The sequence below is a fragment of the Acrocarpospora catenulata genome (assembly GCF_018476525.1).
Classification (GTDB): Bacteria; Actinomycetota; Actinomycetes; order Streptosporangiales; family Streptosporangiaceae; genus Acrocarpospora; species Acrocarpospora catenulata.
In genome coordinates this window covers 112238-169908 of sequence record NZ_JAHCST010000016.1, presented here as the reverse complement: position 1 = coordinate 169908, position 57671 = coordinate 112238, and the positions used below count along the sequence as shown (strand labels likewise).

The following is a 57671-nucleotide window of genomic DNA, read 5'->3' as shown; positions in this document are numbered from 1 at the left end:
CGGTGCGCTTGTCCAGCTCCAGCATGTCGTAGAGATCTCGCAGGTCGGTCTGCAGGTCGCGGCCCTCGGCGGTGACCTTGCGGTAGCGCAGGAACTCGGCTTCGTGCGTGGCGGCGAGGGTCTCGGCGTACTCCATGGTCATGGTCGGGGAGATGGCCCATGTAGCGCTGGACGACGTGCAAGGGGACGCCGGCGTTCAGCAGGCTGGTGGCCTTGGTGTGCCGGAATCGGTGGGTGCGGTTGAAGTCGACCAGGCGTCCGAAGCTGTCGCGGATGTCGAGCCGCTGGGCGAACTTGGCGAGCCCTTGGTGGACGCGCTCCAGGACGTAGGCCTTGTCTGCGTGCCGGTTCATCTTGTGCGCCAGGAACAGGTACTTCGGTGTCGTGCCCGGCGCCCAGCGGGGTGCAAGGCGGGTGTCGACCCATTGCTGCTGCTCGCGGATGATCGCGACGATCTCGGCGTCGACGAGCATTGTGTCCGGGGCTTGCTCGATCTTCGTTTGCTGGTAGCGGAGCTTGGCGACGAACGCGCCGTCGGCGGCATCCTGTTCACTCGGCGGGTTCAGCTGGTCCAGCGGGAACAGCGGGTCCCGGTCGAGCATGCGGATCTCGCTGATCCGGCGGCCGGTCCGGGCCACGAGCATCATGATCCGCATGATCTGCTCGTCGTTGAGCCCGCCGTCCTCCTCGGGCCTCACCTCGATGATCGTCACTCACCACTTGGAGGAGCTGCCCTCCAACACCTCGCATGCACTCCTGCTGGGCGAAGGCCGCATTGAGTTCGACGGGAACTCCCCCTCCGGCACGACCACGTTGTCCGATGCCGACCAGTCCAGACCGTTGGTCACCGGCGCCAGACCGGTGCTCGTGTTCTGGGTGAACGCCACCCGTTCCGATGCCCCCGACGCGAACTGCGCGAGCGCGCCACGCGCGTGGGCGATCGCATCCATCCAGGTGCTCTTCGCCCCGCCGCCCTGCAGCGCGTGCGTCTCCACGATGCGCCGCATCGCGGCGAGTGTCCACTCGGAAAGAATGCCCACGGCGGCGCCATCTCAGCTTGGAACCGTCTTCGATGGGCCTCGATATGGCCGATCTGGCACCGCGACGACCTTCGAGCTGCAACGGTCGATCGCTGAACTGACAGGCACCGAGACGGCCATCGCCACCATATCCTTCCCCCACGACACCGGCCTCGCACCAACAGGTGAAGCGCACCCAGCCGGCCACAGGCGAAGCTGTCGGCCGCCGTCGTCACACGGCGTGGGCCGTGGCTGGTCGGCGGACGGTCGGGACATCCTCACCGATGGATATCGTCTGCTGTGAAAATATGGGATCGATTCCCGACCCTTGCTAGCCTGGTTGTAGGTCCAGTAAGTTACGTTTAGTTTCCCTGGATGTGGGAACGATCCCAGGACAAGGAGCCGGGATGGGTGTCACTCTGATCGATGTGGCCAAGGCCGCCGGAGTCTCCCGCAGCACGGTGTCTCGCGCGCTGTCCGATGGGACGGGCTATGTCGATCCCGAGACGCGGGAGAGGGTCCGTAACGTCGCGCGCCGCCTGGGCTATCAGCCCAACCTGATCGCGCGCGGGCTACGCGTGCAGCGTGTCGCGGCGGTTGGGGTGATCGTCAAGGATCTACTCAGCCACACCACTCTGCGCATGATCGAGAGTCTGCAGGACCGGCTCAACCAGGCCGGCTATCAGGTGTACCTGTGCCTCACCAAGGACCGGCCCGACCTGGAGCGGGGATATCTCGACACGCTGCTGGCCAGCCGTGTGTCGGGTCTGGTGGTGGCCACCTCGGGAGACAACGAGAGTAGGTACGCCCAGGCGATGTCCAGCGGGGTAGCCATCGCGAGTGTGATCCGCGACGCGCCCGTCACCGGGGTGCGCGAGTTCTTTGTCGATGAGCGCGAGAGCGCGCGCGCTGCCACTGAGTATCTGCTCAACCTCGGCCACCGCCGGGTCGCGATCGTGGTCGGCGAGTCGCGCTCGCGTTCCGCGGAGCTGCGCCTGGCGGGCTATCGTGACGCGTTCGCCAGCGCGAACGTGGAGCTCGACGACCGGCTCGTCTTCCGCGGTCGGTTCGCGGCCGAGACGGGCCACGCGGCGATCGCCACCTTCATCGGACTGCCGCACAAGCCGACCGCGCTGCTCATCGCCAACGACGAGGCCACCGAGGGGGTGGTCGCCGCGTGCGTGCACAACGGCATCGCCATCCCCGGCGACCTGTCCCTCATCAGTTACGAGGACTCCTCGCTGGTGCGCAACTGGTCTCCGCGCATCTCGGCGATCAACACGAACCCCGAGCTCATCGGCTCGGCCGTCGCTGACTACCTCGTGGGGGCGGCGCAGGAGAAGAACGACGAGGCGGGCGAGCCCACGAAGACGACCTTGTTCCCCTCGATTCTCATCCATCGGGAATCCTGCCGGATTCTCCCATCCATCAGCTAGGAGACACCGACGATGCTCGAACTGACCCGCCAAGGCCAGGCCGACGTCATCACGATCCGCCGCCCGGAAGCGCGAAACGCGCTGCGCATCGCGGACAAGGCGCGGCTCATCGAGTTGCTCAAGGAGGCGGACGAGTCCGACTCCCGGGCGATCATCCTGACCGGAGAGGGCGACAAGGCGTACTGTGCTGGCACTGATGTCAAGGAGATGTCGACCTTCACCGTGGCCGACGGCCTGGGCATGCTGACCGTCGAGCGCGACGTCTGCGATGTGATGATCGGCCTGGACAAGCCGATCATCTCCGCTCTCAACGGCACGGCCGCCGGGGCGGGCTGCGTCATGGTGTACTGCTCCGACATCGCCATCGCCGCGGAGCACGCGCTGATCGGGCAGCCCGAGGTCAAGCACGGCGCCCCGGCCGGACTGCACGTCGCGCTGCTGCCGCGCGTGGTGGGTCTGGCCCGGGCGCGGACCATGCTCTACACGGCCGAGTTCCTCACCGCGCACGAGGCGAAGGAGATCGGGCTCATCAGCGAGGTCGTGGCCGCCGACCGCCTGATGGACCGTGCGTTCGAGCTGGTCGAGCGCATCGCCGCGCTGCCCGAGCAGGCGATCCGGCTGCAGAAGCGCGCGATCGAGGCCTACATCAGGGAGCCGGTCGACGCGGCGATCAACAGCACGCTGTACATGGTGGCGACGGCCTTCCAGAGCGATGTCCCCAAGCAGGTCATCGGCCAGTGGGTGCGCACGCGCGGCTCGTCCGCGGCGTGAGATCCGCGGGCCCGGGCGCCTGAGTCGGCAGAAGCAACGAGACCAGGAGATCACGGAAATGGCTCCGACACGTTCGACACGGATGGCGTCCGGCACCTACCACCCGCGACGGGCCGCGGCTCTCGGCATCCCGCTGGAGCTCGTGCTGGCGAACGAGGCTCTTGGGCTGACCGTCGTGGCCGGCGCCGAATGGGTCCCGAACCGCCACGTGAAGTGGGCGACCGTGTCCGAACTGCCCGACCCCAGGCACTCGCTCATCGGCGGCGACCTGCTGCTGACGACCGGCATCAGCCAGAACACGGCGGCGCGGCAGCGCGCCTTCGTCGAGCACGCGGCGGAAGGCGGCGCGTCCTGTCTCGCCTACGCCACCCAGTTCTCCTTCGACACCATCCCCGGCGTGGTGCTGGAGACAGCGCGGGAGTATCGGCTCCCCGTCCTGGAGGTGCCGTGGACCACGTCGTTCGCGACGATCGGGCGTTACATCGCCAGCCAGGTCGTCATCGGTCGATCACCCGCGTTCACGTACTCCGCGAACATCTACGAGAAGCTGGCCTCCGACGCCCAAGGTGAAGGGGGCCTTGCCGCCATCGCCGCTCAGGTGGCCAAGCTGGTACGGGGGAGCGTCTGGATCAGCGACGCCACCAACACCACGGTCGCCGAGCAGGCATGGGTGCCAGAGCAGGGTGAGGGGGCGACGTCGGACGCCCCCAGGCTCTACTCCATGCCGCTCGTGCACGGCGACGTGTTCCTCGGCCAGCTCACGGCCGAGTATCGCAATGACTCGGCGAACCTCCTGCGGTTCGCCGGGAACCTGGCGGCACTCGTCCTGGCCAAGGAGTCCGGGCGGCTGGAGGGGATGCGGCACCACATCGGGCAGATCATCGACGACATCCTCGCCGGCGACATCCCCGCCAGCGAGGCCCGCCGCCGCCTCCTGCGCTACGGGCTCGACGTCGATCAGCCCTGCGCCGTCGTGCTCGGCGAGACGATGCTCGGAAAGCGCAGGCTCGAACCTGCTCTGCTGCATCACGGCATCGGGGAGAACGTGCGGCGGGACCTCCTCCTGGGCGTTCATCCCAACGGGCGTATCCTCGCGATCGCACGCAGCGAGGTGGCGGCCGAGCAGTTCGCGCGCCGGCTGTTCAGCCTGATGTCCGCCATCTCGCCCATGTCGAGGGTGGGCATCGGGGGGACGTACAAGGGCGTCGAGGGGGTCCGCACCAGCTTCCTGGAGGCCCGCGAGGCCCTCAAGCGCGGCTACGGCGTCAACACCCGCAAGCCGTTGTCGTTCCTGACCAGCGTCCTCACCCAGGACAAGGAGCACCTCCGCCGCGTGGTGGAGGACACCCTGGCGCCCCTTCGCGGCGACGACCAGCAGAGCGTGCTGCTGGAGACGCTCAAGGTCTACTTCCAGGAGCGTTGCTCCGTGGTCAGCACGGCGGAGGTGCTGTTCGTCCATCGCAACACGGTGAAGTACCGTCTCGCGCAGATCGAGGCGCTGACCGGTCTCGATCTCAGTGATGTGGCGGATGTCTCGCAGCTGTGGTTCGCGTTGGCGGCCATGGACGACCAGCAGCTGGGCGGGGCGTGAGCTCCTTACCGATGGCGTAGGTAGTCCAGCCAGTCGGTCCACCCGTGCAGGAGGACGGCCGCGCCGGAGGAGCCTTTCCTCAGGGTCATGCCGAGGCTCAGTGAATCGTCGGACAGCCGGATGAGCGCGAGTTCCAGCTCTGGGGGCTCTGCCGGCAGGAGCCGGTCGGCGAGGGTGCGCAGGCGCACGGCGTAGAGTTCTCCGGTCACCGACACCGCGTCGGGGTCGGATTCGACCGTCTCGACAAGGGCGGGGAACCTGTCGGCCACGCTGTAGAGGCGGTAACGCGCCGCCGTCCGCGCCGGTGCCAGCAAGGTCGCGTCAGCGAGATGGTGGTGCAGCGCTCCCCCACGGCGCGCCTGGCCGAGGACGAAGAAGGTGGTCCGTGCGCTCACGATGCCCCTCTCGGGGTCAGTCCGCCGGGATCCAGGAACTGGGTGATGTGCCGCGCGACGGCCACAACCGCGTCCTCCTGATTGGTGCATGCGATGTTCGAGAACCCGCGGGATCGGGCGAGATCGAGTTCCTCGACCGTGTACCTCGTCGTGATCACGTCGCCGACGCGCACCGGCCGCACGAAGCGCACGCGATCGTATCCGTACGAGACCGTGGGCCTGCCGTGCGATTCGTGCAACAGCGAGCTGGCCGTGGACATCAAGCCCATGATCAGGGTGCCGTGGGCGATCCGTCCGACGTCCGTGCCGAGGGCGGAGCGCTTGTCGACATGGTTGGGGCTGAAGTCTCCAGTGATGCCGGCGTAGAGCAGGATGTCGGAGAGCAGGACACGCCTGCGAAAGGTGACCTGATCGCCCACTGAGATCGGCACGCTCACGCGGACTCCTTTCGTACGGACTCCAGCACCTGCGGACAAGCCCGCGCGACGGCGTCCCCCAAGGCGGCCACGAGCCGAGGGCTGGCCTCGCGGCGAACGCGCATCACCGACTCCAGCCGCCGCAGCGCGGCCTCGTCGCGCGCCTGATAGGCGTGCCGTTGCACCCGCTCCGCCGCGGCTACGCGGGAGGCGGCGAGGGTGTCGCCGGCCACCGCCGTGTTCACGACCAGGGCGGCGACGGCGTGGGCGTGAGCGGTCAGGGTCAGGTACGGGAACCACTCGTGGAGGCCGTAGTCGAGCACGTTGCTCGCCGAGCGCTCGCATGCGTCGAAACGCCCCGTACGGGCCGCCTGCGCGAAGTCGCTGCCGGGAACGGGGACGGGATGGGCACCGAGTATGCGGAGCACGTCCGCGAGGAGGGATCCGGGCATGGTGCGTACCGTCCGGCCGGCGAAATCATCAATCAATGGCGTCTTCGTGACGAAGTGCCGCGTCCCGCCGTCGAAAACGCCCCACACGTCCAGGCCGTGCGGAGCGAGATCGGCGCGCAGCGTGTCGCGTCCGGCGCCATCCCAGAACCGCATGGCGTACGCGCGCGAGGCGAACAGATAGGGCAGGTCAGCCAGAATCGCCGCAGGACAGATATCGGCCAGCAGCCCGACCGGCACGACGGCGCCCATCGACCGGCTCGCGCGCACGTCATGGAGCACGTCGGCCTCGGCGCGACCGCGGGCCACCTCGACCCCCGTGCCCGTGAACATCGCGGTCAGCGCGGCGTGATACGTCGAGGTGTCGTCGGTGAAGTGCCACACCGTGCGGGCGGCAGTCACGGCTCCCCGATCGGGTCGAGTGTGACCTGCCCGTGCGCGAGCTCCTCGGCGTGATTGCGGATGACCGTCACGGTCACGCTGCCTGCCGGACCGGTCTCGGCGACCGCGGTGATCGTGTCGCCGATCATGATCCGCAACGTCGGCTCCGTACGCAGGCTGAGATTGAGCTGGGACGCCGCCAGCTCACCCTCCCCCACCAGCCGCGACAGCGGCACGACCAGGTACGTCAGTGCGAGGTAGTTGCTCACGCCGAAATGCGGCACTTCGCGGCCGACGTCGCCGAACACCGTCGCGAAAAACGCCACATCGAGTTCCTCCACCGTCTTGCTGAACTCAGCGCGCATGCCCGGCCCCGATCCTCGCCGCACGGAGGGCGGCGACGATCTCGTCACGCTCCGCCGGGGGGACGGCGATGAGGGGCTCGCGCACCCCAGCGTGCCCGATGACGCCCATCTCGTGCAGCGCGGCCTTCATCCGGTTGTGCATGTCGATGAGCGGAGCCCGGTAGAACACGCTGATGAGCGGCAGCAGCCGGGCGTTGGCCTCGCGCGCGGCGGGCAGGTCGCTGCGGCCGAGGGCGTCGACGATCGTGTGGAGCAGTTCGGGCACCACGCTCGCGACACCCGAGAGCACGCCGTTCCCCCCGAGGGCGAGGGTGCCGAACAGCCAGCGGTTGTTGGAGGTGAGCACGGAGACCGGGCGGTCCAGTTCCGCGAGTGCCGCCACGTTCTGCTCGTAGGCGAACACGTCGTCGCTGCCCTCCTTGACGGCGATGATCTGCGGCACCGCCGCGCACAGCTGCCGCAGACCTTCGCTGGCAAGACCCGCCCCGGTACGGACGGGACGCTGGAAGTAGCAGATCGGCAGCGCCGTGGAGTCGGCGACCCGGCGCACGAAGTCCACGTACATCTGCGGTTTGAGGGGAGCGCCGATGGCGAAGCCCTCGGGCGGGAAGAGCAGGACGGCGTCCGCGCCCGCCCGCTCCGCCCGCGCGGTCAGCCTGGCCGCTTCGTGCCCGTTCTCCCGCATGACTCCGGAGACGACGGCGACTCCGGGCGCGGCGCCCGCGCGTGCGTCCTCGATGAGCAGCTCGTACTCGTGGTCCTCCAGCGCACCGCTCTCGGAGGCGTGCGCATTGACCACCACGGCGTTCACCCCTGTGTGGGAGGTGTTCCAGCCGACGAAGTCGCGGAAGCCGTCGCGGTCGATGGTGCCATCCGGGTGGAACGGCAGAACGGCCGCGGTCCACACGCCGCCGACGCCGGTCAGGTCGATCACGCGGTGCCTCCGTGCGTGGCGCTGTAGATGACGCCATCGTCGTACAGCCTGGTCAGCTCGTCGGGATGGACGCCGAGTGCGGTGAGCACCTCATCGTTGTGCTCACCGAGCCTGGGCGCGCGCGTCGTGATGCCCGCCGGGCTGGTCGTGGCGCGGATCGGAGTGTTCAGCACCGTGAGCTCGCCGAGTTCAGGGTGATCGACTTTGACGAACATCTCCCGGGCCGCGAGTTGTGGATCGTTGACGACCTGTTCGATGGTGGCGACGGGTTCGGCGGGGATGTCGGACCGCTCGAACAGGCGCAGCAGTTCGGTGCCGTCCTGGTCGGCCATCCATGCCTTCAGGATGGCGTACAGCTCGTCGGCGTTCTCCCCGCGGGCGGCGACCGTGGCGAACCGCGGGTCCTCGCCCAGCTCCGGACGGCCGATGAGCGCGGCGAGCTTGCGCCAGAAGCTGTCGTTGCTCACGATGACGCAGATCCACCCGGTCGCGGTCTTGAAGTAGCCCCACGGCACGATGGACCGGTCGAACAGGCCGCGTCGCCGATAGACGACGCTGCCCTCGCTGGCCGTGTACAGCTGGAGCGCCCAATCGTGCATCTCGACGGCGCAGTCCAGCAGGGAGATGTCCAGCCGCTCCCCTCGTCCGGTGGATTCCCGCGCGTAGAGCGCCGCACAGATCGCGCCGAAGGCGTGCGCGGCCGCCGAGAAGTCGGGCATCGCGATGGGACTCGGCATCGGGGGTCCGTCCGGGTCGCCGACGATCTGCGGGATGCCCGCGCGCGCCTCGGCCAGCGCACCGTAGCCCGGTTTGAGCGCGTCGGGACCATCCTGCCCGTACGCGGAGATCGAGCAGAGGATCGCCCGCGGATTCAACTCCTGGATGCGCGCCCAGCCGAGCCCCAGCTTTTCCATGGTGCCGGGCCGGAAGTTCTCGATGATGACGTCCGCGCCGCGGATCAGCTCTTCGAGCAGGGCCATCCCGCGCGGCTTCTTCAGGTCGATCGACACGCTGCGCTTGCCGGCGTTCTGCTGGAGGAAGTACGCGCTTTCCCCGTTGGAGAAGTGGAACGGATTGCTGCGTGTGTCGTCGCCACGACCGGGCCGCTCCACCTTGATCACGTCCGCGCCGAGGCTTCCCAGCAGCAGCGCCGCGTGCGGACCGGCGGCGACCCGTCCAAGATCCAGCACCGTGACTCCGGCAAGCATTCCCCTACTCTGATCCATCCCGTCTCCCTCGTCACATAGCGCGTCACGTGGAAGTGAAGCACGCGGCCAACAGGGCGTCATTGTGCGAGTGGACATGGTTCTCCGGGATCGTGCTGTGCGCCGTGATCCCGTTACGTCCTGGCCGGCGGGGTTGTGCGTTTGGACATCGCCGGTCCCGTGATGTCTGTCACCCGCCATATATCTGACCCCGGACGGCTTGCATAAGCTCCCGGACATGTCTGCTGCACCGCCCAGCCCGGAGCCTCACCTCCTGAACTGCGGATCCACGGTCGCCCACGCGGTCGTTGACGCGCTCGGGCGGGAAGGCGTCGAGCGGGTCTTCGGTATCCCCGGAACCCACAATTTGGAGATCTACCGCCACCTGTCTAGATCCCGGATCACCCACACCGTCTTCCGCCACGAGCAGGGCGCCACCTTCGCCGCCGACGCCTACGCACGACGCAGCGGTCGGCCGGGAGTCGTGGTCACGACCTCGGGCCCCGGGGTGCTCAACGCGCTCTCTGCGGTCGCCAACTCCTACGCGGACGCCGTACCCGTGCTCGTGCTGTGCCCCTCGATCGCGGTGGGACACGAGCAGGAGGACCTCGGCTGGATCCACGAGGTGAAGAATCAGCTGCAGGCACTCGACGCCGTCGCCGAACGGGCGGTGCGCTGCTCGAACGCCGAACGGGTCAGCACCGAAATACACGACGCCTTCGCGCGGTGGCGGGTCGAGCGCACCCGCCCGGTGATCCTGGAAATCCCCCTCGACGTACTGGAAGGCCCGGCCGTACAGGGCCAGGACCGTGCGCTCAGCCGACCGGTGCCACCCAGCCCCGACGCGGCCACCGCGCGCGAGATCGCGCGACGCGTGGCGGAGAGCAGTCGCCCCCTGGTCATCGCGGGAGGCGGCACGATCGGCGCTCGCGACGCGCTGCGCGACTTCGCCGAACTCGCGGACGCGCCGGTCTTCACCACACAGCGCGCGAAGGGCGTGCTCCCGGAGACCCACCCGCTGGCTGCCGGAACGGAGTTCTACACGGACGCCGGCAGGCACCTCGTCGACTCCTCCGACCTCGTGATCGCGCTGGGCACCAAGTTCGGCCAGACCGAGCTGCGCGACCGCCCGCTCACCCCACCGGGGTTCACCGTCCGCGTCGACCTGCACGCGGGCCGGCTGTCGCAGCGGTTCCGCGCCGACCGGGCCGTGATCTCCGACACCACGGCCTTCCTCGACGCCGTGAACGCTGAGCTGCGACCGGCGTCCAAGGGCGGACCGCGGCGGACCGCCGCCGTCCGCGCCGAGATCCGCGGCGAACTCGACAGGAAGACCGCGCCATGGCAGCCCCTGCACGACGCCCTGCGGTCGGCGCTGCCCGCGGAGGCGGTCATCGTCGGCGACAGTTCCCAGGTCACCTACCGGGGAACGGTCCACCTCTGGCCGGCGGTGGAGCCGAACCAGGTGATCAGCCCCGTGACGTTCGCCACCCTCGGGTACGCCTTGCCCGGCGCGATCGGCGCCAAGCTGGCGGACCGATCGCGGAGCGTGGTCTGCCTGATGGGCGACGGCGCGGCCATGTTCTCGATCCAGGAGCTCGTCACGGCGGCGGAGCTGCGACTCGCGCTGCCGGTCATCGTCGTCGACAACGGGGGCTATTTCGAGATCAAGGAGGAGATGGTCGGGAGGGGCATCGCCCCCCTCGCCGTCGATCTTCTCAATCCAGACTTCGTGGCTCTCGCCAAGGCGATGGGCTGCGAGGGTGAGTCGGTCGGGACGGACCTCCAGGCACTGGGCAGGTCCGTTCAGCGCGCGCTTGCGCGGGACGTGCCGACTCTCATCCACGTCGTGGCCGGAACCTGAGGCCACGAGCACCGGAGGGAGAGTCCCGATGAATGTGAAATTCCTCAAGGGCGTGGCATCGCTCGGGGTGGTCGCGCTGACGCTGACCGCCTGCGGGAGCGACGGCGCCGATGACAATAGCGGTTCCGCCGGCGGCGGCAAGGTGACCTTCACCGCCTACGGCGGCACCGCGCAGGAGGCCTACACCAAGGCGTTCGTCGAACCGTTCGCCAAGGAGAGCGGCATCGAGGTCCTCCAGGACAGCCCGACCGCACGCGCGAAGATCGTGGAGATGGTCGGGTCCGGCAACGTGATCTGGGACCTCGTGCAGTCCGGCTACTCGATCGGTGTCGAGGACAACGCCCTTGGCGTGCTCGAACCGATCGACTGCAACGTCGTGCCGTGCGCGGACTTCACGGACGGGCCGGCCAAGGCCTACAAGTACGGTATGCCGGTGCAGACCTTCTCCGTCGTGCTGGCGTACAACACCAAGTCGTTCGCCGACAACCCGCCCACCTCGTACGCGGACTTCTTCGACACCAAGAAGTACCCGGGCAAGCGGGCGATCTACACCGGCGCGCCCACCGGCGCCCTCAACGGCATCCTCGACCAGGCGCTGGTCAACGACGGGGTGGCACGCGACCAGCTGTACCCGCTCGACGTCGACCGCGCGATCGCCAAGCTCGACTCCATCAAGAACGACATCGTCTTCTACACCGACTTCGGCCAGTGCACCGATCTGGTCGCCTCGGGCGAGGCCGTCATGGGCAACTGCTACAACGGGCGGGTCCTCAACGCGAAGACCGCCGGTCAGCCCATCGACATGGCGTGGGGTCAGCAGGTCATCTACACCGAATACCTGGTGATCGTGAAGGGCGCCCCGAACCGGGAGAACGCGCAGCGGCTGCTGGCGTACATGGTGTCGAAGGAGCACAACGGACGCCTGGCCGGGCAGATCGCCTACGGGCCCACCAACCCCAAGGCCACCGTCGACCCGAGTTCGCCCTTCCGCTCCGCCCTGCCGAGCGAGCACATGCTCGACGGCGACGACGCCCCGCTGTCCGTGGACAACGCGTGGTGGGCGGCGAACATGGACATGGTCGGCAAGAAGTGGGACGCGTTCGTTGCCAAGTAGCGGCCGTTCACGACTCGGCAACCCGTCGCGTGGGATGAACTTCTGGACCCTCGCCGGGTTGCCGGGCATTGTCTTCCTCGGGGCCGTGTTCGGCATCCCCCTCGTGCTCATCGTGATCCGCAGCTTCACCGACCCCGGGCCGGAGAACTACCTGGAGATCTTCACGAACGAGCGCTACCTCGGGTCGATCCTGCGCACGGTCGGGATGAGCCTGACGGTCACGCTGGTGTGCCTGGTCCTGGCCTATCCCTACGCCTATCTCATGGCGAGATCGTCCACGTTCGTGAAGTTGCTGCTGGGCGCCATGCTGTTGACGTCGTACTGGACGAGTTCGCTGGTGCGGACGTTCGCGTGGGGGGCCATCCTCAACAACACGGGGATCATCAACCAGTTCCTGCAGGACCTGGGGGTGATCGACCAGCCGCTGCCGCTTATCAGGAACATGTTCGCGGTCTTCGTCGGGATGACCCATGTGCTGTTGCCGTACGCCGTACTGGCGATCTATGCGACTTTGCGCACCATCGACGTCGACCTCGAACGGGCCGCGCTGGGCATGGGCGCGCGACCGGTGAAGGCGTTCTGGCGGATCACCTTTCCGCTCTCGCTGCCGGGAGTCGCCGCCGGGGCGATCCTCGTCTTCGTCATCGGCCTGGGGTTCTATCTGACGCCCATGTACCTCGGTGGTCCTGGCCAGGAGCTGGTGAGCGAGATGGTCGCGCGCGAGGTGCAGGACTTCCTCCGCCCGGGCCGGGCCGCCGCCCTCTCGGTGGTGCTGCTGGTCTTCGTCGGCCTGATCCTGGTCATCGCCACCCGCTTCGTCGGCCTGGGGGCGATCGTCGGCAACGCCGCGATCGACGGGAGGAAGAATGCGGCCAAGTAAGTTCACGATCGCCTTCGGGATCCTGCTCGCGATCTTCCTCGTCGCGCCGACGATCATCGTCACGGTCACCTCCTTCAGCGCGGGTGAGATCATCCAGTTCCCGCTGAAAGAGGCGTCCCTGCGCTGGTACGAGGAGATCCTCACCGACCGGGGCTGGCTCCAGGCGTTCGGCAACAGCCTCCTGGTCGGCCTGTTCGCGGCCCTGCTCGCGGCCGTGTTCGGGGTCTCGATCGCCTTCATGGCGGCCCGGGGCACGGCCGTGCCGCGGCGGCTGATCGTCAACGCCGGCATCGGCCCGATCCTGATCCCCGTCGTGGTCATCGCGATCGGGATCTACATGGTCTTCAGCCGGCTGGGGCTGGGCGGCGACGTGCCCTCCCTGGCGATCGCGCACTCGGTGATCGGCATCCCCTTCGTCTTCATCAACTCGCTGGCGGCGTTCGCCGCGCTTGAGGAGAACGTCGAGGACGCGGCGCTGGCCTGCGGCGCCTCCCGGGCCGTGACGCTCTTCCGCATCGTGCTGCCCCAGATCGCGCCGTCGGTGCTGGTGGGGAGCCTGCTGGCGTTCGGCTCGTCGTGGGACGAGGTCATCGTCGCCCAGTTCCTGAACACCCCCGGCTTCCGGACCATCCCGGTCGTCATCTGGGGCCAGATGCGCGAGGGCATCCAGCCGTCGACCGCGGCGGTCGGCACCCTGCTCACGCTCATCTCGATGGTGGTGTTCATCGTCATCGCACTGGTCAACTTGAACCGCGGACGGAGGCGGCAAGGTGTCGCATAACGGATCAACAGCGCCGGGCACCCAGGTCGACCTGCAGGGCATCTCCAAGCGGTACGGCTCGTTCCTCGCGCTCGACGACGTGTCCATCACCATCGAGCCCGGCGAGTTCGTCACGCTGCTGGGGGCGTCGGGGTCGGGGAAGACCACACTCCTGCGGATCCTCGCCGGCTTCCTGCAGCCGACCTCCGGCCTGATCACCCTGGACGCCACCGATGTCACCCGGGTTCCGGTGTACAAGCGCAACATCGGCATGGTCTTCCAGAACTACGCCCTCTTCCCCCACATGAACGTGGAGAAGAACATCTCCTTCCCGCTGGAGATGCGCAAGGTGCCGCGGGCCCGGCGCGACGAGCTGATCACCGGCGCCCTGCGCGCCGTGCACATGGAGGACTTCCGCCGCCGACTGCCCCGCGAGCTGTCAGGCGGTCAGCAGCAGCGCGTCGCGCTCGCCCGCGCCATCGTCACCAAGCCGAGCATCCTGCTCATGGACGAGCCGCTGGGCGCGCTCGACCGCCGGCTCAGGGAGTCGATGCAGATCGAGATCCTCAAGCTCTCCCGTGAGCTGGGCCTGACCGTGGTGAACGTCACCCATGACCAGGAGGAGGCGTTCACGATGAGCGACCGGATCGCGCTGCTCAGCCACGGACGGCTCGTCCAGTACTCCACTCCGGCCGAGATGTACGAGAAGCCCAACTCCTCACTGGTGGCCGAGTTCGTCGGGGAATCCAACGTGTTCCGATCCGACGAGCTCGTCACCGACCGTTCCCGCGTGGAGATCAAGGGAGACACCTGGCACGTGGCCGCCGAGGACGGCCTGGAACGCCTGTCGCCGGGCGACCGTCCCGTCGTGATCGTCCGCCCGTGGAGCATCTCGCTCACGGACGCGGCCGACAAGACCACCGTCCTCGCCGAAGGCGGACGCTCCCACCTCGAAGGCACCGTCTCCGCGGTCATCTACGCCGGAGAATCACGCAAGATCATCGTGCACGGCGGCGGGGACGACCGCAGGGAACTCATCGTCCGCCAGCCGATCGAGACCGAACTGAACGTCGCTGTGGGCGAGCGCGTACTGGCCCACTGGCCGAGCGTCAAGAACCTGCTGACCAAGGAACACGCAGCGTAGCCCGGCACCGCATGAGAAGGGATTTGAACAATGGACGCGCTGCAGCGGAAAGCCATCGAGATCATCGCGGCGGAACGGGCCCGGCTGTCGGACTTCCACATGCGCATCTTCGACTACGCCGAGCCCGCCTGGCGTGAGTACCGCTCGGCCGAGGCGTACGTGAACCTGCTGCGTACCGAGGGCTTCCACGTCGAGGAGTCCTCAGCGGGAATGCCCACCGCCTTCTGCGCGACCTGGGAGAACGGCAGGGGCGGACCCACCGTCGGCATGTACGCCGAGTACGATGCGACACCCGGCTACAGCCAGGACCCCGTCCCCTACCGTTCCCCACGGGCGGGCCTGCACAAGTGGGCCCCCGGCTTCACCGACTCCCACCACACGCTCGGAGTCGGCAGCCTGACGGGCGTGCTCGCCGCCAAACGCGCGCTGGAGGGCACGAACGTGCCCGTCCGGCTCAAGTTCTTCGGCGAGCCGGCCGAGAAGATGTGCGGATCGAAGGTCACCCACGCCGCCCACGGCTACTACGACGACCTGGACGCGGCGATCTCCTACCACCCCTACTGGCACAACACCGCCCTCTGGGACACCCTCGGCTGCTACTACTGGTCTGTCATGCTCACCTTCGAGTGCGAGGACGAGGACCCGTGGGGCGACTTCGCCGTGGACGCGGCGATGGGCAGCCACAACCGGGTGCGCTCCCCCGGCGCCACGGACGCGCTCGCGATGATGCTGATGAACACGAAGGTCGTCAAGGAGAACATGTTCCCCCGCATCGGCCTGTGGTCCCTCAACGAGGCCATCGTGGGATCCAACTTCGCCACGGCCGACAATCTGCCGGCGCGGATCGGCCAGATCCAGTACAGCTGGCGCTCCCCGTCCCACGAGGTACAGGAGACGATCCTCCACACGCTGCTGCGAACTGCCGCCGGCGTCGCGAACATGTCCAACACCCGCCTGTCGATGCGCTGGTTGTCCAAGGTACGGCCCGGCCTGCCCAACCACGCCTTGACACAGGCGACGTTCGACAACCTTGCTGAATTCGGGGCACCGGTGTTTGAGGAGTCGGTGTACCGGCATGCGGCCGCGCTGGAGTCCGAACTCGGCTTCACCCCTGGCGAAGATCCGTTCATGCCGCAGAATACGACGGTGACCCCGCTCGAGGTAACCGAGGCCAACATGCGCTTCAACCTGCCACAGTGGCAGACGCACAGCGGTGCCGACGACTACACCGAGTACACCTGGCACTGCCCTACCGCCCGTTTTTTCACCTCCCGTCCGTTCCTGCGCCAACTCGGCGGCTCCTACTGGCACTGGGCGAACAACACCTTCAACGGCCTGCGCGCGGCCATCGACCCGACCTGGGTGCGGGCCGGCGAGGTGATCGCCACGACGGTCATCAGGTACGTCCAGGACGACGCCCTGCGCGAGGCCGCGCGCACGGAATTCGAGGAACGCCGCGCCACCTCTGAGGAGAGGCTCCTGCGACCGGCCTTCGACGGCGACTTCGCGCCCCCGCATGACCTGCCGTGGCCGGAGTACGTGACGACCAAGCGCGGTCATGAGTGGGTGCTGCCGCACACCGACAACTTCGGCGAACTGCTCACGCGCCCCGGCGCCTGACACGGTACCCGGCGTACAGGACAGCGATCGCGAACAGGGGCGCCACCCCGGTGAAGAGCAGAGCCGGCGGGGCGCCCCACGCGGTGGTCACCACCCCCATGAGCGGCGCACCCAGGACGACACCGCCGTTGATGACGACGTAGTAGAGCGCCAGCGCCCGGCCGCGCATCCGGCTGTCGCTGTGCGCCTGGACCTCGGCGTTGGCGGCGGTCACGAACAACAGGTGCCCCACCCCCATCGCCACGCTGGCCGCCATGAGCAGCGCGGGACCGGGCGCGAGGGAGGCGAGCGCATGAAGCAGGGCGGCGACCCCCGCGACAGCGAACAGGTAGCCCGTGCCCTCGCGCCGGATCTGGGCTGAGACGAGCGCGCCGAGCGTCGCGCCCGCGGCCAGCGAGGCGGTCAGCAGGCCGTACCCGGCCGCGCCGACCTTGAAGACGCGCTCGGCGTAGTCGAGGAAGATCGGAGTCATCGGCCAGAAGAAGACGCTGTGCAGCGCGCACAGCCCCAGCGCCCACAACACCGCGGGCCTGCCCCGCACGTAGGCCAGGCCCTCGCGCAGGGCGCCCCACCTGGTGCCGCCGCTCCTTTCGGGGAACGGGCGATCCCGCGCGGGTACCCGCAGCAGAAAGACGATCGCCGTCAGGGCGCCCCCGGCGGCGATCAGCACGGCGATGCGGCTACCCATCGTCCCGATGATCAGACCGCTGACGAGCGGGCCGACCAGCGAGCCGAACTCCAGCACGGTGGACTTGACGGAGATGGCGCTGTTGATGTCCCGCGCGCTCAGGATGCCGCTTACCAGCACCCACCGCGTCGGGTTGTCGATCGCCGCGGTGGTCCCCGAGACGGCGGCGATCGCGTAGACGTGTACGGGAGCGAGCACGCCGAGCTGATTGAGCGTGAACAGCAGAGCGGCGAGGACGACGGAGATCGATGTCGTCACCGTGAGCACCACGTGCGGGCGGTACCGGTCGGCGACGACGCCCGTGAAGGCCCCCAGGAGCAGGGTCGGCAGGAACTGCACGGCGATGTTGACGCCCACGCTGCCGAGGCTTCCGGTGAGCTCGAACATGATCCAGTCTTGTGCGACCCGCTGGATCCACATGCCGGTGACGGCGGCCATCAGGTAGCCGATGTAGATCCGGAAGGAGGGCACACGCAGCGAGGAGAACATTCGGTCCCAAGTCGAAAGATTTGTGGGATCGATCCCACAAAAGATCAGCCGGTTCGCCGGCGCGGAAAGACCGTGCTTACCGCACCCGGACGAGTTTGCGGTTCATGAACTCCTCGATCCCGGCCGCGCCCAGCTCACGTCCGAACCCGGAGCGCTTGACTCCGCCGAAAGGCAGCTCAGGGGATTCCGCGCCGACGACGTTGACGTACACCATGCCGACATCCAGGCGGTCGGCCACACGCGCCGCCTGCGCGGCGTCGGGAGTGAACACGTACGACCCCAGCCCAAACGCCGTCGCGTTGGCAAGCTCGATCGCCTCATCCTCCGAGCGCACCCGGTACAACTGCGCGACAGGACCGAAGAACTCCTCCGCGAAGGCCGGATTCTCCGAGCTCACCTCGCCCAGCACCACGGGCCAGAACATCGCGCCCTCGCGCGGGCGGGGAGCGAGCAGGACCCGCGCACCGTGCGCGATCGCCCGCTCGACCTGGTCCTGGAGCCGCCGCGCCGCGTCCTCCGACGCCATGGGCCCGAGCCGGGTGGCGGGGTCACGGGGATCGCCGGGCTCCACCGCCGCCATCGCCGCCACGAACCCTGCCGCGAAATCGTCATACAACTCGTCGACGACGATGAACCGCTTGGCCGCGTTGCAGGACTGGCCGCCGTTTCCCAGGCGCGCCTCAACCGCCGCCCGCACACTCGCCTGCAGGTCGTCCGCGCCGAGCACGATGAAGGGATCGGATCCGCCCAGCTCCAGAACCACCTTCTTCAGATGACGCCCGGCCAGCTCCGCGACCGCCGAGCCCGCCCGGTCCGAGCCCGTGAGGGAGACGCCGCGCACCCGCGGGTCGGCGACCACACCCGCGACCTGCCCGAGTTCCAGCGCGACGTTGGTGTAGCCACCCGGATCCAGCCCCGCGTCAACGAAGATCTGCTCGATCGCCAGGGCGGTGGCCGGGCACTGCGGCGCGTGTTTCAGCAGCAGGGGATTTCCCAACGCCAGGTTCGGGGCGGCGAAGCGGGCCACCTGGTAGACGGGGTAGTTCCACGGCATGATCCCCAGCAGCGGGCCGAGCGAGCACCTGCGCACCTCGGCGACGCCGCCCGGAATGGGGATCGGCTCGGGCGCCAGCAGCGCGGCGGCGTTGCGCGCGTAGTAACGGTAGATCTCGGCGGAGAAGTCAACCTCGTTGAGCGCCCCGCGAATCGGTTTGCCCATCTCGCTCACCACGATGGCGGCCAGTTCGTCCCGGCGCTCCTGGTGGAGCGCCGCGACACGCTCGAGAACGACTGTGCGATCCGCCGGTTCGCGGCGCCAGCGTGACCAGGTCTCGAAGGCCGCAGAGACCGTACGTTCGAGGTCCTCGGGCGTGATGCCGGGGAGCGAAACACCCACCGCTCCGGAGTAAGGATCCACTGCGGTATAGGTCACGCTCTCCTCCTTCGCGGCGGCCTTCCTGCAACAGCCGGATCCCCGTTTCCCAGGAGCCTAGTGAGGCGTCAGCCGAAGGAGTATGTGCGAAAGGACAACGTGCGACGCTGGGTCGCTGTCCAACAGGAGCTGGTTTCACGCCGATCATCCGCCGGTGCTTCCGAATCGATGAACTGCAGCAGGGCCGGGCCGGGGCGCGGTGTCAGCCTCGCGGCTGATCCGTTTCCCCGCCTCGCCCGCCGCACCCGACGTGCCTCATCGGCGAGTTCAGTGACTGAGTTCGGCTTCGGTACAGTTCGCAAACTCCTTAGCTTGGAGTTCCCCGGGCGGACAGTAGGCGGCGGGTCTCGCGGCGGGTTCGCTGTTCGTGGGGGTCGGCCACGGGGACCGCGGCGAGAAGTTCGCGGGTGTACTGGTGCCGGGGATGGTCCAGGAGGTGTCTGGTGGGGCCGGCCTCTACGAGGGAGCCGCGCCGCATGACCGCGATTCGGTTGGCGAGGCGTTCCACCACGGCCAGGTCGTGGCTGATGAACAGGCAGGCGAAGCCGTGTTGTCGCTGCAGTTCCTCGAAGACCTCGAGGACTTTGGCCTGGACGGAGACGTCGAGTGCGCTGGTGGGTTCGTCGGCGACGAGCAGGACCGGCTCAAGGGCGATGGCGCGGGCGATTCCGACGCGTTGCCTCTGTCCGCCGGAGAGTTCGTGGGGGAATCTGGCCAGCATCGTGCGTGGTAGATGGACCTGGTCGAGCAGATCGTTGACCCGCTTCGCCAGCTCTTTTCCTTTCGCCAGCCGGTGCAGGACCAAGGGTTCGGCGATGCTGTCCGCGATCTGCATGCGGGGATCGAGCGACGATCCTGGATCCTGGAAGACGATGGAGACGCGGCGTCGTAACGCCTTGAGATCGGCTGACCGGATCCCGGCGAGTTCCACGCCGTCGATGACGAGCGAGCCGTCCGCGACCGGTACGAGGCCGACCGCCGCCTGCCCGATCGTCGACTTGCCGGAGCCGGACTCCCCGACCAGCCCCAGGACCTCGCCGCGGCCGATGTGGAAGTCGACACCGTCGACGGCTCGGAAGCGCGGTCCACGGTCGGTCCCGTAGTCGATGGCCAGACGACGGGCTGAGACGAGGGCATCCGTCGGCGCCGCCTCCTCGGCGACCTCGGCAGGCGGCGTCTCGGATACCGCGGTGGCCGTCAGCGTTGGGACGGCGGCGATGAGTTCCTTGGTGTACGGCTGAGCCGGACGGTAGAAGATCTGCTCCGAGCTCTCCGACTCGACGACCCGGCCGGCCTTCATGACCAGCACCCGATCGGCGATGTCGGCGACCACGCCCAGGTCGTGGCTGATGAGGATGATGCTGGAGGCGATCCGGTCCTTAAGGCTGCGCAACAGGTCGAGGATGCCCGCCTGCACGGTGACGTCGAGGGCGGTCGTCGGTTCGTCGGCGATGAGCAGGCGCGGTTCGCAGGCGATGGCCTGCGCGATGACCGCGCGCTGTAGCTGACCGCCGGAGAGCTGGTGCGGGTACTTGCGTACGGTCAGCTCCGGATCGGGCAGGTCGACTAGGCGCAGCAGCTCGATGGCGCGCGCTCTGGCCTGCCGTTTCGACATGCCCAGATGGAACCGGAGCACTTCGCAGATCTGGAAGCCGATGGTGTAGACGGGATTCATCGCCGTCATCGGTTCCTGGAAGACCACTCCGACCTGGCGTCCTCTGATGCCGGACATCCGCTTTCCGGGCAGCCCGAGGATCTCGGTGCCGTCCAGCTTGACCGAGCCGGTGGCCCGGCCGCTGGGCGGCAGCAGTCCGATGAGCGCCATCGAGGACTGAGTCTTGCCCGAGCCCGACTCACCCACGATCGCCAGCACCTCGTGTGGCCGGACCTCGTAGCTCAGGTCGTGCACGACGGTGGACCATTCCCCGTTGACGAGAAAGTCGACCGAGAGGCCGCGAACGCTCAGTACGGGTTCCCCGGCCGAACCGAGCGGAGTGTTCGATGTCGTCATGCCGTTCCATCCAAGGTGGTCCGTAACGCCGGGTTAGCTGGCAGAGGCGAGCCGGATGCGGGGATCCAGCGCCGGGTAGAGCAGGTCCACGAGGAGATTCACCGCCACGAACACCAGCGCGACGATGAACACGACGGCCTGCACCAGCGGGTAGTCGCGGTTGAAGATCGCCTCGGTGGCCAGCCGCCCCACCCCCGGCCAGGAGAAGACCGTCTCGACGACCACCGCGCCACCCAGCAGACCACCGAACTCCAGGCCGAGATAGGTGACGAACGGGATCAGGGCGTTACGCACCCCGTGCCGGAAGATCACGACACGTTCCGGCATGCCTTTCGCCCGGGCCGTACGCAGGTGGTCCTGGTTGAGCACCTCCAGCATGCCCGCCCGGGTCAGCCGGGTGAGCCGCGCCATGGAGTACACCGCGAGGGTCAGCGCGGGCAGCACGAAGCTGAGGGCGCTGTCGCGGCCGGAGGTGGGAAACAGTGGCCAGTTCACGCTGAACTGGAGTACCAGCAGCATGCCCAGCCAGAAGATCGGGACACTCTGCCCCAGCACCACGAAGATCCCAATGGCATGGTCGACCGTACGGTTGCGGTACACCGCCGCGAGCACACCCAGGGGAAGCGCCACCAGGACCGCCAGACCGAGGCCGGACACCGCAAGCTCCGCGGTCGCCTGCAGCCGCTCCAGGACCAGCCCGGCGGCCGGCCGGCCGTACCAGATGCTCTGGCCGAAGTCGCCCCGGACGGCCTGGCTCGCGAAATCCCAGTACTGGACGTACAACGGCTGGTCGAGGCCGAGAAGCGCTTCGTACTGCCGGCGCTCCGCCTCGCTCGCCTCCGGCGGCAACAGCACCGACAGAGGGCTGCCGCCCGCGAGGTGCATGACCAGAAAAACGATGATCGAGACCCCGAACACCACCAGAACGGCGTGTCCGAGCCGACGGAGAATGTACCGGGCCATGGGGGGCATCAGCTGAGCCTCGGGTCGTAGACGTCGCGCAGCCAGTTGCCGACGAGGTTGACGGACAGGACGGTGAGCATGAGCGCGATGCCGGGAAACACGCTCAGCCACCACGCGGAGGCGAGGTAGTCGCGCCCATCGCCCAGCATGCTGCCCCAGGACGGGGTGGGCGGCTGGATGCCCAGCCCGAGAAAGGACAGGGAGGACTCGGCGAGGATCGCGAGCGATATTTCGATCGTCGCGACGATGAGGATCGGTGACACCAGGTGCGGGAGAATGTGCCGGAACACGACGCGTCCGTGTCCGGCTCCCAGGCTCACCGCCGCCTTGACGAACGACCGGTCGCGCAGTGAGAGCACATCGCCCCGGGTGATCCGGGCATAGACCACCCAGCCGGTGCCGCCCAGGACCAGGATGATCGTCGTGGGGCTGGGCCCGATGGCCGCCGCGAGCACGATCGCCAGGAGGATCGGCGGAATGGCCAGCTGGATGTCGGCGAGCCGCAGGACCACGTCCTCCAGCCGCCCGCCCACATACCCGGCGAACACCCCGATGGTGACGCCGAGCAGGACGGCCAGCGCCACGGCGGAGAACCCGATCAGCAGCGAGGTCCTGGCACTCCAGATCGTACGGCTGAGCACGTCGTGGCCGAGCCGGTCGGTGCCGAACAGGTACGCGCTGTCGCCGCCGTCCAGCCAGGCCGGCGGGAGCAGCGAGGCCTTCAGGTTCTGCCGCTCCGGGTCGTGCGGGGATATCCAGGGTGCCAGGAGGGCAAGGAAGATCACCCCCCCGAGCACCACCACGCCCAGCAGGCCGCTGGGATCACGCAGCAGGCGCCGCAGCTTCGAGACGCGGCGAACCGGTGCCTCGATGAGCGCCGGAGCCTCGGGAAGTACGTCCATGCCCTACTCTCCTGTCCACCCTGTGGGTCACGCTCGCTGCGGCGTACGCCCGCTTTTCGCCATGAACGCGCCGATGGCCCGCTCGGGGTCGCCGGAGGCGTAGACCGTGGCGTGCCGCTCGACGGCGATCCGGAACGCCTCCTGGAAGCTCTCGTCCTCAAGGTCACACAGCGCCTCCTTCGTCTCCCGGAAGGCGACCGGCGGAAGCGCCGCCATCTCGTTGGCCACCCGGATGGCCGCCGGTATGACGTCGTCCTCGCCGGTCAGCTCGTCGACGAGCCCCATCCGGTACGAGTCCGCTCCGCTGACCATGCGGGCGGTGAGCACGAGTGCCCGCATCTGGGTGATGCCGATGGACTTGGCCACCAGCCAGCTTCCGGTGACGCTGGCCTGGCCGGACTTGATCTCCGGTTGGCCGAGGCGAGCCTCCGGGTGGGCGACCCGGTAGTCGGCGCAGAGCGCGAACTGGAATCCGGACCCGGCCGCGACGCCCTGAACGGCGGCCACAACGGGCTTCGGGGACTTCCGCAGGAGATTGTAGTAGGGCCAGAACTCGGTCACCCAGGTATCGGCGAACTTGTCGTCCCAGCTCACGGCCTCGTCGAGGTCCTGGCCGGCGCAGAAGTTGCCGTCCTCGCCGCACAGCACGATGGCCTTGACCTCCTCGGCCGGTGCGGCGTTCAGACGTTCGAGCACGCTGGTCATCTGTTGGCGCAACGCCCGGTTCCAGGCGTTCAACTTCACCGGGTTCGACAGCATGACCACTGCCACCCGATCGTCCCGGACCTCAAGCTTGATCTCACCCATCGTCTTCTCCTGTTCGTCGCCGGTTGTACCAGAGGGTGTTGAGTCGTTTGTCAGCCGCGTCGGGCGGATTCGACGTGATGTGTGCGGGCCTGCTCACCGGCCGCGGACCGCCGGCGCAACTCGGCCCGCTGGACTTTGCCGGTGGACGACTTCGGCAGCCGGTCGGCGAAGGTCACCAACCGGGGGTAGGCGAACTTGGAGTGCCGCTCGCGTACCATCGCCACAAGCTCCGCGACGAGGGCCGGCTCGTCGGTGCCGGGTGGCACCGCCACGTAGGCATGGATGATTGAACCGCGCCGCTCGTCGGGCGTGCCGACGACGCCCGCCTCCGTGACCATCGGATGGTCCAGAAGCACGTCCTCGATCTCCGCAGGCCCGATGCGGTATCCGGAGGTCTTGATCACGTCGTCGTTGCGGCCGACGAAGTACCAGTAGCCGTCCTCGCGCCGGAACTCGTCGCCGGTGGCGAACCAGTCGCCGCCGAAGGCGCGCGCGGTCCCCTCGCCGTCACCCCAGTACCCGAGCGGGTACTGGGGGTTCGACCGGGCGGCCAGGCCCACCTCCCCCGAGGTGGCCTCGGTGTCCGGGCGGCCGTTCGCATCCAGCAGTTCGACGCGCCAGCCGGGGAGCGGACGTCCCGTGGAGCGGGTGCGCACCGGCTCGGTCACGGCGTACCCGAGCATCGGATAGGACTCGGTGAGGCCGTAGTACTCGCTGAGCGGGGCGCCGACCAGCGCGGAGAACCACTCCCGCAACCCAGGGTCAAGTGGCTCGTTCGAGGACGCCGCACCACGGAACGACCAGGGCAGCCCGGCGAGGGAGTCGCCGATCTGCTCGCGGCAGGCGCGAAGCATGGTGGGGTTGAGCAGGGCTGAGCGGACCTTGTGGTCGGACATCGCGGTGAAGAGCCCCACGGCGTCGATTCCGTGCTCGGCCCGGTAGATCAACTGGGTGGCGCCGTGACGCCACGGGCCGAAGAGTTTGGCGTGCGACCACGCCCACTCCCCCGCCCCGTAGAACACCTCACCTGGGCGCAAGCCGTGGGTGTACTCGAACTCGTTGTGGCCGACCAGGCTGCGCTGGGCGTGCACCAGTGCCTTCGCCGGACCGGTGGTTCCGGAGGTGAAGTACAGGTGGGCCGGGTCGTCCGCGCTGCCTTCGGCGGTCAACGGGCTGCCGCTCACCCCATCGAGCACCGGGGTGTCGATCCGGACGACCTGAACGCCAGAGGGCACGTCCACCTCGGTGAGGGTGGCGGTGTCGGAGACGAGCACTTCCGCACCGGCCATCCCCAGCCGGGCGGCGATCTGCTCCGGAGCCCACAGTGTGGACATGGTCATGAGCACCGCGCCGATCCGCAGGGCGCCCAGGTAGGCGGCCGCGGCCTCCGGGGACTGGGGTAACAGCACCGCCACCACCGAGCCGCGGCGCGCGCCCCGGTCGAGGAGCACCCGGGCGAACCGGAACGACAGATCGCGTAGTTCAGCCCAGGTCACGAACCGTTCGGCGCCCGTGAAGTCACGCTGGATGATGGCCAGGCCGCCGGGCGGATGCCGGTCGGTGGCGTCCACCGCGACGTTGTAGGTGGCGGGGACGACCCACCGTCCCGTCGATTCGTCGTATCCAGATCCGTTGACCAGCACGGTTACCAGCTCTCAGTCATGCCGCAGAGTGTTCCGCCGCGGAAGACCATCGCGGGGGTGTCGATCAGGTCGAGGTCGGTCAGCGGGTCGCCCGGATAGACGACCAGGTCGGCGATCTTGCCTGGTTCGACGGCCCCGATCTCGGCCTCCAGGCCGAGCGCCTCCGCTGACACGCTTGTCGCCGCCTGGAAGACCTCCAGCGGGGTCATCCCGGCCCCGGCCATCAGCTCGAACTCCGCGCGTAGCACCCCTGGGCCGCCGATGAGGTGGTACGGCCCGGCGGCGTCCGTACCGAAAGCGATCTTCACTCCGGCCTGGTGCGCGAGCCACAGGCTCGCCTGGTGGATCTCGGCGACCTGCGCTCCCTTCTCCGCCGCGTGCGGTTCCAGTCCTTTGGACGGGCCGATGGTGGCCAGCGCCGGGTAGATGGAGAGGGTCGGCACCAGGTAGGTGCCCGCCTCGGCCATCATGGCGACCGCCTCGTCGTCGAGGATCACGCCGTGGTCGATGGTGTCGACGCCGGCCTCGATCGCGGCCTTGATTCCGGAGGTGGCGTGCGCGTGTGCCGCCACCCGCTTGCCCCTCTCGTGTGCGACCTCGACGATCGCCGTCATCTCTGCGCGGGTGAACTGGTTCTCGGTGATCTTTTCGTGCTTGGTGGCCGCGCCGCCGGTGGCGCAGAGCTTGATGAGGTCCGCGCCGCGCTTGAGCTGCAGTCGGGCGCCCTTGGTGGCCTCGTCCACGCCGTCGCACTCGTAGCCGAACAGCTGGTGCCCGTGCCCGCCGGTGATGCACAGCAGTTGCCCGGCGGCCAGCACCCGTGGCCCCAAGGTCACGTCCCAGCCGGTCAGCCGGCGCAGGGCGAATACCGAGTCGGTGGCACACCCGACATCCCGGACAGTGGTGAGCCCGGCCCGGATCGCCCGGCGCGCGTTGACCATCGACCAGACGGCGAGTTCGTCTGCGGACAGGTAGCGGCCCATCCGGCCGCCCCACACTTCGGAGTCGGCGATGGGGTGGGCGGTGTGGACGTGCATGTCGATGAGCCCGGGTGTGACGGTCTGTCCATGCAGGTCGATCACGACATCCGGGGTCACTCCGGCGGGGACGCCGCCAGGCCCGACCGAGGCGATGCGGTCGTCCTCAATGAGGATCGTCTGATCGTCGACCGGCGCGGCACCGCGGCCGTCGATGACCCGTGCGCCGGTGAGGGCTGTGGTACCCAATGCGTTGCCTTTCGTGGGCATCGGTCACTTGAAGTACGCCGTCGCAAACGGCATCTCGCGTGTCGCCACCGGCCCGTCCCAGACGAGACGGTCGCTGGCCGCGTAGACGTCGATGGTCTGGAAGAGGAAGATGTGCGGCGCCTCCTCGCGGATGATCTGCTGTAGTTCGCGGTAGATCTCCGCCCGTTTGGCGGGGTCGGCGGCCCCCTGCCCCTTCAGCGCGAGATCGCTGGTCTTGGACGTGTCGAAGTACTGGCTGCCGCGAGAGCCGTCGGTGAACATCAGCGTGAAGATGGCGTCGGAGTCGAGGGCGAAGGAGGTCATGCCGTTGTAGGCGAGGCTGTCGGCCTTGCCGCCGACGTAACGCTCGAACTGGGCGGCCGACTCCATCACCTTCACGGTCGTCGGAATGCCGACCTCGGTGAGATAGCCGGCGACGGCCTGGGCGACCTCGGCGTTGTACGGCTGCCGCCCCTGCCCGACCTCGATTACCTGGGGCGGAATGTTCGCGCCCAACCCGACCTCAGCGAGCAGCGCCTTGGCCCGGTCCGGGTCGTAGGGGTACGGCTTGAGCTCGGGGTCGAACCCGGCATGGTTGGTCGAGTTCGAGATGGGAAGCAGCGTCCCGTTGCCGCCCAGCACGCTGTTGATGATCGTCTCGACATCCACCGCGTAGTTCATGGCCTGGCGGACCCAAACGTCGTCGAACGGCGGCTTGAGCGCGTTGATGCCGATGTAGTTGATGTAGGCGGTATCCGCCCGGACGATCTGCTTGCCGCTGGCGGACTCGATGCGCTTGACGTCGGTGTCGAGCACCGCCTCGATGAGATCGGCCTCGCCCGCGAGCAGCATCGACGTGCGAGTGGACGCCTCGGGAGCGCTCAAGTACGTGATCTTCTTGATCTTCGGCGCACCGGCCCAGTAGTTCTCGTTGGCCGCGTGCACGATGCGCTGGTCCTGGACCCACTCGACGAACTTGTAGGGCCCCGTCCCCACCGGCGCCTTGGCGAAGGCCGCGTTCCCGACCTTCTCGATGTAGTCCTTGGGCACGATACGCAGCTGAACCCGGACGGCAGCCGGCAAGGGCGCGTACGGCTGGGCCGTGATCAGGTCGACGGTGTAGTCGTCCACCTTCTTCACGCCCGCCAGGTACGCCATCTGGGTGACTTGCGTGGACTCGTTGGCCGGATCCTTCATCCGCTCGAAGCTGTACACCACGTCGTCGGCGGTGAACTCCTCGCCGTTGTGGAACCTCACCCCCTTGCGGAGGGTGAACCGCCAGGTGGTGGGGTCGACGGACTTCCATTCGGTGGCCAGGCCTGGAACGATCCGGCCGTCGGCGTCGATGGCCGTGAGGCCGTCGTACAGGTTCGCCATCTCGGGGTTGCCGTAGGTGGTGAGCATGGGGTCGAGGCTGGGGCCCTTGGGCATCACCGCCATCGCGACCCTGAGTTCGTTCCGGGCCTCTCCGGTTTCTTCTCCGCCGCCGCTGCCGCAGCCGGCGAGGAGGAGCGCGACAGTCACGCCCATGATGGCGATCGTGGTTCTTATGGACATGGCTATCACCCATCAGGTGTGAGACAGGGGGGAGAACGACGGCCAGGGCCGTACGAACGGCAGGGCTAGCGGTCGAAGGCGAGCCTTCTCTTGACCACTCCGCCGCTCATGACGAAGGAGACGGATCGGTAGGCGCCGGCGGTCCGCAACGGGTCGCCGGCGAGAATGATGAGGTCGGCGCGCTTGCCCACCTCGACGGTGCCGACGGTGTCGGCGATGCCCAGCGCCTCGGCCGCGACGCTCGTGGCGGATCGCGCCACCTCCGCCAGCGGCATGCCCGCCTCGGTGAGCAACTCGACCTCCCGGACGACCGATCGGCCGATCGGGTTGTACCGGCCCGCCGCGTCGGTGCCGAAGGCGATCGGAACCCCGGCCTGATACGCCCGGGCCACGCTCTGCACGTGCAGGCCGGTCACCATCCGGGCCTTGTCCTGCATGTAGGCGGGGATGCCGAACGCGGGCCCCTGCTCGACGATCGCGACATACGCCGACAGGGTCGGCACCAGCCATGCTCCGTGCTCCAGCATGACGGCAGCCGTCTCGTCGTCGATGAACACGCCGTGCTCGATCGTCCGCACCCCGGCCTGAACGGCCTGGCGTATCCCCAGCGCGGCATGGGCGTGGGCGCAGACGTACTTGCCGGCCTTGGTGGCCTCGTGCACCGCCATCCGCATCTCCTCGGGGTCGAACTGGACCGAGGTGATCTTCTCGTTGGCGGTGGCCGCGCCGCCGGTGGCGGAGATCTTGATCCAGTCCGCGCCCGCGCGGAGCTGTTCGCGGGTGCCCTTGCGGACCTCGTCCGGTCCGTCGCACTCGCGGGTGTTGAACGGGGAGCCGTGGCCGCCGGTCATCGCGATCATCGCCCCGCAGGCCAGCACCCGCGGGCCGTCGAGCCGGCCGTCGGCGAAGTGGTCCCGCAGGGCGAAGATCGACTGCTCCTTGGCGCCGACGTCCCGTGCCGTGGTGATCCCCGCGTCCAGGGCGAGCCGCCCTTGCTCCACGCCGTACAGGGTCTTGTCGATCTCCGTCCAGGATGCCGTCTGGGACGATCCCAGGAAGTGCACGTGCAGGTCGATGAGGCCGGGCATCAGGGTGCCGCCGCCGGCGTCGACGACCAGGTCGGCAGACGGGCGCCTGGCCGTGCCGGTCACGTCGATCTCGACGATCCGGTCCCCCTCGACCAGCACGCTGGCGCCGGGAACAGGATCGGCCCCTGTTCCGTCGAGCAGCACGGCGTTGACGATCAGCGTCCGCATCGGTGTACCTCCGCCACAACTCGGTCCCAGGCGCCGTCAGGTGTCGCCGCAAGCCTGTCCTTGAGAATCCGCATCGACGGTCCGCGTGAGAATTCCTCGACCCACGCGACGTACCGCGGCACCTGGTAGGGCGCGAGGCCGTTGCGGCACCAGTCGACGATCTCCTGCTCCGACACCTCCGGGCCGGCGACGCGTTGCACGTAGAGCAGGATGTCCTGCTCGCCCACCTCGCCCTTGACGCCGACGACCGCGCAGTCGGCGACCTGCGGATGGGCCCTCGCCACCGACTCGACCTCCCAGGCGGAGACGTTCTCGCCTCCGACCCGTACGTTGTCGGTCATCCGGCCGAGGAAGTACAGATAGCCGTCCTCGTCCGCCGTCGCCAGGTCGCCGGTGTAGAGCCAGCCGCCGGGGCGGAGCAGGGCGGCGGTGGCCTCCTCGTTGCGGAAGTAGCCCGGGGTCATGGCGCCGGGCACGCCGAGGATTCTGATCTCGCCGCGTTCGCCTGGCCGTACGGGTGTGCCCGCCTGGTCGACGACCTGCACGTCGAAGCCGGGGATGGCCCGGCCGATCGAACCGACTCGGCTCTGGACGTTGACGGTGTTGATGCTGGAACTCTCGGTGAGCCCGTACACCTCGCGCAGCCGGACCCCGAACCGGCGCTCGAACTCCCGCCAGGTCTCCTCCGTGGCCCCCGCGCCCCAGGCGGTGCGCACCGAGTGATCCCGGTCATCCGGGCTCGGCGGCTGGCGCAGCAGGATCTGCACGACTCCGCCGAGATAGTGGATGTGCCGGGCGCCGCAGGCTCGGGCCTGGTCCCAGAAGCGCGACGCGCTGAACCGGGGCAGAATGTGCAGGCGGACGTCACGCAGGAACGCCAGGAAGAGCATCTGGAGACCGCCCACGTGGAAGAAGGGCTCCCACATCAGGTACACGTCGCCGTCTTCGGCGTCGGTGGCGGTCGCCACTCCGCCGGCGCACACCCGCAGCATCGCGTCGGTGACCTTGACGCCCTTGGGCGGGCCGGTGGTGCCCGAGGTGTAGCTGATGCTCACCACGTCGTGGACGGATCGCTCCACGTCCGGCGGGAGCGAGGCGCTCTCGCCGAAGAGCCGCGCGGAGCCGGCCAGCCAGTGCAGCGCGCCCGACCAGCCGGAGTCCTTGACGGCCGCGCCGAGAGCCTCCCTGGTCGATTCGTCGGCGACCACCAGAACCGGCTCGGACTGGGCCAGGATGTGGGCCAGGCCCGGACCTTTCGCCCTTACATTGAGCGGGACGTACACGGCGCCAAGGGCGAGCAGTCCCATCACCAGGTCCAGGTGCGCCGGGCAGTTCGGCAACATCACCGCGACCCGATCGCCACGAGCCACCCCCGACGCGGCCAGCCGACCGGCCATGTCGACGGCCCGCGCCCGTAACTCGCGCAAGGTCACGTCCGTGTCCCCGAACGAGCAGTAGACCCGGTCCGGGGACCGGTGAGCGGCCTCGCCGAGGGACTCCCACAATGTCAGTTGCCGCACTCCCCAAACGCTCCTTTCCGTCCGGCCACCCGGTGGCCGCTTTCTGGACATTCTGCGGGCGGGGTTCAGAGCAGGTCCAATACTCTTCCTCGCCCGATCGATACCGTCCTGACCTGGCAGATCGTTATTGCGGTCGATCCATGCCTGTGGTGGACTCTCTCGAAGCACTGAAGTGAACAAGCCAGAGGACCGGCCGGATGGCACTGAACTTCACCCTTCACCAGCTCGGTCTGTTCGTCGCGGTCGCCGAGGAACTGCACTTCAGCAAGGCCGCCGAGCGCATGCACATCTCCCAGCCGCCGCTCACCCGGCAGATCCGCGCGCTGGAGTCCATGCTGGGCATCGACCTGTTCGTCCGCAGTTCGCGCCGTGTGGAGCTGACCCGGGCGGGCCAGGCCTTCCTGATCGAGGCCCGCCGCGTACTCGGCGCCGCGGAGAAGGCGGCTCAGGTCGCCGTACAGGCCTCGGGTACCAGTGGCTCCGTGGTCATCGGCTGCGTCGAGTCCGCGATCGTCGACCTGCTGCCCACGGTGCTGGCCTCGTTCGCCAACGTGTTCCCCTTCACCACCGTCCAGGTGCGGGTGCTGCACACCCGGGAGCAGGAGCACGGGCTCCTCAGCGGAGACCTCTCACTCGGCATACTCCGCCCGCCGACGGCCTCGACCAACGACCTGAGGTTGTCATTCCTGTACGGCGACCGGCTGGTGGCCGCCATCCCGGACTCCTTCGAGTGGGACGACTCGCGCGGGCTCGCCCAACTCGCCGAGCAATCGTTCGTGATGTACAGCCGGGACATCGGTGAGAGTGTGTACAACGCGGCCATGCAGACCTGTATCGCCGAGGGATTCGTGCCGACCGTCGCCTGGGACGTGGCCAGCACGGCGATGCTCATGGGCCTGGTCGCCGAAGGCCAGGGAGTGGCTCTGCTGCCGCAGCCGTACACCCTCACTCACCATCCCGGCGTCCGGTTCGTCTGGCTCTCCCGGCCTGAGCACGTCTCGGGCGTGGCACTCGCCTGGCGGCACCAGGACGACACGGACCCGGTCATCTCCGCAATCCGCGACTGGGCACATCTGGCGGCCCGGGCGTTGCACCAGGGGCCGCCTACATAACGGGAGGTTGCGCAGCATCATCGCTTCGCCGGGCAAACGCGCGGCGTCAAGCCAGATCGGCGTGACGACCCGCGCGTACACATCGGCGCATGAACTCGTCCAAGTAGTCGACCCGGCAACTCGTCGCCTGCCTGAGTGTCTGGCGGATATCTCCCGCTAATCTCCAGCACCTCGTTTACCGTGCGTAAGAAATGAATTGGACTGGGTGTCTTCCCCAACTGAATTCACGCCCGCCTACGCGGAAGGACCGTAGGCCTGTTAGAGGTCGTAGAGTGCGAGCGCATTTGTGTAGGCGTTCATCCCGGCGGCGTGGCATCCGGCATGTTCAAAACCGTTGGCCATATCGACCCAAAGCCAGGCGGCTCTCTCCTCGCCCTCTGCTTTCGTGGAGGAAAGCAATTGTTCGGCGCTGCGAAAGTGATCCGTGGCAGCCTCGGGGCGTCCCAGGGCCAGTAGGGCCCATCCACGGGTGAGATGGGCGCGGCAGGATAGCCACATCGTGAGGGGGCCGAGCCGGACCGCGTCCAGCACCGCGGTCCAGGACGTGCGGCCTGTTTCCAAGGCGGCGATCTAAGCCTTTCCCGGCCACTTTCTTTTCGTTGGTAGCCGGTTGTAGCTGACGGTCGATGACCGGGTGGGGAATAGTGCTGAGGCCTCTCCTAGCCTCGATGTTTCGTGCGCCCAGCAGGATGGGAGCCCGAGGCTAAAGATCGGTAAATCTGAACTAGGAGATGGGGGGAGGGGAGATCGAATTACGCGCAGTGTCAATCTCGCGGCCGGGCGCGCCAGGCCGCTCAACGTGACGGGATCAACTCTCGGGCCGTCGAGCGAAAACAGGTATCCCTCAACCGTGGGTTTTGGGGTAATGAACTCCCCTCAATTGAGGGGGTGTACGGGAAAGATCCAAGGATTACCATCTTTGACATGACCGGGACTGCAATCGCCCCCCGCCTGGTGGCGTCGATCCGGCACGCGAACGCACACTGCGCGACCGCGGACGAGTTCCTGGCCGCAGTCAGCACCGAAGTACGCAAGGCCGTCCCGTTCGACGGCTCCGTGTGGTTCGGTGTCGATCCCGCGACGCTGCTCGCGGCCTCCGTTGGGCGGATCGAACACATGGACCACTCGTTATGCCAGCAGTTCTGGGATAACGAGTTCCACAGCAACGACGTGCTGCCCATCCGCAATCTGGCACGGCGGCCCGAGCCGGCCGGGTCGCTGCGGATCGCCACCGACGGCAAGCCGGCGCGCAGCCCGCGTTACCGGGAGATCCTGCGCCCGCAGGGATACGACGACGAGGCGCGAATCATCTTCCGCACCGGCAACACGACGTGGGCCTTCGCCTTCTTGTACCGGGAGAAGGGACATCCGGCCTTCGACGTGGACGAACTGAAGCTCCTGACGTCCATCTCACGCACCGTCGGCGTCGCACTACGCGCGAGAAACTTGCCACACTCACCCTCGGCCCGGGCGATCGACACGCTCCCGGCACCCGGCGTGCTCCTCTTCGACGCGAGGCGCGAGCTCATGTCGGCCAACCTCCACGCCAAGGCCTGGCTGCGCCAGATCTACGGACTGGACCTCAATGAGGAGCCGTGGTCTTTGCTGTCGGAGCACCAGGCGATGTGGCAGACGCAGGCGAGTCTGCTGGGGCTGGTATCGCAGGCGCAGGCGGTCGGCCTGGGTTACGAGGACGGGCCCGCCCGGCTACGCTGCAGAGATCGTGACGGCCGATGGGTCGTGCTGCACGCCTCCTGCATGGACGAGACCAACCCTGACAGTCCGATCGCCGTCGTGATCGAGCAGGCGCAGAGCGCAGAAGTCGCACCGATCATCGTGGAGGCGTACGGGCTGACCACCCGGGAACGCGAGGTTCTGCGGGGCATTGCCTGCGGCCTGTCGACACCGGAGATCGCCACCGAGCTTCGCCTGTCCACGCACACCGTACGCGACTACATCAAGTCCGTCTTCGAGAAGGTGGGCGTGAGCAGCCGCGGCGAGTTGACCGCGAAGCTCTTCGCTGAGCACTACTTCGATGCCCTCGAATCCTCTCTCGTATTCGTCTAGTCACTATGTTTCTGCGAAGACGCCTGCGGGCGTGAAAAGACGAGTCTCCTTTGACGCCCGCCGCCGCGACGCCGAAGACTTCCCCGATCCGGACGGGCCGACCAGGCCGAGGTAAATGTTCCGCGACGCCGGGGAGCCGACCTCGTTGTCCGCCTGGAGCCGCGGCGGCACCAGGGCCGTCACCCGGGCCAGCACGCCACCCAAGAACACCAGCGCCGAAAGGATGCTGAGACGTCGGAAGTGGCGCGGCGGCGAGGCAGGGGCATGCCTGCCATTCCAGCCATTACCCCGATCCAGCGAGCCCTTTGTGACCAAACCGTCAAGACTGACCGTGCCGCACCGAGAAGTTCAGGCGAATACGACACAGTTGAATACGACAATGTGCCAATCTCGACCCCCGAGTATGCGGGGAAGGCCGATACCACCGACATCGCCATCGACGCGGCCACGTACGCAAATCACCTCGGCGGCCTCATCGTGTACGGCATCGCCGACACCAAGGGGGTGCCCTCCAGGCTGATGGACGTGGGACATCAGTGATCAGAAGAAGCGGGAGATCACCGCCGCGATCGGTTCTCGCGTCCACCCCATGCCGCTGTTCGACGTCAAACCGCTGGAAAGCGCGAGCAACCCGAGCTACGACATCATGTTGGTGGCGATCGCACCTTCGGCGAACATTCCGCACACCGTGGTTGACCCGACCGCCAAGGGCGTGCTGCGTTGGCCGGTACGTGTTGGGTCAGCCAAAGACTGGTTGACCGAGCCCCAGATCGCCGCAGCTTACCGGCGGCCACGGACAGGACGAGCCGCCGCTGCACGTCGTCAGCGATTACTCACCCGTTTAAAATAGGCCACGCTGCTCTGAGCGGATCCGCCGCAGGCGGATCGGGTCGATATCGCACTGGGCGGCCTCACATGATGGACGCATGAGCGAAGAATCGAAAGCCCCTCTGTTCGACGTGCATCTGCGGCGTCGGCTTTACGAGCAGCGAACGCTCGTTCTCGACGGACCTCTCGACGACGACAACGGCACACTTCTGACCACGCAGCTGATAACCCTCGCCACGCAGGATTCCTCGGCTGACATCGCATTGTGGATTCATTCCCCGGGTGGTTCCGTTCCGTCGATGCTGGCGATCCGTGACGTCATGCGGCTGATTCCGTGTGATGTGTCGACGCTGGTGCTGGGCATCGCTTACAGCGCCGGCCAGTTCCTGCTCTCCTCGGGCGCCCGGGGCAAACGCCGCGCCCTGCCCCATGCGCGGGTGCTGATGCACCAGGGGTCAGCCGGGATCGGCGGCACCGCCGTCGACATCGAACTACAGGCCAGCGACCTGCGCCACACACGCGACACGGTGCTCGGCCTCATCGCCGAGGACACCGGCCAGCCCGTGGAGCGCATTTTCGACGACTCCCTGCATGACCGCTGGTACACAGCGCAGGAGGCGCTCGACTACGGCTTCATCGATTCGATCGTCAGCGATTTCGGCGAGATCGCGCCGCTCGCCCACCATCGGCTCGGTTTCGGCGTCACCGAAGGAGCGGCCCGATGAGCACATACACGATCCCCAACGTCATTGCCCGCAATTCGCGTGGCGAGCGTATTCTCGACGTTTATTCACATCTGCTCACCGAGCGAATCGTCTATCTGGGCACGGCGATCGACGCGGGTGTCGCGAACGCGCTCATCGCGCAGTTGATTTTCCTGGAGTCCGACAATCCCGACGCCGATATCCAGTTCTACATCAACTGCGAAGGCGGCGACCCGAGCGCGATGCTCGCGATCTACGACACGATGCGCTACATCCGCCCGAAGGTCGCCACGACCTGCGTCGGCCAGGCCATCGCGGTGGGCGCGGTGCTTCTCGCGGCGGGCGCCGAGGGGAAACGGGCCGCCCTGCCCCACGCACGGGTGGTCCTGCACCAGCCGGCCGCTCAGGGGCGCGGCGCGATCCCCGACCTCATCCTGCAGGCCGACGAGGTCGTGCGGGTCCGGGCCGACATCGAGCGCATCCTGTCGCGTCACACGGGCCAGACCGTCGAGACGCTGCGCGCCGACACCGACCGCGACCGGGTGTTCACCGCGACGGCGGCGATGGAATACGGGCTCCTCGACCAGATCATCGAGGAGCACTCGCGCACCTGATCGCAGGGAGCGCGCTGCGGACTCCGGGGCCGCCGGGCCACGCTAGGCGGCCAGCAGCGTGGCCCCCGCCGACGGGCCACCCTGCGCCGCCCGCAGGTTCTCGGTCACGGCGGAGGTCAGATCGACCAAAGTGACCTCCAGTGCCCCGGCGACCGCGGCGATCATCTCGCTCGACGGCTCTTTGACGCCCCGTTCCATCTCGGAGAGGTACTGCGGCGAGACCCCGGCGCGCCGCGCCGTCTCCGCCAGCTTCTCACCACGCTCGTGGCGGATCCCCCGCAGGCACTCACCGAGCGCCTCCCGCCACAGCGGCTCATGCGCGGGCTCCGGCTCGCTTCGATCGCTCACCCGCCGCAGCGGCGTAACAGAGGAGGCCATGCCTCACCATAAACAGCCACCGCGCCGCCGTCGCGGCATCTTCGCGCACAGCACAACCGGTACTGCCGCCGCCATAAGAGACTGGTGGGTCATGGCCGCAAATGGCCGAGGCTACCGTCGGTCTGAGCTTGCTCCGGTTTGGCGGACACCACTGTTGTGGTGATCAGGCGTCGATCGCCCTGGGCACGGCAATCGACGGAGCGCACCGCGCCTACAGCGGGGTATGGCCAACAATTCTCGCCGCCCCCATCGGTGCAGCTGCCGCCACAGCCGTTGCCCTTGGCTTCGACGATAAGCAGATCCGAAACGCCCTAGCCACATCGGTAACGCGATCCGTCGGGCTCGTCGGCCGATACACCACCGATCTGACGGCGCACTGGTTTACTCTCGGCCGCGCGGCAGCCGAGGGATATGCGGCGGCTCTGACTGCTGCCGGAGGACTTGAGGGCGACGGTGGACTGCTGGACCGAAGATTCGGAGAGGCGACCGGCACCACGCTGGATGACGAGCCGTTCCGCGAGGAAGCGCCGTGGTTCGTTGCCGAGGTGGACACCAAGCCCTACCGGGCACAGAGGCAGTCCGTGTCAGGTGTCGAGGCCTTCCGTCTTGCCCTCGGCGGCCGCGACTGGCGCGGGGCACATCAGCCGCCGTATTCGGCGCGGGGAGCGCGGCTCTGGTGGCTTCGACTCCGCCGCGGTGCTCACCTCAGTCTGAACCCGGCACGAAAACGGCCACCGGATCCGCGACGGTGGCCGTTTCGTGTTCAGACGTGGGCGGGGACGCGATCCGACGTCTCGTCCTTCATCGGGGAGGGGTGCACCCGCAGGAGCCGGGCGGCCCAATCCGGTAGCCACCAGTTCCAGCGGCCCATCATCGCCACCACCGCGGGGACGAGCACACCGCGGATGAGCGTGGCGTCCAGCAGGATGCCCAGGGCGAGGCCGCTGGCGAAGACCTTGACGTCGAGTTCCGGGGTCATGGCCAGAGCCGCGAAGGAGATGAACAGGATCAGTGCCGCCGAGGTGACCAGCCGGCCGGTACGCCCGACGCCTTCGATGACCGCCTGGTGGGTGTTGCCGGTCCTGTCGTACTCCTCACGCATGCGGGCCAGGATGAACACTTCGTAGTCCATGCTGAGCCCGTACAGGAAGGCGAAGATCGTGAGCGGCACGAACTCGCCGATCGAGCCGGTGGGCTGAATGTCGAGGAGTTCCTTGGTTCCCCAGCCGAACTGCCACAGCAGCACCATCGCGCCGATCACCGCGCCGAGCGACAGCAGGTTGAGCACGATCGCCTTGAGCGGCAGGAGCAGCGAGCGGAACGCCCGTGTCAGCATGACGAACGTGACCAGCCCGATCAGCGCCAGCATCCAGGGGAACGCCCCGTAGGTGTGGGACTGGAAGTCCATGCTCTGCGCCGCGTTGCCGCCGACCCGGACGTTGTCCGGCACGGCCTCGCGGATCCTGGTGACGGTGGCCTCGCCGGCCGGGGTGCCGTTCTCGGCGACCGGCAGCACCGAGACGACCGCCGACCCCTGACGCCGCCAGCCGGCCGATTCCGGCGCGAGCACGGTCGCCACCCCTTCCACCTGCTTGATCTGCCGGATCGCCGTGGCCGGATCGCCGGTGACCAGGGTGTCGATCGGCGTGATCACACCGGTCGGGATGCCCGCACTGGTGAGCGCGACCAGCCCGTCGTGGCCGGGGCCCGTCGTCTTGAGGTGGCGGCTCTCCGGCAGGCCCAGGTTGACCCCGAGAGCGGTCAGCGACAGTGCCACCAGCAGGCCGCCGGAGACCAGCGCGGCGGGCCGGCGCAGCCGTACGACACCGCGAGCCCAGGCCGACCAGGCCCGGCCGGCGTCCGCTTCGCGGGCGAACCGCTTGCCGGTCGCGGCGCGGCGGTCGAGCCGCCGGCCGGCGAGGGCCAGCAGGACCGGTAGGACGGTCAGCGTCGCGGCCACGCTCATCGTGGCGATAATCATGCCGGCGATGCCCAGGCTCCGCAGGAACGGCACTGGCAGCACCACCATGGTCACCAGCCCGATGGCGACCGCGACACCGCTGAACAGCACCGCGCGGCCCGCTCCCGCCATGGCGCGATGCACCGCCTCGTCACCGCGGAAGCCATTGGCCTGCTCCTCTCGCCATCGGGCGACCAGCAACAACGAGTAGTCGACCGCGATGCCGAGACCGAGCAGCGGCATGGTGGTCAGCGCCACATCGTGCACGGTCATGACCAGCGCGAGCAGCAGGATCACGATGAACGACGCGAAGATCGACAAGACGGCGACGAGGATCGGGACCAGCGCGAGCATCGAGCGGAACACCAGGAACAGCACGAGCACCGCGGCCAGAACGCCGATACCGATCTTGGCGGGCACGTCGACACCGCCCGCGTCCACGCTGGGAGCCAGGGTGTCCAGGCCCGTTACGTGGATCATGCTGCCGGGCGGCAGGTGCGGGGTCATCGCCTCGATGATGACCGGGCTCTGGTCGGGTGTCTCGCCGAGGCCGCCACCGGGCGGGCTGCCGTCGGAGTAGGTTCCGGGGAACACCAGGCCGAACGTGGTCCGGCCGTCGCCGCCGACCAGCCGGGGATCGCCGGTGTCGGCGTAGGACACGACGCGGGACTGAGGCAGCTTGGACGCCACGGCGGCGAAGGCCCGCCCGAGCGCCTCCTTGCTCGCGTCGGCACGCTGTCCATCGGGCAGCACCACGACCGGCACGAACGGCCGCTGATAGCCGCCGTTGCCATAGATCCTGACGATTTCCTGGTTGGCGTCGAAGGCAGGCATGCCCGGGTGGGCGTACACCTCGGACAGACGTTGGATCGCGATCGGGGTCGCTCCCATGCCGACGAAGAACGCCAGGACGGCGAGCAGCGTGACCAGTCCCTTACGTCGCAGGACAAAGGCCGAGAGTCTCTCCATGACCCCAGTGCAGCAAAATGATCTTCACTGGCCGTGCGGGCGTTCTTAGACGCTTCTGTGAATCATGGATCTCCGTGGGACGCCGCCCGCCCGCCGGGTGAGACTGAACGTGTGAGCCGCATCCTTGTCGTGGACGACGAACCCTACCTCGCCGACCTCGTCTCGACCGCACTGAAATACGAAGGCTTCGAAACCGCGACGGCCGCCACGGGTGCGGCGGCCGTGGCCATGACCGACTCCTTCAGACCTGAACTGATCGTCCTGGACGTCATGTTGCCCGATGTGCTGGGGACCGAGGTGTGCCGCAGGATCCGCGCCACGGGGGCGGAGATCCCCGTGGTGTTCCTCACCGCGCGGGACGCCACCGAGGACAAGATCGGCGGATTGACGGTCGGCGGCGACGACTACGTGACCAAGCCGTTCAGCCTGGAGGAGCTGATCGCCCGGATTCGCGCGGTGCTGCGCCGTACCAAGCGTGGGGAGGTGGAAAACGGCCTGCTCAGCTTCGAGGACCTGGTCGTAGACGAGAACGCCTACGAGGTTCGCCGCGACGGTGTCCTGCTCGACCTGACCCCGACCGAGTTCAAGCTGCTACGTTTCCTGGTGGCCAACGCCGGGCGGGTCGTGACCAAGAGACAGATCCTGGACCACGTCTGGGAGTACGACTTCGGCGGCAACGACGGCGTCGTGCAGACGTACATCAGTTACCTGCGCCGCAAGGTGGATGCCGTGGACCCGCCCCTCATCCACACCGTGCCCCGCGTCGGCTACGTCCTGCGTCTGCGCAGGCAAGCCTGATGTCACTTCGAGCCCGCCTGGTCGCGACGGTCGTCGGCCTGCTGGCACTCGCGCTCACCCTCGCCGCAGGAGCGACCTTCGGCGCCATCCAGGACTGGCGCGGACCCGGCAGCTCCCGTCTGTTGTCATTGACCACTCCGCAACAGCTGCTGGCCGCCTCCGACGAGCTGGCGGAACGTGTCGCGTTCGTGCTCATCGGCACGTCCGGCTTCGGGCTGGCGGCCCTCACCCTGCTGGCCGCACACTTGATCCGTCGTGGACTGCGCCCGCTCGACCGCATCGTCGAGACCGCGGCCGCCATCGGCGACGGCGACCTCGGGCGGCGCGTCGCGACCGGACCTCCCGGCACGGAGGTGGGCCGGCTGGGGACCGCGCTCAACGCGATGCTCGGCCAGATCGAGGGCGCCTTCCGCGAGCGCGAGGCCTCGCAGGACCGGCTGCGCCGATTCGTCGCCGACGCCTCCCACGAACTGCGCACGCCTGTCGCCACCATCCGCGGCTATGCCGAGCTGTTCCGGCGCGGCGCCGCCACCCGCCAGAACGACCTGGAGAAGGTGATGCTCAGAATCGAGGCGGAGGCCGCCAGGATGGGCTCGCTGGTGGAGGAGATGCTGCTCCTCGCCCGCCTCGACCAAGGCCGCCCGCTGGACCAGGCGCCCGTCGAGCTCACCGAGCTGGCCGCCGACGCCGTGGCCGACACCCTTGCCATCGACCCAGACCGTCCCCTGTCGCTGGACCACCACGGCCCCGTCTGGGTGACCGGCGATCCCGCCAGGCTCCGCCAGGTGATGAACAACCTCCTGACCAACGTCGTCCACCACACCCCGGAAGGCACACCGGCCGCCGTACGAGTCGGCGTCGAAGGCGACCGGGCACTGATCGAGGTCGCCGATCAGGGGCCCGGGATGCCGGAGGAACACACGTCGCTGGTCTTCCAGCGCTTCTACCGCGTCGACCACAGCCGCGACGACGGTCCGCGCCGCGGCGGAGCCGGTCTCGGGCTGTCCATCGTCCAGGCGGTGGTGACCGCACACGGCGGCGACGTCTCCGCCCGCTCCGCCCCAGGCGAGGGGACCACGTTCCGGATACGACTGCCACTGCGGACGTACGCCAACGGGTGAGGCGTTCGCCCGTGTCGGTCTCCCACGGCAGCCGCGGATACGCGTCCGCCGCGGGTCCTTCGGGTCCACCGGCGGCGGTGAGTACGAAAGACGATCCTTTCGGGACCAAAGACCCAGGTGTTGCTGGGCCTGGCGCACGCAGGTGAGAAAGGTGATCCGGGCGTCGGCCTCGACGCGTACCCAGGAACGGAGCGGCCATGACCTCCGGCCCCGCCGGGTGGATGGGGTCTCCGCCCGCGACCGCATGTTGGGTGGCGGGGACGGTTCTCCGGAAGAGATCTCGCCGGCTTTGGCAAGATCACAGAGTGAAATGACCCGATGACTTGGCCGCCGGGCAGACAGACGATCTTCGTCGAAAATTTCATCACGGTGCATTAGCGGTGGTCATAAAGGCTTCCCTGGTCAGAAGCGCGGTGAACGAGTCGTCCAGACGGGCGCTCCGGGGTCAAAAAGACCGGGTCCTTGACAGTTCGAGTCATTTCGTATTTGCTCCGCTGCGCTACCACCTCCCAGTTGCCCGGAAGAGAGGAGTTTGACATCTTCCTGAAATGTTAGCGCTAACATCCCCGGCCGACGGTACAGGCCGGACTGGCCCAGGTTTCGACCGCCAAGCGCGATACCCGCCACATAGCAGGGCATGTCGGTCGACCAACGCTCCCACCCCCTTGAAAGAGGACTAGATGGTTTCCCTGTCCATGCGCGTCGAATTTCCGCCGCCAGCGGGGGTTCTGTGATGAGGCACAGATCCCTCTTCGGAGTCGTCGCGGTCGCGGCACTTCTCGTCTCGACGACCGGCCCCACGGCGCTGGGCAACAGCCGCGTGGCCACATCGGTGAGCGCCCTTGCCCCCACCGCCGGATGCGGCAAGGCCCCGACGCTGGTCAACGGTACGAACACGATTCAGAGCAGCGGCAAGAGCCGCAGCTACATCCTGCGGATCCCCAGCAACTACGACCGGAACCGGCCCTACCGGCTGATCTTCGGGTTCCACTGGAGAGGCGGCACCGCCACCGACGTCGCCACAGGCCAGACCGTGCTGAGGGACGTCTGGGCCTACTACGGACTCCTGCAGCTGTCCAACAACAGCACCATCTTCGTCGCGCCGCAGGGCTTCAACAACGGCTGGGCCAACGCCGGCGGCGAGGACGTGACCTTCGTCGACGACATGATCAGGCAGATCGAGTCCAATCTCTGCGTCGACACCTCGCAGCGCTTCGCCGTGGGCTTCAGCTACGGCGGCGCCATGAGCTACGCACTCGCGTGTGCCCGGCCGAACATGTTCCGCGCGGTCGCGGTGTACTCCGGCGCGCAGCTCAGCGGGTGCAGCGGCGGCACCGGCCCTATCGCCTACCTGGGCGCGCACGGCAACAGCGACGGAGTGCTCGGCATCTCCGGTGGACGATCGCTGCGCGACAGGTTCGTCGGGAACAACGGCTGCACCCCGCAGAACCCGCCCGAGCCGGCGGTCAACAGCCGCACGCACACCGTCACCAACTACTCGGGGTGCCGGGCCGGGTATCCGGTCGTGTGGATCGCGTTCGACGGCGGCCACGACGCCAGCCCGGCGGATGGGGCCAACCGCGACGCACCGCCGGACGTGAAGGGCCGCACGACCTATCTCCCCGGGGAGACGTGGCGGTTCTTCACACAGTTCGGGAACGACCCGGGGACTCCTTCTCCTCCCCCGTCGTCGGAGACGACCGCGATCCGTGGTGTGGGGTCGAACAGGTGCCTGGACGTCACCGGCGTCTCCCAGAACAACGGCACCCAGGTGCAGATCTGGGACTGCAACGGTCAGAACAATCAGCGGTGGACCCTGACCAGCGCCAGTGAGTTGCGCGTCTACGGCAACAAGTGCCTGGACGTGAACGGTGGCGGCACGGCGGACGGCACGGCCGTGATCATCTGGGACTGCAACGGCCAGAACAACCAGAAGTGGCGGTTCAACTCCGACGGCAGCATCACCGCGGTCGGCGCGAACAAGTGCCTGGACGTCTCCGGCTACGGCACCGCCAACGGCACCAAGGTGAACATCTGGTCCTGCCACGGCGGCACCAACCAACGCTGGACCCGTGGCTGACCCTACGCTTCGCAGCTTCGCCGGGGCGATACCGCCCCGGCGAAGGAACCAGCGGCAGCACCCTCACCATGCCTCCAGAGCCGCTCGTGCCAGCTCTCTGAGTGGCCTGCCCGTGGCCTCGGCGAGCCTCGCGAGGTCCTCGTGCTCGGGCTTGACTCCCCATGGGCCGTACTTCATCCGTACGTCATGGCCGTGCAGGCGGACCGTGTCGACGCCGCGGGGCAGCGCGACCTTGTCGACCACGCTGCGGCGCAGGCCCAGGCTGCCGGTCTCCGAGAAGATCAGCTCCTGGAGGTGGTCCGCCAGTTCGGGGTTGGTCAGGACGTGCAGGACGTGGGCGGGGCGGCCCTTCTTCATGACGGCCGGGGTGACCCAGGCGTCCGCGGCGCCCGCGGCCAGGGCACGTTCGATGACGTGCCCGAGTACCTCACCGGTCACGTCGTCCAGGTTGGTGGAGAGGACGAGTTGGTGGCTCTGTTCTCCGGCCGGGGTACCGAGCATCGCCACCGTCACGTTGGGCCGGTCCGCCAGCTCGCGGGTGCCGGCACCGTATCCGGTGGCCTGGAGGGCCATCTCTGGAGGTGGGCCGTACCGCGCGCCGGCGGCGCGGAGCAGGGCCGCGCCGGTCGGGGTGACCGCCTCCCCGTCCGCGCCGCCACGTACCGACGCTCCGGACAGCAGCGCGAGCGTGGCGGGAGCCGGTACGGGGAGCACGCCATGGCGGGTCCGCACGGTGCCGCGGCCCAGCGGCAGCGCCGCCGAGTGGACCCGGGTCACGCCGAGATCGCGGAGCGCGGCGGCGCAGCCGACGATGTCGATCAGCGTGTCGTGCCCGCCGAGTTCGTGCAGGCACACCTCGCCGGCCGGTACGCCGTGCAGCGCGCCCTCGACCTCGGCGATCGCGGTCAGTGCCGCCTCGGCGACGGGGAGGCCGCTCCGGGCCGCCATCTCGATCAGCACCGCGGCGGGGCGGCGGGTGGCGTCGTCGTCGACCTCGATCTGGATCCGGGTCGCGGTCAGCGGACCGGTCCTCACCCGTTTGGCGTCCAGCCGCCATCCGGTCAGGCCGGTCGCGGTGACGGCCCGGCGCACCACGTCGATGGAGGCGCCGGCGTCCAGAAGCGCTCCGAGCAGCATGTCGCCGGCCAGGCCGGTGAACGGATTCAGGTAGAGGATCACCGGGTCCTCCTGGTGAGGCGGTAGGCGGCGAGCGCGGCGCCGAATCCGGAGTCGATGTTGACCACGGTGATTCCCGCCGCGCAGGAGGCGAGCATCGCCAGCAGGGCCGTGACGCCTTCCAGCGCGGCGCCGTAGCCGGTGGAGGTGGGCACTGCGATCACCGGCGTCTCGACCAGGCCGCCGACGACGCTGGCCAGCGCACCCTCCATGCCGGCGATGACGATCACGCTGTCGGCGGCGCGCAGGTCCGTGACGCAGGCGAGCAGGCGGTGCAGACCGGCCACTCCCACGTCCCTGATCGACACCGTCCGCAGGCCGAGTGCGGAAGCCACGGCGGTGGCCTCGGCCGCCACCGGGCCGTCCGCGGTGCCGGCCGTGACCACGGCCACGGTGTGCCCGATCGGCTGCGCGGGCCGCCAGACCAGGAGCCGGGCGTCCTGGTCGTAGCCCGCGCCGGGTACGAGCTCCATCAGCGTCACGGCGGGGCGCGGCTCGATCCTGGTCACCAGGACAGGGCCGGTGTTCCGGTCGGTCAGGGCGGTGACGATTCCGGCGATCTCGGTTACCTGTTTGCCGGGGCCGTACACGATCTCCGGCAGGCCCTGACGTGTCTCCCGGTCGAGGTCGACCCGGGCGTACCCGAGATCCAGCGAACCGCTCATCGGGAAATGACGGTCGGCGACAGGTTGCGGGGACGGCGGAGCATGGTCACTCCCGGGCGAGGTAGGGGATGGTCATGGGGCCCTCCGGCAGGACGCACACCCGGCCGGGCAGGGCGCGAACGGCGGCCGCGATGTCGCCGGTCTGCTCCAGGTGCGCCGCGGCGAGCTCGGCGTCGTCCAGGTACGAGGTGTGCATGATCACCCGGGCGGTCCGCTGGATGCGGGCCTGGATCTGCACCTGCCACTGGTCGGGCACGGTCACCGAACGCCGGGAGATCTCCTCGAACAACGCGTCGGGCGAGGCGGCGGAGGTGAGCACGTCCCGGTAGCAACCGTGGTCGGGAAAGCCGTCCCGGCACTCGGCGGCGCAGAAGATCGTCCCGCCGGGCCGCACGATCTGGGCGGCCGCGCTCATGCCCTTCACCGACTGATAGAGATTCTGGTCGAGCGGGAAGCCCGCGTTGGTGGTGACCACCACGTCGAACGGCTCGGCGACCTGCCGCATCGCCGTGGCGCGCGCCGCGTCCGTGGCCGCGGCGTGCATCGGGAACAGGTCACCGCCGAAGGCCCGGACGATCCGCTGCTCGCGGTTGAGCACCACGTCGAGGGAGAAGGTGACGCCGGTCGCGGCGGCGATGGCCCGGACGTCGTCGTGGACCGGATTGCCGTCGATGACTCCCCAGGTGGCTCTGGGGTCCCCGATCCGGGCCGCGTCGTGGAGGGTGAGCGTGGTCTCCAGGGCGGCGAGCCCGGGCGCGACCAGCTTCGGCCCGCCCGAGAATCCGGCGAAGAAGTGGGGCTCCACGAAACCGGTGGTGATGCGCACGTCGGCGTCGGTCCACTCGCGATTGAGCCAGACGGGGACGTCTCTGCCGTGGCGTCCCATCCAGCGCAGGGATGACGGGTCGCGCGCGTCGTGGTTGACGATCCGCACGGCGTCCACGACCTGGTCGCCGAACATGGCGCGCAGTTCGGCCTCGGTGTTGCCGCGGTGCGTGCCGGTGGCGACCAGGATGACGGTGTCGTCCAGGCGCACCACCCCGTCCAGCTCTTCCAAAATCGCCGGGATCATGAGGTGCCTGGGCTGTGGGCGGGTTCCGTCGCAGGCGGAGATGGCGACCGTCTGGCCGGGCCGCACCCTTTCGCGCAGCGGCACGCCCGCGATCGGCTCGCGGAGGGCACGCCGTAGCTCGGCCGCCTCGTCGGGTACGGCGGGCCGGTCTACCGGGGCGATCACGGTGGTGCGGTCGCCTGGGAGGTCCACGGCAAGCCCGTCGGCGCCGTAGGCGAGGTCAACCAGCATGGCGCCGTTCCCGTCTCGGCCGGCGCGGAGCACGCCGTCGACGTCCCCGGTCAGAGAGCTTCACGTCCGTCCCCTCTTCCGGCATACCCGCCTTGTTCTGCACCGAGCCTGCCAGATTCATCGGGTTAAGGTAAAGGGGGAGCTAGTACTGGCTGCTGAATTTCTTGACGTCAGCTGGACCTGGCCCTACCGTTCGTACCATATTCATCGGATCAATTGGAGTTACATTGTCGTCGATCACCTCCGTGGACGTGATCGACGTCAGGTTCCCGACCTCCGCCACTCTCGACGGCTCCGACGCGATGAACCCGGACGGCGACTACTCCGCCGCCTACGTGATCCTCGCGACCGATGACGACGACCTGGCGGGGTACGGCCTGACGTTCACGATCGGACGCGGCAACGACCTGTGTGTGACGGCCGCCCGGCAGATCGGGGCGCGCCTGGCGGGCCGGGACGTGGACGAGCTGGCCGCCGACCTGGGCGGCCTCTACAAGGAGATCATGGCGGACAGCCAGATGCGCTGGCTGGGGCCGGAGAAGGGGGTGGTGCACCTGGCGGCGGCCGCGGTGCTGAACGCCGCCTGGGACCTGGCCGCCCGCCGCGCGGGCAAGCCGCTGTGGCGCCTGGTGGCGGACATGTCGCCGGAGGACATCGTCGCGGCCTGCGACTTCCGCTATCTGTCCGACGTGCTCACCCCCGCCGAGGCCGTGGAGATGCTCGCGCGACTCCACCCGACACGCGAGCAACGCGTCGCCGAGCTGGCCGAGTACGGCTATCCCGCGTACACCACCTCGCCAGGCTGGCTGGGCTACGACGACGACAAGCTGCGGCGTCTGCTCCGGGAGGCGGTCGCCGACGACTGGACGCACGTCAAACTCAAGGTCGGTGCGAACATCGAAGACGATCTGCGGCGGCTGGCGATCGCGCGGGAGGAACTCGGCCACCGGAACCTCATGATCGACGCCAACCAGGTGTGGGACGTGCCGGAGGCCATCGCCTGGGTGAACCGGCTGGCGGTGTACGAGCCGCTGTGGATCGAGGAACCGACGAGCCCGGACGACGTGCTGGGCCACGCCGCCATCCGCAAGGTGGTGGCCCCCGTCGGGGTGGCCACCGGAGAGCACTGCCACAACAGGGTGATGTTCAAGCAGCTTCTGCAGGCGGGGGCGATCGACTTCTGCCAGATCGACTCCTGCCGGCTGGCCTCGGTCAATGAGATCATCCCCGTCCTGCTCATGGCGGCGAAGTTCGGCGTGCCGGTGTGCCCGCACGCCGGAGGCGTGGGCCTGTGCGAGATCGTCCAGCACCTGTCGGTGATCGACTACGTCTGCGTGAGCGGCAGCCTTGAAGGACGGGTCCTGGAGTACGTCGACCACCTGCACGATCACTTCACCGACCCGGTCCGGGTGGAGCGCGGGCGCTACCGCCTTCCCGACGCGCCGGGCTACAGCGCCCGCATGCACGCCGGCTCCGTCGCCGACTACCGCTACCCTGATGGTCTGCGGTGGGGAGGTTGAGGTGGGCGTCATTGAGAACGCCATCGACACGATCAAGCAGATGATCATCGATGGCGAGTTCCGCCCGGGCCAGAAGCTTCCTGTCGAGAAGGGCCTGGCCGAACAGCTCGGCATCGCCCGCAGCACCCTGCGTGAGGCCGTCCGCGCGCTGATCGCCATGCGGGTCCTGCAGACCCGTCAGGGCGACGGAACCTATGTCACCAGCCTCTCCCCCGCTCTGCTGCTCGACGGCATGAGCTTCGTCGCCGACATCCACCTGCACGCGGGAACGGGTGAGTTCCTGCACGTGCGCAGGATTCTGGAGGCCGAGGCGACGGCGCTGGCCGCCGCCCGCATCCCCGATGACGATCTCGTCGTCCTGGGAAAACTGCTCGACGAGGCCGAAGGACTCGCCGCGCAGTCCGAAATCGACCACGGCCAGCTCGTCGCCCTCGACCAGGACTTCCACTCGTTGATCACCTCCCATTGCGGCAACGCCGTGCTGGCCGCCGTCATCCAGAACATGTCCGGCCGCACGGTCCGGGCCAGGATCTGGCGAGGCATGACCGACCCCGAGGCGGTGCAACGCACCCTCGCCGAGCACCGCGCCGTCTACCGCGCCCTGCTGGCGCGGGACGCCGATCGGGCCCGCATCCACGCCGCCATGCACGTCCTCGGCGTCGAGGAGAGCCTGACCGGCTCACGCTCCTTCGGAGACGCCGACCGTGAGTGATCCCCTCCGCCGCGTGCACGCCGCGGGCCAGGCCATGGACCGGCTGACGGCCCGGCTGCGCGGAGAGGGCGCCGTCGTCGTCGCCTACTCCGGCGGCGCCGACTCGGCCCTGCTCGCCTTCGCCGCCGGCCAGGCTCTCGGCGCCCGGGCGTTGTCGGTCACCGCGGTCTCCCCGAGCCTGGCCGCGGCCGAACGATCCGCCGCCCGCGCCTTCGCCCGCGCCCACGGCCTGGCCCACATCGAGGTGTGCACCGACGAGGCGGAGCGGCCCGAATACACCGCCAACGGGTCGGATCGTTGCTATCACTGCAAGTCGGCGCTGTTCGACGCGCTGACCCCGCTGGCGACCGCCCTGGGCGCGAGAATCGCCCTGGGCACCAACCTCGACGACCTCGGCGACCACCGGCCCGGGCAGCGGGCCGCGGCCGAGCGCGGGGCCATCGCGCCGCTGGTGGACGCCGGGCTGACCAAGGCCGACGTGCGAGCGATCAGCAGGGAGCTCGGCCTGATCACCGCCGACAAGCCCGCCGCGCCCTGCCTCGCCTCGCGGGTGAGCTACGGCGATCCGGTCACACCGGAGGTGCTGGGCAAGGTCGAGGCCGCCGAGGCCGCGCTGCGTGACCTCGGCTTCCCGGTTTGCCGGGTGCGTGCGCACGCCGACGGCACGCTCGCCCGGATCGAGGTCCCGAAGGCCGAGATCTCCCGCGTCACGGAGCTGCGCGAGCGGGTCGAGGCCGCCGTCCGCGACGCCGGCTTCACCTTCTGCTCCGTGGATCTTTCCGGGTTCGCGTCCGGGCGCCTCAACGCGCTGCTGCCGCTACTGCCCTCTTAGGCGCCCAGGCGCGAACCTCCCGGGGGCGTCATCGTCATTCCTGCGTCCTGCCGCCGGTGAGCCGGGAGAGGGCGAGGGCGGTGAGGATGATCGCCCCGTTGAGCGCCTGGATCCACTGGGCCGGCACGCCGGCGAGGGTGAGGACGTTCTGGATCATGTAGAGCAGCAGGATGCCGGTGAACGCGCCGAACACCGTACCCTTGCCGCCGTTGAGGCTGACCCCGCCGATGACGGCGGCGGCGAACACCGTGAAAATCGCCCCGTCGCCCTGCGCGGCCGCGACGGACGCGAGACGGCCGGTCAGCAGCAGGCCGCCGATCGCCGCGAGCGTGCTCGCGGCGATCAACGTGATCCACAGCACCCGGTCGGTGCGGATGCCCGCGGCCTTGGCCGCGTCGACATTGCCGCCGATCGCGTAGAGCGCGCGGCCGAACCGGGTATAGCCCATGATCACGACACCCGCCGCGAACAGCAGCAGGCAGATCCAGATCGACGCGGGAACCCCGAACCACATCGCCGAGCCCAGGTAGGTCATGGACGAGGGGAGGTTGAAGAAGGTCTGCCCGCCGGAGATGCCGGTGAGCAGGCCGCGCAGCACGATGAGCATGCCCAGGGTGACGATGAAGCCGTTGAGCCCGAAGCGGACGATGAACAGCGCGTTCACCACGCCGATCAGCACCCCGACGGCCAGGGTGATCGGGATGGCCCACACGCCGGGCAGCAGCCCGAGCCCGGCCCCTGTCCCGACCGCGACGGTCAGCCAGGCGGCCACTCCGGGCGCGAGGCCGAAGGTGGACTCCAGCGACAGGTCCATCTTGCCGGCGATCAGCACGAGCGCCTGGGCGAGGACGAGCAACGAGATCTCGGACATGGTCTGCAGGATGTTGATCACGTTGTCGGCCTGCAGGAAGATCGGGTGGACGATCTGCCCGACGATCGCGATCACGATGATCGCCGGGACGAGCGCGAAGTCCCGCAACCGTGCCAGGCGGAGCCCGGTCCGCTGTCGCTCCGGGCCCTTCGACGCCGGGGTGCCGGGCGGGCGCCCCGCACCGGTGGGCGGGGAGCCGGTGGGAGCGGAGGTGGTCTCAGGCATCGAGGTCGACTCCTTCCATGGCGGCCACCATCTCGTGGTCGTGCCATCCGGCGGCCAGTTCCGCGGTCACGCGGCCACGGAACATCACCAGCACCCGGTCGCACAGCCGCAGATCGTCCAGTTCGTCGGAGGCGATCACGACACCGGTCCCGTTCTCGGCGATCTCCTCGACCTTGCCGAGCAGAAACTCCTTGGACCGGACGTCGACCCCGGCGCTCGGGGTGATCAGGACCAGGAGCCGGGGATCGCCGGCCAGGGCTCTGGCCATCACGACCTTCTGCTGGTTGCCTCCGGACAGGCCCGTGACCGGCAGGTCCGGGCCGGGGGTCTTGATCGCCAGATTGGTGATCATCTCGTGGGCGAGCCCGTCCCTGCGGCGGTTGCTGACGAAACCGGCCGAGCCGAGGCGCTCGGGAACGGTCATCGTGACGTTGTCGGCGATCGACATCAGCGGGACGAGCCCCTGGTGGTGACGGTCCCGGGGGACGAATCCCACACCCGCCGCCAGCGAGTCGGGCACGCTGCCGGCTCGCGGGCGATGCCCGGCGACCTCGACCGTGCCCGCACGGGGGGCCCGCAGCCCCACGATGGTCTCGGCCAGCTCCGTCTTCCCGCTTCCGCCGAGGCCGGCCAGCCCGACGATCTCTCCGGCGCGCACCCGCAGGTTCACGTCGCGGTAGACCTCGCCGTCGTTCAGCTCGCGGACGTCCAGGACGACGGGAGCCTCCGCCGGGACGGCGGGGCGGACGCGCCTGTCCCGCAGCCCGGCCGCCTCACCGGTCATCGCCGCCACCAGGTCGCCCTGTGGCAGCTGCGCGACCGGGGCGGTGAGGATGTGACGGGCGTCGCGGAAGACCGTGACGGTGTCACAGATCTCGTAGATCTCCTGAAGGTGGTGACTGATGAACAGGAAGGTGACCCCCTGCTCGCGCATCACCCGCATCCGGTCGAACAGCCGGGCGATCGCCGCCCCGTCGAGCTGCGCGGTGGGCTCGTCCAGGATGATGAACCTCGCACCGAACGACAGGGCCCTCGCGATCTCCACGAACTGCCGTTGTTCCACCCCGAGCTCCCGGGCCGGCATGCGGACGTCCACGTCCACCGACCAGGTCTCCAGAAGCTCGGCCGCCTTCCGCCAGACGCTCTTCCAGCTGACCAGGCCGAGGCCGTTGTGGTCGTGCCGGTTCAGGTACAGGTTCTCGGCCACGGTCAGCTCGGGGATGATCGTGGTCTTCTGGTAGACGCAGGCGACCCGCGCACGCCAGGCGTTCCGGTCGGGCAACCGGGGCGCGGGCCGTCCGGAGAAGCGGATCTCACCGTCGTCCGGCGCCTGCAGTCCGGTCAGGATGGAGACCAGGGTGGACTTGCCCGCCCCGTTGCGCCCGACGAGCGCGTGGGTCTCCCCTGGCCTGATCCTTATGTGGGCGCGGTCCAGCGCCACGGTCTCGCCGTATCTCTTGGTGATGCGCTCCGCCTCGGCGACGGGCTCGGGGGGAGGGCTCGCGGACTCGCCCATCGTCACGCCCTCTCAGCTCAGGTTGTTGCCCCAGAGCGACTTGTCGTCGTACTTGACGCTGGGGATGCCGGCGTACGTGCCGCCGTCCAACGTGACCAGCGGCGCGGCGAGCTGGTCCTCCAGCAGCCCTGGGCGCACCTGCACGATGGTGCTGTCGTGGTCGGTCTTCCCCGGCGCGAAGGTCTTGCCGTCGATCGCGGCCTTCGCGTACGACAACGCCCACTTGGCGTACAGGTCGGCGGGCTGGGACACGGTCGCGTCGATGTTCCCGGCGGCGATGTCCTTGAGCTCCTGGGGGATGCCGTCGTTGGAGACCACGAAGACGTGCTTCGGGTCGTCCGGCGGGACCAGCAGGTCACGCTGCTTGAGCACCTGCAGGGTGCCGGCCAGGGCGAAGCTGGACTGCATGTAGACGCCCTTGACGTCCGGGTTGGCGGTCAGCACCGTCGACAGCTTCTGCGAGGCGACCGCTCCGTCCCAGTTCGTGGCCTCACCGAAGACCTTGACACCGGGGTAGTTCTGCTTCATGCAGTCGTTGAAGGCCTCGGTGCGGTCCCGGCCGTTGATGGAGGCCAGGTCGCCCTGGAGCATGACCACCTTGCCCTGGCCCTTCAGCTTCTCCCCCAGGTAGCGGCAGGCCTTCTCCCCGTAGGCGCGGTTGTCGGCGCGGACGACCATGAAGGCGTTGCCCTGGTCGGGCCGGGTGTCCACCAGGACGACGGGGATCTTCTTGCTCTCCAGTTGCTGGAGTGTGGGAGCCACCGCGGCGGTGTCCTGCGGAGCCATGACCAGCCCGCGAACCCCCTGTCCGACGAGGCTCTGCACATTGGCCGTGAGCTTCGCGATGTCGTTCTGGGAGTTGGTGGTCTTCAGATCGGCCCCGAGCTCGCCCGCGAACTTCGGCACGTAGCTGATGTAGGAGTTCCAGAAGTCGGTGTCCGAGCGGGGGTAGTCGACGCCGATGACCGGCTTCGCGGGCGCGCTCCCCGTCTCCGGGGAGCCGCCGTTCCCTCCGCACGCCGCCACCAGGCAGCCCGACACGGATAAGGCCACGACGGCTGCGGACCATCTGCTTTTCATGATCACTCCTTAGACACCCCCGACGGCGGTTCGGGCGGCCGGCTCCGGCGAGGCGCGTCGGTGCACCGGACATGGGATGTCTTTCTATGACCTAACCCTGGCAACTGTCCAGACCTCTTGGACATCATCATGGCGACGAACGTGAAATACGTCGAGAGAGGTGGGGTAACGTTGGCGAGTCAGAGGATTTCACAAGAGTACGAAACATTGGGTGATAGCGCATACATCACATGAATATGACCAATTTTCCAGCCGTCGGCACCCACGGTTCGCGGGCAGGCGCTCTCCGGTGCATGATTCGGCCATGTCTCTGACCGAGCAGGCCATCGTGCGCATCAGACAGCTCATCAAGGACGGAACGCTCCCACCGGGGGCTCGACTGCCTCCCGAGCAGGACCTGGCGGCGCTGCTGGGCCTGTCCCGCAACCTCCTTCGCGAGGCCGTTCGCTCCCTGGTCACGACACGCGTGCTGGAGGTGCGCAGAGGGGACGGCACCTACGTCACGAGTCTGGAGCCCGCGCTGCTGCTGGAGGGAGTCGGCATCGCCGTCGAGATGATGCAGGGCAACGACCTCCTGGAGATCACCGAGGTGCGGCGTCTGTTCGAACCGGTGGCCACCGGCCTGGCGGCCAGCCGTATCACCGCGGTCCAGTTGGCGGAGGTCGAACAACATCTCAACACCATGATCGCCGCCCAGGACGACGTTGAGACGCTCACCCATCACGACGACGCCTTCCACCGTGCCGTGTTCGAGGCGACCGGGAACAAGGCACTGTGCGCCCTGCTCAGTGGCATCGCCAGCCGGACGCTCCGGGCCCGGGTGTGGCGCGGGCTCCTGGAGGGCAACGTCGCCGGCCGTACGATCTCCGAACATGTCGCCATCTATCGAGCGCTCGCCGACCGTGACGTGGCCCTCGCCGAGGCGGCCGCGCTCATGCACGTGAGCACCACCGAGACCTGGCTCCGGGAGAACCTCGGTCGCCCGTCGTCCGGCTCAGAGCACGAGATCAACGCCTGAAACTTTCAGACATCCCATTTCTCGACCAGGTTCAGCCGTATCCGTCCGGAGACATTGGCCGCTGCCTGGGATGGCAGGGTAGCCACGCTAGGCGCGCGCAAGTGCTGGCACCGGTATTCCGTGGTTGTTTCCCCTGGCCACTCCCTTGACGGCACGGCTCTGGCGAGCCCTTCGACGCCGGATCGTGCGATCGGGGTCTAGACAGACACGCTGGGTGGCTTTACAAATACATCCAATGTCTAGGCGTGACACTCTAGTCATCTTCGTGAAACATCCAGTGAGGTTCAGGTCCATGTCGCCGACCTCCTGGAAGCAAACGATCACGGTTCCCGCCGTGTGACACAGGAGAACCCCGCTCTGAGAGGTCCCCACCCATGTCGTCGTCATCCTCGTTCCAGATCAGCCGCCGCGGACTGCTCGTCGCGGCGGGAGCCGTCACGGCCGCCGGCCTGCTGAAGGCCGGCCCGGCCTGGGCCACCGAAGGTCCGCAGAACTACACCCCGACCTGGGCCTCGGTCGACCAGCACCCGCCGGCCGCCGAGTGGTTCCAGGACGCCAAGTTCGGCATCTACTACCACTGGGGCGTCTTCAGCGTCCCCGCCTTCGCCAACGAGTGGTACCCGCGCAACATGTACAACAGCGGGTCGAACGAGAACAACCACCACCGCAGCGTCTACGGGGATCCGTCCGCGTGGCCGTACCACAACTTCATCAACGGCGCCCGGGACCGGGCCGGCAACTGGGTGCAGTTCGCGCCGCGGTTACGCTCCGCCGGAGGCAACTTCGACCCCGACGAGTGGGCGCAACTGTTCGCCGACGCCGGCGCCAGGTTCGCCGGGCCGGTGGCCGAGCACCACGACGGCTACTCGATGTGGAACAGCAGCGTCAACGAGTGGAACTCCGTCGCCACCGGCCCCCGGCTGGACCTGCTGCGGCTGCACGCCGACGCCATCCGGGCCAAGGGCTTGAAGCTCCTGGTGGCCCTGCACCACGCGTTCAACTTCACCGGCTTCTACCAGTGGGCCCCCACCCAGCCCACCGCCTCGCTGCGCAAACTGTACGGCCAACTCGACCGGACGGCGGAGAACCAGCTCTGGTACGACAAGCTCAGGGAGGTCATCGACGGCTACCAGCCCGACATCATCTGGCAGGACTTCAACCTCAGCCAGCTCCCCGAGGCGCAGCGGCTGAACTTCCTCTCCTACTACTACAACCGGGCCGTGGCCTGGAACAAGGACGTCGTCGCCACCTACAAGGACGGGTTCAACACCCGGGGCGAGGTCGTCGACTACGAGCGCGGCGGCCCCGCGGGCATCCAGACCCCCTACTGGCTGACCGACGACAGCATCTCCAGCTCCAGCTGGTGCTACACGGTCGGCATCGGCTACTACTCGCTCAACGCCATGCTGCACTCACTGATCGACCGGGTCAGCAAGAACGGCAACATGCTGCTCAACATCGCCCCCATGGCCGACGGGGCCATCCCCTCCGGGCAGCGGACGATCCTGCTGGGCATCGGCGACTACCTGCGCCGCTTCGGCGAGTCCATCTACGCGACCAGGGCCTGGTCGGCCTTCGGGGAGGGCCCGACGCAGATGGGCGGCGGATCCTTCGTCACCCCGCGGGCGGGCACCAGCACCGACATCCGGTTCACCTGCAACAAGGCCAACACCGTCCTGTACGCCACCGTGCTGGGCTGGCCGGGCAGCACGCTGCACATCACGACGCTGGGCTCCAACCGGATCAACCTCGGCAACCTGGCCTCGGTGCAACTGCTGGGCTCCACCGCCGGGTCGTACGTCAACCTGCCCAACCGCACCCAGGACGGCGGCGGCCTGCACATCACCATGCCGTCCTCCGGCGCCCCGTTCAGCGCCCCCGCGTACGTGGTCAAGCTGACCTTCAACGGCCAGATCCCCAGCCTGGGCGGGGGAAGCACGCTCCCGACCGGCTGGGTGACCGTCACCAACGCCACCTCTGGCCTCGTCCTGGACAGCGGCGGCAACGTCGCCTCCGGATCGGTGCTCAAGCAGTGGAACAACAACGGCAGCACCAACCTGCACTGGCAGTTCGTCGCTCTGGGTGACGGCTGGTATCGCATCGTCAACCGTACCAACGGCATGGTCGCCGACAGCTGGGGCAACACCACCGTCGGCGCCAGCGCGATGCAGGCGCCGTGGAACGGCGGCAACAACCAGCAGTGGCGCCTGGAGAGCGTCGGCAACGGCCGTTACCAGATCGTCAACCGGGGCACCGGCACTGTGCTGGACGGTGGCGGGAGCACGACGGCGGGCTCGACCGTGAAGTTGTGGACGCCCGGCTCCAGCACCAACCTCCACTGGAGCATTTCGCAGGTCTGACCCGTCGTCCCGGTGGTTGTCATCGGTAACACCCAGCAGAAGCGATCCGAGTCACACAGCCTGTGCAATGACGTTAACGTTCAGCGGTGCAGAGTGAAAATTTCACCGCCGTTCGGGGAGCGCCGGCCTTCCTCGTGTTTCTCAGTGCCAGTTCAGGGCGCATCCGGTGGCGCTGTGCGGGCGCGGCGGGAACCCGGATCGTTGACTGATCCCCGGTGGCGGAGTTGGCTCGCGCGCAGCAAGGAAGTGCCATCCGTGAACGGAGCCGCGTCTGGCGATCGGCCGGAAATGTTAGCGCTAACAATGCACCTTGAGCTTGTACCGACTCCTGAACTGCTGGCTCGATGTCCGCGCGCTTCGGTGCCGCGGAGAAACGTCACATCTCGGAGAAACGGAACACTACAGTGCGAAATATCAGCTTATTTCGCCGACGGTTGCGGCTGTCGGCCGCCGTCGCCGCGCTGTTGACGACCGGCACCGGCATGGCCGGGACACACGTCGCGGCGGCGGCCGCCGCCGGATGTCAGGTCACCTACACGGTTACCAACCAGTGGCCCGGCGGCTTCGGCGCCAACATCAACGTCAGCAATCTCGGCGACCCGATCACCAGTTGGCGGCTGACCTGGTCGTTTCCCGCCGGGCAGACCATCACGCAGCTGTGGAACGGCACCTACACGCAGTCCGGAGCCCAGGTCACGGTGACCAACGTCGCCTACAACGGCAGCATCCCCACCGGCGGCAGCACCGGCTTGGGCTTCAACGGGACCTGGAACGGCTCCAACCCGGCGCCGTCGAGCTTCGCCCTGAACGGCGTGACCTGCACCGGCGGGATCACGTCCCCATCCCCCAGCGCCTCGCCCTCCACGTCCCCCTCACCGCCACCACCGTCGTCCAGACAGCCGTGTGACATCTACGCGGCGGGCG

Annotated in this window: 52 protein-coding genes and 1 pseudogene (2 of these 53 running past the window's edge); 25 read left to right on the top strand and 28 right to left on the bottom strand. The window is 68.3% G+C overall.

All coding sequences use genetic code 11. The annotated features are described in order from the left end of the window. Together KIP79_RS19455 and KIP79_RS19450 are read right to left on the bottom strand one after the other, a co-directional pair. Positions 1-713 carry the 5' portion of a tyrosine-type recombinase/integrase gene (locus KIP79_RS19455; protein WP_214106265.1) on the bottom strand. 61 nt of this gene lie to the left of the window's left edge, so 713 of the gene's 774 nt are visible here — the first part of the coding sequence; its start codon is at positions 711-713; its stop codon lies beyond the left edge, outside the window. Beyond that, positions 714-1040, bottom strand: coding sequence for a hypothetical protein (locus tag KIP79_RS19450; protein WP_214106264.1), 327 nt, complete (start codon positions 1038-1040; stop codon positions 714-716). It lies immediately after the preceding gene. Positions 1041-1426: 386 nt separating this feature from the next. Between KIP79_RS19450 and KIP79_RS19445 the strand changes: the two genes are divergently transcribed. The 3 genes from KIP79_RS19445 to KIP79_RS19435 are packed head-to-tail and all read left to right on the top strand — an operon-like array spanning position 1427 to position 4817. Continuing rightward, entirely contained in the window at positions 1427-2455 is a 1029-nt protein-coding gene (locus tag KIP79_RS19445) for a LacI family DNA-binding transcriptional regulator (RefSeq protein ID WP_214106263.1), read from the top strand. Between the two features lie 12 nt (positions 2456-2467). Next, positions 2468-3226: an enoyl-CoA hydratase/isomerase family protein gene (locus KIP79_RS19440; protein ID WP_214106262.1), complete on the top strand. Its 759-nt coding sequence runs from the start codon at positions 2468-2470 to the stop codon at positions 3224-3226. A gap of 58 nt (positions 3227-3284) precedes the next feature. Beyond that, entirely contained in the window at positions 3285-4817 is a 1533-nt protein-coding gene (locus KIP79_RS19435; RefSeq protein WP_250213465.1) for a PucR family transcriptional regulator, read from the top strand. 5 nt (positions 4818-4822) lie between these two features. Here KIP79_RS19435 and KIP79_RS19430 read toward each other — a convergent pair whose 3' ends face one another. The 6 genes from KIP79_RS19430 to KIP79_RS19405 are packed head-to-tail and all read right to left on the bottom strand — an operon-like array spanning position 4823 to position 8965. Then, complete coding sequence (locus KIP79_RS19430) at positions 4823-5212, bottom strand: allophanate hydrolase-related protein (RefSeq protein WP_214106260.1); 390 nt, start codon at positions 5210-5212, stop codon at positions 4823-4825. Continuing rightward, positions 5209-5649, bottom strand: coding sequence for a MaoC family dehydratase (locus KIP79_RS19425; RefSeq protein WP_214106259.1), 441 nt, complete (start codon positions 5647-5649; stop codon positions 5209-5211). The genes KIP79_RS19430 and KIP79_RS19425 overlap by 4 nt, the downstream gene beginning before the upstream one ends. Then, on the bottom strand, positions 5646-6479 hold the full coding sequence (gene dctP / locus KIP79_RS19420) for a TRAP transporter substrate-binding protein DctP (protein WP_214106258.1): 834 nt from the start codon (positions 6477-6479) through the stop codon (positions 5646-5648). The genes KIP79_RS19425 and dctP overlap by 4 nt, the downstream gene beginning before the upstream one ends. After that, positions 6476-6823, bottom strand: a complete 348-nt coding sequence (locus KIP79_RS19415) for a hypothetical protein (protein WP_214106257.1) — start codon at positions 6821-6823, stop codon at positions 6476-6478. Before KIP79_RS19415 ends, dctP begins: the two co-directional genes overlap by 4 nt. Further along, a complete protein-coding gene (locus KIP79_RS19410) occupies positions 6813-7757 on the bottom strand; it encodes a dihydrodipicolinate synthase family protein (protein ID WP_214106256.1) in 945 nt (314 codons plus the stop codon). Before KIP79_RS19410 ends, KIP79_RS19415 begins: the two co-directional genes overlap by 11 nt. Beyond that, positions 7754-8965, bottom strand: coding sequence for a CaiB/BaiF CoA transferase family protein (locus KIP79_RS19405; protein WP_214106255.1), 1212 nt, complete (start codon positions 8963-8965; stop codon positions 7754-7756). Before KIP79_RS19405 ends, KIP79_RS19410 begins: the two co-directional genes overlap by 4 nt. 235 nt (positions 8966-9200) lie before the next feature. Here KIP79_RS19405 and KIP79_RS19400 point away from each other — a divergent pair, with 235 nt between their 5' ends. From KIP79_RS19400 to KIP79_RS19375, 6 genes are read left to right on the top strand one after another with little or no spacing between them, the layout of a single operon-like run. Beyond that, entirely contained in the window at positions 9201-10826 is a 1626-nt protein-coding gene (locus tag KIP79_RS19400) for a thiamine pyrophosphate-binding protein (RefSeq protein WP_214106254.1), read from the top strand. Between the two features lie 28 nt (positions 10827-10854). Beyond that, entirely contained in the window at positions 10855-11940 is a 1086-nt protein-coding gene (locus tag KIP79_RS19395) for an ABC transporter substrate-binding protein (RefSeq protein ID WP_214106253.1), read from the top strand. 34 nt (positions 11941-11974) lie between these two features. Further along, positions 11975-12820 (top strand): ABC transporter permease, encoded by an 846-nt coding sequence (locus tag KIP79_RS19390; protein ID WP_214106252.1) that lies wholly within the window; start codon positions 11975-11977, stop codon positions 12818-12820. Next, positions 12807-13601 carry an ABC transporter permease gene (locus KIP79_RS19385; RefSeq protein ID WP_214106251.1) on the top strand — a complete coding sequence of 265 codons (795 nt, stop codon included), beginning with the start codon at positions 12807-12809 and terminating at the stop codon, positions 13599-13601. The genes KIP79_RS19390 and KIP79_RS19385 overlap by 14 nt, the downstream gene beginning before the upstream one ends. Continuing rightward, positions 13591-14724 carry an ABC transporter ATP-binding protein gene (locus KIP79_RS19380; protein WP_214106250.1) on the top strand — a complete coding sequence of 378 codons (1134 nt, stop codon included), beginning with the start codon at positions 13591-13593 and terminating at the stop codon, positions 14722-14724. The genes KIP79_RS19385 and KIP79_RS19380 overlap by 11 nt, the downstream gene beginning before the upstream one ends. Positions 14725-14754: 30 nt before the next feature. Beyond that, a complete protein-coding gene (locus KIP79_RS19375) occupies positions 14755-16344 on the top strand; it encodes a zinc-binding metallopeptidase family protein (protein ID WP_214106249.1) in 1590 nt (529 codons plus the stop codon). Here the strand turns inward: KIP79_RS19375 and KIP79_RS19370 are convergent. The 11 genes from KIP79_RS19370 to KIP79_RS19320 all read right to left on the bottom strand — a co-directional run bounded on the left by KIP79_RS19370 (position 16325) and on the right by KIP79_RS19320 (position 30838). Further along, positions 16325-17521, bottom strand: a complete 1197-nt coding sequence (locus tag KIP79_RS19370) for an MFS transporter (RefSeq protein ID WP_256447333.1) — start codon at positions 17519-17521, stop codon at positions 16325-16327. The two genes, KIP79_RS19375 and KIP79_RS19370, sit on opposite strands and share 20 nt — an antisense overlap. A 76-nt stretch (positions 17522-17597) precedes the next feature. Then, a complete protein-coding gene (locus KIP79_RS19365; protein WP_214106247.1) occupies positions 17598-18953 on the bottom strand; it encodes an NAD-dependent succinate-semialdehyde dehydrogenase in 1356 nt (451 codons plus the stop codon). Positions 18954-19260: 307 nt separating this feature from the next. Then, positions 19261-20964: an ABC transporter ATP-binding protein gene (locus tag KIP79_RS19360; RefSeq protein ID WP_214106246.1), complete on the bottom strand. Its 1704-nt coding sequence runs from the start codon at positions 20962-20964 to the stop codon at positions 19261-19263. A gap of 33 nt (positions 20965-20997) precedes the next feature. Then, positions 20998-21936, bottom strand: a complete 939-nt coding sequence (locus KIP79_RS19355) for an ABC transporter permease (protein ID WP_214106245.1) — start codon at positions 21934-21936, stop codon at positions 20998-21000. Next, positions 21936-22829 carry an ABC transporter permease gene (locus KIP79_RS19350; RefSeq protein WP_214106244.1) on the bottom strand — a complete coding sequence of 298 codons (894 nt, stop codon included), beginning with the start codon at positions 22827-22829 and terminating at the stop codon, positions 21936-21938. The genes KIP79_RS19355 and KIP79_RS19350 overlap by 1 nt, the downstream gene beginning before the upstream one ends. A 27-nt stretch (positions 22830-22856) precedes the next feature. Further along, complete coding sequence (locus tag KIP79_RS19345) at positions 22857-23636, bottom strand: enoyl-CoA hydratase/isomerase family protein (protein ID WP_214106243.1); 780 nt, start codon at positions 23634-23636, stop codon at positions 22857-22859. 50 nt (positions 23637-23686) lie between these two features. Then, positions 23687-25279 (bottom strand): acetate--CoA ligase, encoded by a 1593-nt coding sequence (locus KIP79_RS19340; protein WP_214106242.1) that lies wholly within the window; start codon positions 25277-25279, stop codon positions 23687-23689. Between the two features lie 2 nt (positions 25280-25281). Further along, positions 25282-26505 carry an amidohydrolase family protein gene (locus KIP79_RS19335; protein ID WP_214106241.1) on the bottom strand — a complete coding sequence of 408 codons (1224 nt, stop codon included), beginning with the start codon at positions 26503-26505 and terminating at the stop codon, positions 25282-25284. Between the two features lie 24 nt (positions 26506-26529). Next, the gene (locus KIP79_RS19330) at positions 26530-28035 is read right to left on the bottom strand and encodes an ABC transporter substrate-binding protein (RefSeq protein WP_214106240.1); all 1506 of its coding nucleotides are present in this window, start codon (positions 28033-28035) and stop codon (positions 26530-26532) included. A 92-nt stretch (positions 28036-28127) separates the two neighbouring features. Beyond that, positions 28128-29318 (bottom strand): metal-dependent hydrolase family protein, encoded by a 1191-nt coding sequence (locus KIP79_RS19325; RefSeq protein ID WP_214106239.1) that lies wholly within the window; start codon positions 29316-29318, stop codon positions 28128-28130. Then, positions 29306-30838, bottom strand: coding sequence for an AMP-binding protein (locus KIP79_RS19320; RefSeq protein ID WP_214106238.1), 1533 nt, complete (start codon positions 30836-30838; stop codon positions 29306-29308). The genes KIP79_RS19325 and KIP79_RS19320 overlap by 13 nt, the downstream gene beginning before the upstream one ends. Before the next feature lie 197 nt (positions 30839-31035). Here KIP79_RS19320 and KIP79_RS19315 point away from each other — a divergent pair, with 197 nt between their 5' ends. Beyond that, positions 31036-31950 (top strand): LysR family transcriptional regulator, encoded by a 915-nt coding sequence (locus KIP79_RS19315; protein ID WP_214106237.1) that lies wholly within the window; start codon positions 31036-31038, stop codon positions 31948-31950. A 258-nt stretch (positions 31951-32208) separates the two neighbouring features. On the opposite strand, the gene KIP79_RS19310 is transcribed toward KIP79_RS19315, so the two are convergent. After that, positions 32209-32481, bottom strand: a complete 273-nt coding sequence (locus tag KIP79_RS19310; protein ID WP_214106236.1) for a hypothetical protein — start codon at positions 32479-32481, stop codon at positions 32209-32211. Positions 32482-32874: 393 nt separating this feature from the next. Here KIP79_RS19310 and KIP79_RS19305 point away from each other — a divergent pair, with 393 nt between their 5' ends. The 5 genes from KIP79_RS19305 (at position 32875) to KIP79_RS19285 (ending at position 36163) form a co-directional block, all read left to right on the top strand. Beyond that, entirely contained in the window at positions 32875-34017 is a 1143-nt protein-coding gene (locus tag KIP79_RS19305; RefSeq protein WP_214106235.1) for a helix-turn-helix transcriptional regulator, read from the top strand. A 264-nt stretch (positions 34018-34281) separates the two neighbouring features. Continuing rightward, positions 34282-34557 (top strand): hypothetical protein, encoded by a 276-nt coding sequence (locus KIP79_RS19300; RefSeq protein WP_214106234.1) that lies wholly within the window; start codon positions 34282-34284, stop codon positions 34555-34557. 49 nt (positions 34558-34606) lie between these two features. Continuing rightward, the gene (locus KIP79_RS19295) at positions 34607-34867 is read left to right on the top strand and encodes a hypothetical protein (RefSeq protein ID WP_214106233.1); all 261 of its coding nucleotides are present in this window, start codon (positions 34607-34609) and stop codon (positions 34865-34867) included. Between the two features lie 76 nt (positions 34868-34943). Further along, positions 34944-35570: a ClpP family protease gene (locus KIP79_RS19290; protein WP_214106232.1), complete on the top strand. Its 627-nt coding sequence runs from the start codon at positions 34944-34946 to the stop codon at positions 35568-35570. Next, on the top strand, positions 35567-36163 hold the full coding sequence (locus KIP79_RS19285; protein ID WP_214106231.1) for a ClpP family protease: 597 nt from the start codon (positions 35567-35569) through the stop codon (positions 36161-36163). Before KIP79_RS19290 ends, KIP79_RS19285 begins: the two co-directional genes overlap by 4 nt. Positions 36164-36205: 42 nt before the next feature. Here KIP79_RS19285 and KIP79_RS19280 read toward each other — a convergent pair whose 3' ends face one another. Continuing rightward, the gene (locus KIP79_RS19280) at positions 36206-36511 is read right to left on the bottom strand and encodes a helix-turn-helix domain-containing protein (RefSeq protein WP_308169790.1); all 306 of its coding nucleotides are present in this window, start codon (positions 36509-36511) and stop codon (positions 36206-36208) included. Positions 36512-36642: 131 nt separating this feature from the next. Here KIP79_RS19280 and KIP79_RS50095 point away from each other — a divergent pair. Next, positions 36643-37014, top strand: a pseudogene (locus KIP79_RS50095) (MmgE/PrpD family protein); the annotation flags it as partial. A 290-nt stretch (positions 37015-37304) separates the two neighbouring features. Here the strand turns inward: KIP79_RS50095 and KIP79_RS19275 are convergent. Then, positions 37305-39470: an MMPL family transporter gene (locus tag KIP79_RS19275; protein WP_214106229.1), complete on the bottom strand. Its 2166-nt coding sequence runs from the start codon at positions 39468-39470 to the stop codon at positions 37305-37307. Positions 39471-39581: 111 nt separating this feature from the next. Here KIP79_RS19275 and KIP79_RS19270 point away from each other — a divergent pair, with 111 nt between their 5' ends. The 3 genes from KIP79_RS19270 to KIP79_RS19260 all read left to right on the top strand — a co-directional run bounded on the left by KIP79_RS19270 (position 39582) and on the right by KIP79_RS19260 (position 43469). Further along, complete coding sequence (locus KIP79_RS19270) at positions 39582-40268, top strand: response regulator transcription factor (protein ID WP_308169788.1); 687 nt, start codon at positions 39582-39584, stop codon at positions 40266-40268. After that, positions 40268-41389 carry a sensor histidine kinase gene (locus KIP79_RS19265; protein ID WP_214106227.1) on the top strand — a complete coding sequence of 374 codons (1122 nt, stop codon included), beginning with the start codon at positions 40268-40270 and terminating at the stop codon, positions 41387-41389. Before KIP79_RS19270 ends, KIP79_RS19265 begins: the two co-directional genes overlap by 1 nt. A 733-nt stretch (positions 41390-42122) precedes the next feature. Further along, positions 42123-43469: a lectin gene (locus KIP79_RS19260; RefSeq protein WP_250213462.1), complete on the top strand. Its 1347-nt coding sequence runs from the start codon at positions 42123-42125 to the stop codon at positions 43467-43469. A gap of 63 nt (positions 43470-43532) precedes the next feature. Here KIP79_RS19260 and larC read toward each other — a convergent pair whose 3' ends face one another. From larC to larA, 3 genes are read right to left on the bottom strand one after another with little or no spacing between them, the layout of a single operon-like run. Beyond that, positions 43533-44648, bottom strand: coding sequence for a nickel pincer cofactor biosynthesis protein LarC (gene larC / locus KIP79_RS19255; RefSeq protein ID WP_214106226.1), 1116 nt, complete (start codon positions 44646-44648; stop codon positions 43533-43535). Further along, on the bottom strand, positions 44645-45310 hold the full coding sequence (gene larB, locus KIP79_RS19250; protein ID WP_214106225.1) for a nickel pincer cofactor biosynthesis protein LarB: 666 nt from the start codon (positions 45308-45310) through the stop codon (positions 44645-44647). Before larB ends, larC begins: the two co-directional genes overlap by 4 nt. A 46-nt stretch (positions 45311-45356) precedes the next feature. Continuing rightward, positions 45357-46613 (bottom strand): nickel-dependent lactate racemase, encoded by a 1257-nt coding sequence (gene larA, locus KIP79_RS19245; protein WP_214106224.1) that lies wholly within the window; start codon positions 46611-46613, stop codon positions 45357-45359. A gap of 227 nt (positions 46614-46840) precedes the next feature. On the opposite strand from larA, the gene KIP79_RS19240 reads away from it, so the two are divergent. Genes KIP79_RS19240 through larE form a run of 3 tightly spaced genes read left to right on the top strand, consistent with a single transcriptional unit; the run spans position 46841 to position 49677 of the window. Further along, entirely contained in the window at positions 46841-48133 is a 1293-nt protein-coding gene (locus KIP79_RS19240) for an enolase C-terminal domain-like protein (protein WP_250213461.1), read from the top strand. Position 48134: 1 nt separating this feature from the next. Continuing rightward, a complete protein-coding gene (locus KIP79_RS19235; RefSeq protein ID WP_214106223.1) occupies positions 48135-48845 on the top strand; it encodes a FadR/GntR family transcriptional regulator in 711 nt (236 codons plus the stop codon). Continuing rightward, positions 48838-49677: an ATP-dependent sacrificial sulfur transferase LarE gene (gene larE / locus KIP79_RS19230; RefSeq protein WP_214106222.1), complete on the top strand. Its 840-nt coding sequence runs from the start codon at positions 48838-48840 to the stop codon at positions 49675-49677. Before KIP79_RS19235 ends, larE begins: the two co-directional genes overlap by 8 nt. A gap of 34 nt (positions 49678-49711) precedes the next feature. On the opposite strand, the gene KIP79_RS19225 is transcribed toward larE, so the two are convergent. The 3 genes from KIP79_RS19225 to KIP79_RS19215 are packed head-to-tail and all read right to left on the bottom strand — an operon-like array spanning position 49712 to position 53369. Further along, on the bottom strand, positions 49712-50773 hold the full coding sequence (locus tag KIP79_RS19225) for an ABC transporter permease (protein ID WP_214106221.1): 1062 nt from the start codon (positions 50771-50773) through the stop codon (positions 49712-49714). Next, positions 50766-52289: a sugar ABC transporter ATP-binding protein gene (locus KIP79_RS19220; RefSeq protein WP_214106220.1), complete on the bottom strand. Its 1524-nt coding sequence runs from the start codon at positions 52287-52289 to the stop codon at positions 50766-50768. The genes KIP79_RS19225 and KIP79_RS19220 overlap by 8 nt, the downstream gene beginning before the upstream one ends. 12 nt (positions 52290-52301) lie before the next feature. Beyond that, positions 52302-53369, bottom strand: a complete 1068-nt coding sequence (locus KIP79_RS19215) for a sugar ABC transporter substrate-binding protein (protein ID WP_214106219.1) — start codon at positions 53367-53369, stop codon at positions 52302-52304. A 304-nt stretch (positions 53370-53673) separates the two neighbouring features. On the opposite strand from KIP79_RS19215, the gene KIP79_RS19210 reads away from it, so the two are divergent. From KIP79_RS19210 to KIP79_RS19200, 3 genes are all read left to right on the top strand, one after another. Then, the gene (locus KIP79_RS19210) at positions 53674-54387 is read left to right on the top strand and encodes a FadR/GntR family transcriptional regulator (protein WP_214106218.1); all 714 of its coding nucleotides are present in this window, start codon (positions 53674-53676) and stop codon (positions 54385-54387) included. Between the two features lie 374 nt (positions 54388-54761). Then, the gene (locus KIP79_RS47110) at positions 54762-56747 is read left to right on the top strand and encodes an alpha-L-fucosidase (protein ID WP_250213460.1); all 1986 of its coding nucleotides are present in this window, start codon (positions 54762-54764) and stop codon (positions 56745-56747) included. A 404-nt stretch (positions 56748-57151) separates the two neighbouring features. Further along, positions 57152-57671, top strand: the start of a protein-coding gene (locus KIP79_RS19200) for an arabinofuranosidase catalytic domain-containing protein (protein ID WP_308169787.1). Its footprint extends 923 nt past the window's final position; 520 of the gene's 1443 nt are visible here — the first part of the coding sequence; its start codon is at positions 57152-57154; its stop codon lies beyond the right edge, outside the window.

What these genes read in the sequence shown, in the direction of transcription:
- KIP79_RS19445 (WP_214106263.1), top strand. Translation starts at nt 1,427, where the DNA reads ATGGGTGTCACTCTGATCGATGTGGCCAAGGCCGCCGGAGTCTCCCGC.
- KIP79_RS19440 (WP_214106262.1), top strand. Translation starts at nt 2,468, where the DNA reads ATGCTCGAACTGACCCGCCAAGGCCAGGCCGACGTCATCACGATCCGC.
- KIP79_RS19435 (WP_250213465.1), top strand. Translation starts at nt 3,285, where the DNA reads ATGGCTCCGACACGTTCGACACGGATGGCGTCCGGCACCTACCACCCG.
- KIP79_RS19415 (WP_214106257.1), bottom strand. Translation starts at nt 6,823, where the DNA reads ATGCGCGCTGAGTTCAGCAAGACGGTGGAGGAACTCGATGTGGCGTTT.
- KIP79_RS19405 (WP_214106255.1), bottom strand. Translation starts at nt 8,965, where the DNA reads ATGCTTGCCGGAGTCACGGTGCTGGATCTTGGACGGGTCGCCGCCGGT.
- KIP79_RS19400 (WP_214106254.1), top strand. Translation starts at nt 9,201, where the DNA reads ATGTCTGCTGCACCGCCCAGCCCGGAGCCTCACCTCCTGAACTGCGGA.
- KIP79_RS19395 (WP_214106253.1), top strand. Translation starts at nt 10,855, where the DNA reads ATGAATGTGAAATTCCTCAAGGGCGTGGCATCGCTCGGGGTGGTCGCG.
- KIP79_RS19390 (WP_214106252.1), top strand. Translation starts at nt 11,975, where the DNA reads ATGAACTTCTGGACCCTCGCCGGGTTGCCGGGCATTGTCTTCCTCGGG.
- KIP79_RS19385 (WP_214106251.1), top strand. Translation starts at nt 12,807, where the DNA reads ATGCGGCCAAGTAAGTTCACGATCGCCTTCGGGATCCTGCTCGCGATC.
- KIP79_RS19375 (WP_214106249.1), top strand. Translation starts at nt 14,755, where the DNA reads ATGGACGCGCTGCAGCGGAAAGCCATCGAGATCATCGCGGCGGAACGG.
- KIP79_RS19370 (WP_256447333.1), bottom strand. Translation starts at nt 17,521, where the DNA reads ATGTTCTCCTCGCTGCGTGTGCCCTCCTTCCGGATCTACATCGGCTAC.
- KIP79_RS19360 (WP_214106246.1), bottom strand. Translation starts at nt 20,964, where the DNA reads ATGACGACATCGAACACTCCGCTCGGTTCGGCCGGGGAACCCGTACTG.
- KIP79_RS19355 (WP_214106245.1), bottom strand. Translation starts at nt 21,936, where the DNA reads ATGCCCCCCATGGCCCGGTACATTCTCCGTCGGCTCGGACACGCCGTT.
- KIP79_RS19350 (WP_214106244.1), bottom strand. Translation starts at nt 22,829, where the DNA reads ATGGACGTACTTCCCGAGGCTCCGGCGCTCATCGAGGCACCGGTTCGC.
- KIP79_RS19345 (WP_214106243.1), bottom strand. Translation starts at nt 23,636, where the DNA reads ATGGGTGAGATCAAGCTTGAGGTCCGGGACGATCGGGTGGCAGTGGTC.
- KIP79_RS19330 (WP_214106240.1), bottom strand. Translation starts at nt 28,035, where the DNA reads ATGGGCGTGACTGTCGCGCTCCTCCTCGCCGGCTGCGGCAGCGGCGGC.
- KIP79_RS19325 (WP_214106239.1), bottom strand. Translation starts at nt 29,318, where the DNA reads ATGCGGACGCTGATCGTCAACGCCGTGCTGCTCGACGGAACAGGGGCC.
- KIP79_RS19315 (WP_214106237.1), top strand. Translation starts at nt 31,036, where the DNA reads ATGGCACTGAACTTCACCCTTCACCAGCTCGGTCTGTTCGTCGCGGTC.
- KIP79_RS19305 (WP_214106235.1), top strand. Translation starts at nt 32,875, where the DNA reads ATGACCGGGACTGCAATCGCCCCCCGCCTGGTGGCGTCGATCCGGCAC.
- KIP79_RS19300 (WP_214106234.1), top strand. Translation starts at nt 34,282, where the DNA reads ATGCCTGCCATTCCAGCCATTACCCCGATCCAGCGAGCCCTTTGTGAC.
- KIP79_RS19295 (WP_214106233.1), top strand. Translation starts at nt 34,607, where the DNA reads ATGCCGCTGTTCGACGTCAAACCGCTGGAAAGCGCGAGCAACCCGAGC.
- KIP79_RS19290 (WP_214106232.1), top strand. Translation starts at nt 34,944, where the DNA reads ATGAGCGAAGAATCGAAAGCCCCTCTGTTCGACGTGCATCTGCGGCGT.
- KIP79_RS19285 (WP_214106231.1), top strand. Translation starts at nt 35,567, where the DNA reads ATGAGCACATACACGATCCCCAACGTCATTGCCCGCAATTCGCGTGGC.
- KIP79_RS19275 (WP_214106229.1), bottom strand. Translation starts at nt 39,470, where the DNA reads ATGGAGAGACTCTCGGCCTTTGTCCTGCGACGTAAGGGACTGGTCACG.
- KIP79_RS19265 (WP_214106227.1), top strand. Translation starts at nt 40,268, where the DNA reads ATGTCACTTCGAGCCCGCCTGGTCGCGACGGTCGTCGGCCTGCTGGCA.
- KIP79_RS19260 (WP_250213462.1), top strand. Translation starts at nt 42,123, where the DNA reads ATGAGGCACAGATCCCTCTTCGGAGTCGTCGCGGTCGCGGCACTTCTC.
- larB (WP_214106225.1), bottom strand. Translation starts at nt 45,310, where the DNA reads ATGAGCGGTTCGCTGGATCTCGGGTACGCCCGGGTCGACCTCGACCGG.
- larA (WP_214106224.1), bottom strand. Translation starts at nt 46,613, where the DNA reads ATGCTGGTTGACCTCGCCTACGGCGCCGACGGGCTTGCCGTGGACCTC.
- KIP79_RS19225 (WP_214106221.1), bottom strand. Translation starts at nt 50,773, where the DNA reads ATGCCTGAGACCACCTCCGCTCCCACCGGCTCCCCGCCCACCGGTGCG.
- KIP79_RS19220 (WP_214106220.1), bottom strand. Translation starts at nt 52,289, where the DNA reads ATGGGCGAGTCCGCGAGCCCTCCCCCCGAGCCCGTCGCCGAGGCGGAG.
- KIP79_RS19215 (WP_214106219.1), bottom strand. Translation starts at nt 53,369, where the DNA reads ATGAAAAGCAGATGGTCCGCAGCCGTCGTGGCCTTATCCGTGTCGGGC.
- KIP79_RS19210 (WP_214106218.1), top strand. Translation starts at nt 53,674, where the DNA reads ATGTCTCTGACCGAGCAGGCCATCGTGCGCATCAGACAGCTCATCAAG.
- KIP79_RS47110 (WP_250213460.1), top strand. Translation starts at nt 54,762, where the DNA reads ATGTCGTCGTCATCCTCGTTCCAGATCAGCCGCCGCGGACTGCTCGTC.